Origin of the sequence: Trichocoleus sp. DQ-A1 (genome assembly GCF_039961955.1) — a bacterium.
GTDB lineage: Bacteria > Cyanobacteriota > Cyanobacteriia > Cyanobacteriales > FACHB-T130 > FACHB-T130.
On the sequence record NZ_JAMPKE010000013.1, the window covers coordinates 57672 to 115342 of the forward strand.

Sequence of the window (57671 nt, forward strand, 5' to 3'; positions counted from 1 at the left end):
AAGTTGATAACACAGGCTATAGAAGATGGCTTCAAAGAAAAGCAACCCTTTGTACAGGTAGTGGGTGGAGAATTTGTTTGTGGTAACTTAACAAACGGTTCTTAGCTACCTAGTTAAAAAACATTGTCAATATAAGATTTTATTGAGGAGTAACCTGGTGAAGCGTCGAAAGTTTGTGTTTTTAATGGGACTGGCAACTGCGAGCGGTGGGTTAGCGATCGCCTGCTCTGACAACCAGAGTGCCACGACTCCCAATGCAACCTCCCCAACCAGCAGCCCTGCCAGTACGACTGCCGCCAGTCCATCTGCCAGCCCAGTTGCCGCCACCGGCCCATTGGAAAAAGAACTGGTGGTCTACTCAGGACGGGACGAGAAACTGGTTGGCGACCTGATTAAACAGTTTGAAAAGGAAACTGGGGCGAAAGTACAAGTCCGCTATGGCGACACCGCTGAGTTAGCAGCAGCCATTCTGGAAGAAGGTAAAAATAGTCCGGCTGACGTTTTCTTTGCTCAAGATGCCGGGGCACTCGGAGCAATGCAAAAGGCAGGTAGGGCATCGCAGTTGCCAACTTCACTGCTCGATCGGGTAGAAAGCCGCTACCGCTCACCGGATGGGAAGTGGGTTGGAATTACGGGTCGAGTGCGGACAGTAGACTACAACACCAAGTTAGTTAAGGCAGCAGATTTACCAGAATCTATCACTGGCTTTACCGATCCAAAGTGGAAAGGAAAAATTGGTTGGGCACCTACGAATGGCTCCTTCCAGTCCTTTGTCACCGCTTTGCGCGTCTCGCAAGGGGATGAGAAAGCTAAGCAATGGCTAGAAGGCATTAAAGCCAACAATCCCAAAACTTACCCCAAAAATGCGGCAATTGTAGAAGCGCTATCCCGTGGGGAAATTGCGGTCGGATTTGTCAATCACTATTACTTAGAAAAGTTCAAGCAAGAAAATCCCCAAGCTCCGGTGGATCATCACTTTACCAATGATGTTGGTTCCTTGGTTAACGTGGCGGGCGTGGCAATTTTAGAGGGTGCAAAACATCCCAATATTGCTCAGAAGTTTGTGGACTTCATGTTGGCTCAGGATGCTCAGAAATACTTTGCCACCAAGACTTATGAGTATCCACTAGCTTCGGGAATCGCTCCGGCGGGGAATTTAAAAGCACTCAACGGAATTCCCAGCCAAGCGACTGCCATTGACTTAAGCAATCTGAACGACTTGGATGCAACGTTGAAGCTTTTGCAGGAGACACAGGTAATTTAAGTCGTTTGTGGGAATGGGGAATAAGTACTGATAACTCTTATTACCCATTACCAGCCTTCAAAAGTGATGTTATTTCCGCAATTTTGTTGAATTGCTGGTTGTTAATCCCCATATCGATTAACTGATTGGAGAAAGCAGCTCGACCCCCTTTATTTCTAACTTTAACAGCAGCGGCAGTAGCGATCGCGATCGCTCTGCCTCTGACTTATTTGGTCATCCGGACGGCTGGTGTCGGTGGGGAAGCGCTCTGGGAATTAGTTTCCCGTGCCCGAACTCTCACCATTTTGCTCAACAGTGCGGCAATGGCGGCAATCGTGACCCTGTGTTCGGCATTGATTGCCGTGCCACTGGCATTTTTAACCGTGCGAACCGATTTACCGGGACGCCGATTTTGGCTAATAGCGACTACCTTACCCTTGGCAGTTCCTAGCTATGTAGGGAGTTTTACGCTGATTGCCACTTTTGGGCCACGGGGTAGTTTGTTGCAGTTGTTGCTGGAACCTTTGGGGGTACAGGAATTACCTTCCATCTACGGTTGGCCTGGGGTGATTTTGGCACTCACCTTATTTACCTACCCTTATTTGCTGTTGAGCGTCCGTTCTGGATTGCAAGGAATTGACCCCACCCTGGAGGAAGCCGCCCGCAGTTTAGGTCAAAGCGGTCAAGCTACTTTCTTTCGGGTTATCTTGCCCCAGTTGCGCCCGTCATTGGTGGCTGGGGGTTTATTGGTGGCGTTGTACTCGCTGCGGGACTTTGGGACGCCGTCGTTAATGCGGTTTGATGCCTTTACACGGGCAATTTTTTTGCAGTACAAGGCAAGTTTTAACCGCAATTCAGCAGCGGCTTTGGCGTTGGTATTAGTGGGGCTGGTGCTGTTGATTTTGTGGTTAGAGTATCGGGCGCGATCGCGTGCAGCATACTACAGTCGCGGCTCCACCTCCCAGCGCCCCCCTAAAGTTTTGCTGCTGGGGCGTTGGAAGTGGCCTGCGGTGGCTTTTTGTGCGGTCGTGACAGCGATCGCTTTAGTGCTTCCTATTGGCATTACCGTGTTCTGGCTGATTCGCGGACTCCATAATGGCTACAGCCTTCCGAATCTGGTACCGGCTGCACTCAATTCCATTTTGGCGTCAGGAATTACAGCGGGTGTCGCCACTCTTTTTGCCTTACCTGTGGCAATTTTAGCGGTGCGGTTTCCTGGGCGAATTACTTCAATAATTGAACGCTGTTCTTATATTGGCTTTGGCTTGCCTGGAATTGTGGTGGCGCTGTCGCTGGTATTTTTTGGGGCAAACTACTTGCCACAGTTGTATCAAACCCTGCCGATGTTGGTGTTTGCCTATCTTGTCTTGTTTCTACCCCAGTCGGTGGGAACCGTGCGGGGTTCGCTTTTACAGGTGAATCCGCAGCTGGAAGAATCGGCGCGGAGTTTGGGTAGAAGTTCGTGGCAAACTCTCAGAGAAGTTACGCTTCCGCTGGTGCGCCCAGGTGTTATTGCTGGAGCTATGTTGGTGTTTCTGACGGCAATTAAAGAATTACCGGCTACCTTGCTATTAGCACCGATTGGATTCGAAACCTTGGCTGTAAAGATTTGGAAAGCGACGGAAAATGTTGAGTTTGCTGAGGCAGCAACTGGCTCTCTATTTATGTTATTAGTTTCGATTGGCTCGACTTTATTACTGTTATCTCAAGAGCGCGTGAGGAGTTATAAGTAGGCGGAAATGGTTTGTAGGAGATTTTTTTGACGAACCGCCAAGGACGCGCTAGCGTTCGCGAAGCGGCGCGGATGCACGAGAGAGATGAGCATTAGCACTATAGGACGCCAAGGAAGAGAAGGAAGCGGGTTTCATGAATCACTAAAGATTGCTATCTATATGGTTTTTATCAAATTCAGGTCTTACGCAACTAGCACAGCGATCGCGAAGCGCTGCTGCGAAGCGCAGATCGCATAAGAACACCACGAAAGCGCGATCGCTCAGAAAAACTACGCTATGCCCCGTATGGCAAGGCGTTTCTCCTCATGCACGCGAGCCTTCCTGATGGATGATAGCGATCGCTGTGCTAATCTTTGCGGACATATTGACGGATACGTTGAGCCGTCTCTTCTGCCCGAACTTGTGCGGTTGCCTGCTTGCCACTTTCGGGTTCCCAGTTGTACTCGCGACTGAAATAGTGCTGAATTGCAACCTGTCTGTTGGAAGTCAACACCAAAACGATCTGATAGTTGACATCGTAGAATTTGTCACCATCACCATCTTCTTTTGCAACCAGTCTTCTACTAGGAGTCAGTTGAACCTGAACATCAACAAAATCCCTCAGCGTGTAGGTCTTGACCGTATTACTGTCCTGGGAAAGGATACAGTCGCCTGACCGATCGAAGACCCAAACTTTAGATGATTGCACGTTCGCTTTCAGCCACTGTGCGGTCACTTTTGCGTATGGGTTTGGAGCCACATATTTGTCAATCCAGGTTTGCCCAAATCCAAGTGCCAATTGCCAGGGACGGTAAACTCGACGACTGACCTCATCTGCTATTGGCTGCACTTGTCGCCACTCTGCTCCCTCCCAGGGAGACTTTACAGATGGGTGAGCCTGCCCACACAGACACAGTAACTCGCCCGATCGCATTTCGACAAAGAGCCGCACCTTTGCCCAAGGGCCTACATCTAAAATAACCCGATGAATATCTGAAAAATCATAATGTTCCTGGCGTTGTCTCCACAGACTCCCATATTGGTAAGTCAGTCGATTCTGGGTTTGGTCAATGCAATAAGACTCGATTAATTTAGAGCGGATACTCAAAAGACTGACATACAGCGCGTTGATTCCCACAAGGAAGAACATACCAGGGAGTAACCCAGACCACTGCAACCAGTCCACCTGTGCAATGCTTAAGCGATTTGCTGTAGGGTCTTTTAGGAAGGTGTTGATGCGATCAACACTCTCCTGCGTATTATCCAACCCAGAAGTTTTATATTCCCTTAAAGGAACTTCACCTTCACTGGTTTGTAACAGAACTTGGTAAAATACCCCATCATCTACATTTGTTGTCAACTCCACAGCCTGCAAATTACGAATGGGTGTGTTCTGCCACACCCCCAACCCCAACCAGCCCGGTTTGCTTAACTGACACGTAACCTGCGTCAGTTCTATCCGTTGGCAGTTCAATTTTGCAGGCCCGGTCCAGAGAAGGAATCCAACTCCTATCCCGGTCACGAGAATTTCTCGGAACACACGACCGAAGGACACGTAATTCTGGCGGAGAACTAATTTATTTGGAGACTGTTCAGCAATTTGCGTCATAGCAACTTTGAAGCAAGGATTGAAAATAAGAAATGTTGATGTTTCAGCTTTAGCAACCGAAGACGACTTCTTACAAGAACCTAACAAATTGGTTTTGCCATGCTGGGGCTATCAGCATTGCTACAGGCATCAGAGCTTCTGTTTAATTTAATACGCTTCGCTGGTGCTATATATTTGTTCTTAGGAGTACAAATGTTGATGAGCAAGCAGCAGGTTCAGTCATCGAAAACGGTTACTCCAATTGTTTACCGAAGACTTTTCTGGACTGGATTGGTCACCAGTATCACTAATCCAAAGGGAATTTTATTCTTCTTTGCATTCCTGCCAGAGCTTGTTGTTACCACTACAGGTCCCGTACCATTGCAAATGTTTGTCGTAGGGTTGACATTCAGGTTCTCAGGAGAAAATTAGTTGCTCAACTCAGGCGTCCAGCGTTAGCCATGTCCTTGGCCTAATTGTGGAGATGCAATCTGCGCTTCGCAGCAGCGCTTCGCTATCGCATGTGACAGTTGTGTAAGTCCTGAAATGATTTGTTGTGCCAAAGAGATATTTAATCAAGCCGCCTATTTTAGATTTTGAGTTATGCAATCACCGGCAATTTTACGCTTACAGAATGTAACGAAGCAGTTTAGCCAAAATACAGTTCCGGCTGTTGAAGATGTAACGTTGACTTTGCAGCCAGGGGATTTGTTAGGATTGCTGGGGCCATCTGGCTGCGGTAAAACTACACTGTTGCGGCTGATTGCAGGTTTTGAACGACCTTACCGCGGAAGCGTGGAGATTGCGGGGCGAACGGTTGCTGATTCCCGTTGTTGGGTGCCGCCAGAGCATCGGGACGTGGGAATTGTCTTTCAAGACTATGCCCTGTTTCCTCATCTGAGTGTGGCGGAGAATGTTGCTTTTGGGTTGCAACAGTTGAGTAAACAGCAGGTCAAGGAACGCACGCAAGATGCGATCGCGCTTGTCGGTCTGCAAGGATTAGAAAAGCGCTATCCTCACGAACTCTCTGGCGGTCAGCAGCAACGGGTTGCCCTCGCCCGTGCCTTAGCACCGCGACCCAAGTTGGTTCTCCTCGATGAACCTCTGAGCAATCTCGATATCCAAGTACGTTTGAGGTTGCGCGAAGAAGTGCGAGAGATTCTCAAGGCAATTGGCACTTCAGCAATTTTTGTCACCCACGACCAGGAAGAAGCACTTGCCATCTCTGATTGGGTGGGTGTTATGCGTCAAGGACATTTAGAGCAATTGGGCACACCGGAAGATATCTACACCCACCCCGCCTCGCGGTTTGTTGCCGAATTTGTTACTCAAGCCAACTTCCTTCCCGCCCAACGCCAAGGTCATCTGTGGGAAACAGAAGTCGGTTGTTTTGATGTCGCCCATAACGGACGGCAAGACTCTACTTCTAGCCTCACCGGCGAACTGATGATTCGCCAGGAAGACTTGATCCTACAGCCATCTCCTGATGCATCGGTTGTCATCCGAACCCGACGGTTTTTAGGGCGCGAGTACCGATATTGCCTCCAAACTCCCTCTGGCAAAGAACTCCACGCTCGCACGATGACTGATACCGCCTTGCCGGTAGGAACGCGAGTGCAGCTATCGATTGCCGGTGATACCGTTCGAGTTTTTCCCAACTAAAACTCCCGATAAATTAGGGAAATTGCTCATAGCCCCCTTTTTAAGGGGGTTGGGGGATCTCCAAATCCGACCCGGCGAACTGGGCTTGGTCGGGGCTTTTTGATTGCCATGCCCCTACAGATGTATCGCACTCAACAGCGACGCAAGCGAGTGAGTAGCAGCACAATTTCGTCCATCGCCTGCCGTATCATTGGGGCAGATTGGTCCGATTGATTGACGAGAATGCTAAAAACAATCGTTTGATACTCTGGATGATTCATATACCCGGCTAAGGAAACCGTTCCACTCATCGTTCCTGTCTTCGCTTGCACAATGCCTTGGGCTGGAGTATTTTGAAAGCGACTTTTTAGGGTGCCGCTGACACCGGCAACCGGGAGAGAGGCGCGGTAAATGGCGGCTTCTTTGGTTTGCGCGATCGCTTCGAGAGTCTGCACCAGTGCTTTTGGACTCACTAAGTTATGACGAGACAACCCGGAACCATCAGCCATCACGTAACTGTTGGGATCGACGCCTAATTCCGTTAAAGCTTGTTTAACAGCCGCCAACCCCATTGCAGCCGAATTTTCTGAAGGCGGGGTTTCCTCGCCTTTGCTGGCGGCACCCAGGGTTCGCAATAAAGCTTCTGCGTAGAGATTATTGCTGTTTTGGTTCGTCTCCATCAACAGAGTCTCCAACGGCGGCGACTCCACAGCAGCTAATTCCCGTTCGTCCCCCCTTTCTCTGCCAGATCCCACCTGCGACTGTGCGACAGGAATCCCCGCAATTACTAAAGCCCGCCGGAAGTGCTGCAAAAAATACTGGGCGGGGTCGAGAACTGCCACACCCAAGGATGCAGGTTCGGCACCCGCAGGCAGCTGACCTTTAATCTGTAATACGGGTTTCCCCAGTACAGCGCTAACGGCGATCGCTGCCGGTGATTTCGCTTCAGATGTCACCGTATTATTTTCAATTCGCCATTGCGCGATCGCAATTGGATCGATCCAAGCGGTTTGTAGCGGTTGCCCAGGCGATCGCGGTGATAGGGTCAGCACGGTAGCATTTTGATTCAAAATTAAACTATTAACGGGTACCGCATAAGGTGCCTGTAGATCGCCCCATTCCCAACTGGGATTTACTGCCTGTCCTTGAAAGTAATCATCCTCGACAATTAGCTGCTGCACCTGACGAATTCCCTGGCGCTTTAGCTGTTGTGCCAAACTTCTCACCTGGGTATCGCTAAAACTGGGGTCGCCTCGTCCGACAACGCGCAATTCTCCCCCGTTTGTGCCATAAACTGAGGTGCGAATCCGAAACTGAGAACCTAATTTGTTTAAAACCGCTGCTGTTGTCAACAGCTTTGTATTCGATGCGGGGATAAAGTAACGGTCTGGTTCGCGGCTGTAGAGGGTGCGTTCTGGAAATTTTGAATTTGTCGATAATGGTTCTATTAAAATTCCCCAACGAGTACGAGAAAATTCCGGACGGTTGGTGACAGCTTCAATCGCGTTTCCTAGTTGGGCAGGACAAACCAACGCAGGGGATTGGGGTTTTTCTGCTTGAGAAACCTGCTTTGAATTTATCGAAGAATTCGGAGAAACAGTGGGATTATTTGCCCTTGCCGCTTCCTGCCAGGATACCAATTGTGTGTTTAGGAGCAACAAGAAACCCAGGCATTTACTGATTTTAGTAATTTTTAGGAATAAGTAGGGGCGTGGGAAAAACCTAAAAATAGATAAACTTGTTTTTTTGGAACTACAGATTTTTTTATGCTGGGATAAGCTGATACTTTCTTTTGACAACCTACTTACCATTCAGATTTTTCCGAATAAAACTGATTTGTTACTGAAAATATTACCTTAGATAGGTGCAAAGCACAATTTGGTTTAGCAATAAAAATATTTCTAATGGTAGAGCTTATTGAGTCTTGAAAAGTGAATAAAATACAGAATAATCATAGCTTTTTTTGTATTTACAACCGAAAAAAATAGGTACTTATAATCATGGCACTTCAAGAGCGCGATTTTGAGAAAAGCAATCGCCATACAGAGGCACCCCGTCGGAACAACGGAAGTAAATATTTTTTGGTTGCTCTATTAAGCGCACTTTCGACATTGGGTTTAGTTGCTGCTGGTTGGTGGTTGTATCAGCGAATGCAGCAAGAAAATGCGATCGCTCCCGCAGAAGTTCCAGTGACGACCGCTAGCCCTACTGTCAGCTCAACCATTAGCCCCACCGTCGCCCCAACTGCTCCCGTCGCCCCAGTCGCCCCAGCGCCCAGCCTTGGCATTCAACCCGGTCAATTTGTTGAGCCTGCTTTAAGCAACAAAGGGCAGGTAGAATTAATCGCCGTCCGCAGAATTCTCGGTGCGCCTGATGAAGTCAGCGTGGATATGCGAATTAATCGTCTTGCAGACGATGTGGTGGGAGGAGACCTGATTAATGTCGGTGGGACAACTGCCCGGAATCCGATCACCAGCGAAACTTATCAAGCACTCGATCCCTTGAAGCGTTCATCAGGAACGGTTTCTTTATATCAGATGCGCCTGGGGCAACCGCAAGAAGGCTATGTCGTGCTAAAAGTCCCCGCAGGTGTTAGCACCCTCGATATCTATGTCGATCAAACGCAGGCGTTTAAAAATGTGCCGATTGCGGATGCGAACACCAGCCCAGTGGGTGGAACCGCCCCCGCTTCCCCAGTACCCACCATCGCGCCATCGCCCCAAGCTCAAGCACCTGCAACCACTGCGCCAGCTGCGCCAGTGCCCAGCGCTGACATTCAACCCGGTCAATTTGTACAGCCTGCCTTGGGCACCAAGGGGCAAGTAGAGTTGCTGTCTGTGAAGCGAATTCAAGATCCCGATTCCAGAAACCGCGACGTGGTAAACGTGCAGATGCGCGTCCGACGTCTGTCAGCGGATCGAGTGGTTGGGGGTGACATCATTACTGTGGGCGGAACCACTGGGCGGAATCCAGAGACGAGCGAAACCTACAAAGCCGTTGACTTGATTAATCGCTCGACGGGAACCGTTTCTTTGTTCCAGCTGCGCCCACAAGCGTCAGCAGATGCCTATGTCTGGCTGAGGGTGCCAGAAAACGTCAATTCTATTGACCTCTACGTGCCGGAGGTACAGGCATTTAAGAATGTGCCCATTTCTAAATAGGAGGGAATCGGTAATGGATCGTGGAGATTTGTCAGTCATTATTCGTCCATAATTATGAGTCTTTAGTCATTTGTTCTGAGTTCGTTGGTACTGACTCACGATCCATTACCCCTTACCAAAACGGTATGAGCAATTTTTTATCTGGCATCGCAGTTGTACTTTCAATTTTGGCGATTATTGGCAGTGGCTTCAGTGCCTATCAAGTTTTTGAACTGCGGGAGGAACTCAACGCGATCGCTAATTTAAAAAGCGGTTCGACGCCTATTGGAGAGCCAATATCTAGCCCAACACCAGATGCAGACAGCACTCCCACCGTCAGCCCTACTAGCGCCGCCTCTCCAGTGCCTACTTCGACTGACGCCACCAACACCAACGCCAAAATTCAACCAGGGCAGTTTGTGCAACCGGCTTTTAACAGCAAGGCACAAGTAGAATTACTCTCGGTAAGACGCGTTGCCGATCCAGAAACGGGATCTCGGAATGTCGTAAATATGCAGTTTCGGATTCGACGGGTTGCAAGTCCGACCGATCCAGATATAGATGTTTTAAACCCATCTGCAATAACTGCCCGCAATCCGAATACAAACGAGACTTACAAGGCGGTTTCTCCTAAACGTGCGACTCCTTCGGTGGATTTTGGCAGCATTGGACAAGGTGCCTCAGCCGATGCCTATGTTTGGCTACAAGTTCCGCAGGGAATCAATACGTTAGACATTTATATTCCCAATACCCAGCCATTTAAAGGCGTGCCGGTTTCTAATTAATTTAGCGAGTGTAAATGCAAAGTTCGGATAACATGGCTCGTTAAACAGCGAGATTGTAGAGACGCAATTCATCGCATCTCTACGCAGCGAAAATTCTCGCGTCTTTTTACGAACAAAACTGGATGGAGTCTTATTAAATTTGTCAGATATTTTTTTAAGAAACCGCTTTGGCGAGCTAAATTTTTGAAACCAAACGAAGACTAAGGATAAAACAATGATGATAAGCAATCTGCCTAACCGGACAAACGCGCATTCCACGTCCACAAAATCACCACCCCAATTGGGGTTGGTGTGCATCACAACGTCTGACAAAGTGCGTTACCGCGCCCTCACGCGCAAACGACTATTGCAACTAGAAACAGCGGAACAGCAGCAAGTGTTGCGGGAATTGTATACGGACAATTTGCAACGCCTAAATAATGCGCTGGATTTCTGCGTAGAAAATAATCTCCGGCTTTATCGACTTCCCTCAGGGATATTTCCTTTTGCCGATACCGATCTGGGTAAGGCGGTGCTGGAGGAGTTTACGGAACAGGTAAGAGCAACAGGCGATCGCGCAACGGTTCTTGGTATCCGATTAGTCGTACACCCGGATCAGTTCGTTGTCCTCAGTTCTGATACACCCTCTGTCATTGAGAACAGTATCAAGATTCTGCAAATGCACGCCCGGAATATGGATTTATTGGGGCAGCCGCGATCGCCTTGGGCGATGATGGAGATACATGGTGGTAAGGGCGATCGCGCTGAGCGACTGATCCAAGTCATCCGCGATTTACCCGATGAAATTCGCTCAAGATTAGCCCTAGAAAACGACGAATACGCCTATAGCGCAGCCGAAATTCTCGCTGTTTGCCAGGAAGCTGGCGTGCCAATGGTCTTTGACGCCCATCACCACGTTATTCACGAAAAGCTGGACAGCTACGAACATCCCAGCATCGCTCAGATGAAGGCAGCAGCGCGGACGACTTGGCCCGTCCCAGAATGGCAGCTAGTTCATATCTCCAACGGGCGGGAATCGTTTGGCGACCCGCATCATAGCGATTTTATCACCGTGATGCCCAGTGCCTACTGCAACGTTCCCTGGATTGAGATAGAAGCGAAACTGAAGGAAGAAGCGATCGCGAAACTGCGAGAAGAATGGTCGCCTGTCTTCGGCACCGCACCCCCACCCAAACCACTAGAAGAAAAGCCACTGGACAAGGTTACTCAACCGAAAACTCAGCAAAAAAAACGCACTTCTAAGAAAGCTGAACAACCCAAGGACAAAGTTTTGAGTTCAAACTTGGACGGCGACTAATATTTCTTTGCAAACCTTGGCGTTGTCCTTGGCGTACCTTTGCGTTGAATATTGCAACTTAATTTGGTAGTCCTAAACAGGTAATGATGCGTTGTAGTAATGCACAAAATACCAAATTGCCCAGAAGTGTTGAGTTATCTTTCAACACTTCTGCCAGTTTTTAAGAAAATTTGTCCCGTCACTCATCTTTATAATTATCGCAACAGATATAGAAAAAAGATTATAGAACACGCCAAATAAGGATTTTAGCCAGGTTCAATCAAGTTGAACCATCAAGTTGAAATAGATGTCTTGCAAACTGTCATTTAGCTGACATAATTTTAGAATTTATAATTATAGGATTGACTCAAAACTTACAATCAAGTTTATTAATCTTAGAGTATCTTGTTGCTTGTTTTATGATATAGAAATCGCAGCGGTACCGATAATCAAGGGCATCTGATACCACTTGACACGCACTACCAGAGGCAAAGGCTGATATGGGATTTGAGAGAACGCATTCATTCCAAAAGCAGAAGTCTTACATATCACAGCCGACGATTCAGTTGAGAAGTCGCCCGTTTGCGGCTCCCATACAGATGAAGCCGAAGGAGCAACAGACACCAGAAGAGTTAGCGAATCAAGCTTTTAATCAGAACAAGTTTGAAGCTTTTGGACTTCAGCTCAAGGAAGAGCGTGGCACCATCACCCCTGTCGAGCAGGAACAGTTAGGTCTGTTGCAAGCGAAAATGAATGATTACTGGGAGCAGAACCAGGAAAGGGCATCGCGAAGCGGATTTGACTTTTCTAAGGTTGCGGTTACTTTGCCTGGGGAACAAGCTGCCCCACAAATCCAGCCTATGGGTCGGCTAGGGACACCTGGAGTGCAACTGGGGGGAAAGCGATCGCCCTTGAACTCTTCGCAACAGTTGTCAGAACCACCAATACAGGCAAAGTTGACCATTGGGGAGCCAGGAGATAAGTATGAGCAGGAAGCGGATCGTGTTGCGACTCAAGTAATCAATCGCTTAAACTCTCCAACAACCTTGCAACCTTCACTGGGAAAAACTGTACAGCAAAATAGGGGAGCTATTCAGCGCCAGTTACAACCACAGCCTAAAGGAAAGTTAGTTACTCATGTGAATCATAGCCCTACACTCCAGCGTGCGAAAACAGTAGCAAATGATGTAGCTGGTGTAGCCCGGAATGAGCTTTTTGGGGACGAGACCGCTCGTCGTAATACCTTGGGTGGGGGATTAATAAATCCTAACGCTATCGCTACGCAAGCGGTTTCGATTCAAAGCACCAATGGAAATACTCTTACAGGAAAACTCTACAGACCTGTTGGTGGTGGAGCAAACACAACAGTTCTGACTTTATCGGGAAGTGGGAGTTCAGCAGAGGACTATATGACAAAGATTGCTCGTGAGTATGTTCCTGCTGGGGCACAAGTTTTAGCTATAAACTATCGAGGGTTTGGAGACAGTTACAAGACCGTCAATGGACCCGGTGGCGGCGGGGGCGATCCAAGCGAAGCCGGACTCTATGAAGATGCCGAAGCTATGTATGACTATGTGAGAAATACATTGAATGTCCCATCAACTGACATCATTGTTCATGGCTATTCGTTAGGTAGTCCAGTAGCTGCTACTTTAGTGAAGCGAGTTATGAAGAGTCGGGGCGAAAACGTGAAAGCTTTGATTTTAGACCGGGCAATGCCAAGCACCTACAAAGCAGCAAAAGCGAAGGGTAGCAATGAAGTAGAGGCACGTATTGGTCAAGCTTTAGCAGGCGACATGGATACGAAAGCAAAACTTAAAAAGATATTGAGTTTGGCGGGAGGAGCCAATTTACCTATACTCTTTACAAGCGGTGGAGCAGCAGACGTATTATCTGCTGAAGATCAGGCACTTGCAGCTTGGGCAGGGCAAAATAACAAGTTTGGCAACAATGCGACCTCTGTTGTAAATCCGAATGCTGATCACGAAGATCATCGGCTAATTATGAATATGCTAATTCCTGAATTACAAGTGCAAGGGTTAATCTAGAGGTCGATGTCAAACAAAATTTCATGTATTGAAATAAATTCTCAATAAAAAACGTGGTACAAAAGAAAGAATTTCTGCAATTTTCTAACGGAATCTAATGTGAAATTCTCTTTTTAGGTTCAATAACGCAATTGATAGTTATCTAAATCCCTGTACATCGGCAACTGTCCATTAAGCATTCCTATCCACCAGGACTCAAGAATCGCTGAAATTGTCCTGTTTATTGCATCTCATGAGTGATACTCACAACTAACCTCTAAAACATCAATCAACACTGCCATGCTCAACCTGTCCCCCAAATTTTCAGTGGCGATCGCTATTGTCACTCTTGGTTCTGCTGCGATCGCAACCAGTCAAGCCCAAGCGTCTATCGTTACCTATGACTTCACGGTTAATGTGACTCAAGGGTCATTAACCGGACAATCATATAGTGGAACGTTTAGCTACGATGATTCAACCTTAAAAGGCACTGGAGTTGAAAAATTGGGCGTTGCTCAGGGCTTAAGAGTTTGCATGAATTATTTCGGACGCAATTACTCAGAAACGAGCGATCGCGACTATCCAAAATTTCCAACGCTTGTGTTTAAAAACGGCGATATCAACCATCTAGACTTTTGGATACAGCCGCAAAAGCGTGTTGTCTGGTGGAACTTACCTGGATGGGAAGTCAATTTATCAAAGAGACAAGCTGGTGCTGACGTTCCAAATTGCGCTAAGTCTAATCCCTAATTATTACGCCATTTGTCATGAGTCATTAATCCGTAGCAAGGGCTAATGACTCACGAATCAATTACCCAAATAGCTATTTGCTATCGCCTTGACCTGTTACTTTCTCAACCAGTTCTTTGGCTCCTTCAACTAAGCCATTCTCTGCCTGTGGCCCTTTGTTTGCTTTTACACTTTCGTTGTAAATCTCATCCTGCTTATCTGGATTCCGAGCTTGTTCTGCGGCTTCTTCGTAAGCTTCTTCTCGAAAACTAGCGTCTTCAGTAGGGTCTGAAGTACGGTTAATATTTGCACTTGAGCTTGTCGCTGCATAAGCAGGCTGATTTGCAAAAATGAATAAATTGGAGAGGCTAAGCAAACTCACCGTAACCAGAATCAAAATACTGTTGCGAAATGCTTGCCCTAATGCTGAAAAAATGCGCTGCATTATTTAATTCTCCTTGTTGTTGTATTTCGTAGAATCTGGCAATACGCGAGAATCGCTGACCATCAAGGTCATTTATAGAACCAGTGGTCAATTGATTAGACCAGAGAGATTCTACGGGTATGGCGATCGCGCACCCTTCTGCCGCAAGATATATTCAAGGAGTCAAAATAATTAAAGATTGTTACAAGTCATAGGTCATGGGTCAGTAACAAAGAATGCATGACCCATAACGATGGACTGGTGACTAATGACTTAATTAGCCTTAGACAAGGGATTTTTTATTCGGATACCGCAGACTCAAACAATTGCCCAAAGGCATCTAGGATCTGCTTAGGGATGGCTCGCGGACGCATTGCGGCAAGATCCACCCACACCCACAACGCCTCTGCTGTCACTAATAGCGGAGCTTCTTCCTGTTTGCGGATTTCATAGCGACGGATGGCACGGGTTCCTTGAATTAGGTGCAGCCAGGTGGTAATTTCTAAGCGATCGCCTGCAACAGCAGAACGCAAATAGTCTATCTCGATCCGCCGCATTACAAAGCCGCCGCCGAGTTCCTGGTAGACTTTCTGGTTAAAGCCGAGATGTTCATCGTGTTCGACTGCTGCATGTTCTAGGTAATGCTGATAGACTGCGTTGTTAACGTGCCCCAAGGAGTCCATCTCGTGGTATCGCACGCGCAGTCGGCTTATGAACTTTTGCATCCGTTAATCAGAATATTTTTTCCAACTTTCAGGCTAGCCCATCGTTTTACAGAATAAAAGCTCCTTTTGCATCCCTAAAGCTATGTGCCAAAACCGATACCGCTAGTCCCATCTTTTAAGCCACTTTGTTGATTCTTGTGTTCTTTCGTGTGTTCATTTTTCGGTTCATTGTCAGTATCACTTTCATCGCGCGGCTGCAACAATGCCAAGTGAAAGGCTTGTCGTGTTTGGGAATTTAAGTAACGCTCTTGTAGGGGTTGCCACTCTTCCCAAGCTTCATAAACAGTTTGATCTAGCTGTTCAGTTAGCGTCGGTAGTTGATGTTTGAGCTTGGAGTGCAAGACATCACTCAGAACATCTACTAAAACAACGCAGTCTTGAATTTTTCCCAAAGTTTCCTGAACTGACTTTACGTCTTGCAGATAACCTGCATAAGCAGGGCCATAGAAGTCAGAAAATAGTTCCATTTGGTAGCGCACGCGCTTGGCTTCTTTCCGCAAGCTGTGGAGAACTTCTCCCTCATCTGCTAAAAGTCGCGATACAGCTGATTGTTTTAGTTCTTTACCTTCAATCTGTCCTGCTTTAAATTCAACTCCTAGCAACCAACCTGGATGGAGCAATAACTGACTTATCTCTGGCAACAGTAAATCTGGCAGAACCGGCTCTACCGGCATCTGAGCAATTTCTTGATAAGTCGGATGCTTCAACCACCCTTGCAACGATTGCTTGAGTTTGTTGTATTGCTGATGCTCTAGGGTATCCCGGACTTGTTCTAGCGCGTGCTGGCGCTGTTTATCTAGAGCATTCATCGCCTCTTTTAAAGATTTCTGTTCTTTAGAGGGTAAATTCGGATGGTAACGATTTTTTAGGGCGTCCTGAAGCACGTCTAAATCCCGCAAACCGCCAAGACGATGACCAATTTTACCAATCTTGTTTTCTTGAGCTGACTTGGGAAGATCCAGCGCGGGTGCAAAACCTTTTACCGCCGAACGTAGACGACGAATTCCCACGCGCATCTGGTGTAACGCTTCTGGATCTTTGTCTTTGATAACATCAGATTCGTGCTTAATCGTTTTTTGAAAGTGTTTTTCAATCGCTAGGTATGCCCAGTCTCCTAAAGTCTTGGCTTTTTCTTGAGTATGCTTTTTCATGACAATATTGGCTCTAAACGCGATGGATTGGATTAGTTAATAGCAGGACAGGGTTGAGTTGAACGGTTAAAGTACCACATTTCCACCCAGGTTTTGGTATTGGAGCCTATTGCATCCAGGGAGTATTTGTGATATGACCCGGATAGGAAACCCACAAGTCGTATCGGGTTACGGCTTCGCCAGTTTGTAGGTTTTTGAGGAACGGCTTGCCAGTCCAGATTTGGCAGCTACAGAGGTTTTTTACTTCCTGAATCTCAAAAAATTCAGCTTCGGCGGGTTGCAGTCGAAAAAACTCAATATGCCAATGAGCGGGTTCAACGGCAACATGAGTAGTAGAGGAAGTCTTTTCAGTTAGCTGGGAATTTCGATTATCAAGCTGAATGGCGCTGGGGAGAAAATCGATATCCAGCACATAAGATTCAAACCCATGCTGTCGGGCAAATTCTATGATTTGCTGCCAATCATAGATGGGTTTTTGCTCTCCCTGCTGGGGAGTATCGTCTCCAAAGCAGTAACCGCCAAACAGCCAAACCAGTTTTGACAGGATCGATTCTACACGGAGGCGATCGCTTCTTAAAAGTTCTATATCTTCCGGTAGCAAGATGCGCCCCGGAACACACCACCAATATTCCCAGAAAGTATTCGCATCTAACGAAACTATCCGCTTGACGACTCCCGGAATGCGATCGCGTTGTTGGATGTGACGAATTTTTTCCTTAGATGCGCTTTGTCCCGAAATCGGCAAATCTCGATTTGCTGCTAGGGGATGTTCGGGCGCGGTCGTCATTTCTTGGGGGAAAAAGGAGTCGAGGTTCAGCACGGATATTCTCTCACTACACCTAATGCAGTGTTCCATTCTAGATCCTAGAATAGGCTCTTGGATCTAGAGATTTGTATACCTTTGGTTGAATAAGTTTAAGCTTCATTGGCTCTCTTTCGAGATAGAGGGAAATCACGCTAACCTTAAAAATAGAATGGTTAGTGTAGCGGTACGCTCCTTGCAGACTGAAGACTAAAGAATAGACGTTAATAACTTCCATCAATTAGGAATGTGGCGTTTCAGACCACTCAACCTAGAGAATGTCTGGAAAGTTATAATCGAGATGCTTAAACGGCAAAGCGAATTTAGCCTTAACTTGAACAATAGAGAAACCCATTATTCGCAAAGTTTCAATGGGTAGTGCATAAGCTAAACTGACTTTACAAATACTTACGGCTACCTACTTATATGAATCGGGTAGAATTGTATAAGGATAAGATGAAGGGATAAGCGTGTGTTAGAAATTCTCCTCATTTTTGTTGTTAGTCTAATACCAGGGCTGCTTTCAGTGTGGCACGTTCGCAGGATAGAAGCACGAAACATGGCGGGTTTGCAAGCAGCGATGCGGAGGATAGAAGCTCGGCAAATGCAAAGAATGCAAATGCCTTCAGATCAACATTACATTGAAGGCGTGGGTTATTTAATTGGGGATATTACTTGTCAGTTTAATGCTCATTCGGCTTACATCCGTTGTGCAGTAAATCCCTTTGGGCCTTGCCAAGAATGTTCTCATTATCAATCTAGAGAATACAATTAAGTTAAATCAATAAAAACATGAATCTGTCTGAGCTGGGAATGGACACTAGAAAAATATTAGTAAAATTTAGCTAAATTACCCTTATCAGCTTTTAGAAATTTAGATTATTTGTATCAACTTACTGAGCAGCTCGACAAGATAAAAAATTCAACCCTAAGAAAATAGCAGCAATTGTTCCAGAAACGCAAATTTTCCCCTGGGCAATTGTTTCTATAACTTCTGAAACAGGAATCAAGACAACTTCAATATCTTCGGTAACATCTAGCCTTTGTTGACTAGCTAAATGAACATTTTCAGCTAAAAACAAATGGATATTATTTGTATCTTTTGGCGGATTATCATATAAAGTTGCCAATTGAATGAGTTGCTCGGCAACATATCCCGTTTCTTCTTCTAATTCTCTGGCGGCGGCTACAACACTATCCTCTTCCTCTGGATGAAAAGCACCCGCAGGGAGTTCTAATAAAATTGCTCCGACGGCATGACGATATTGCCGCACAAAAACAATTTCTTTTTGCTGAGTGATTGGTAAAATAACAGCAATATCAGGTCGAATATTTACAAAAAAGTCATCAACGATTTGCCCGTTGGGTAATTCGACTTCATCTTGCCTAACTTTACACCATTGATTATTTATCACCATTTTAGAATTTAAAATTTTCCACTTGCTAAGGTTTTTCATAAACTAATCCAAAGTAGATTCAAAAATCATAAAGCATACAACAATGCAGATTAGCGTAGAAACCTTTACAGTAAACAAGCGATTTCCTTTAACCATCAGTCGCGGCACGACAGCGCAAACCATGAATGTGTGGGTACGCGCGATCGCAGAGGGGATTGAAGGCTGGGGGGAAGCTTCGCCTTTTTCCATTGGAGTCGGACAACCGCGACAAACCACAGAGATTCTCTTGGAGGCATTGCAAGGCATCGCGCCGCTGTTGGAGGCATATAGCCCTTGGGAGAAGCAGAAAATTGAGGAGGTGTTGCAAACAGCGCAAATCCCTTCTGCGGCGTGGGCGGCAATTGATATGGCGTTGCACGATTGGCAGGGAAAGCGTCTAGGATTACCGTTGTGGCGTCTGTGGGGGTTGGATCGAGATCGGATTGTTCCCATCTCCGCAACGATTGGGATTAATTCCCCATCTGGGGCTGTACAGCGATTGCGCGACTGGCGGCAGGTGACAGGGGCAAATGTTTTGAAGGTGAAATTGGGTAGTTCCGAGGGAGTTGAAGCGGATCAAGCGATGCTGATGGCGATTCGGGAGGCAGCACCGGATGCTCAGCTAAGCGTCGATGCCAATGGGGGTTGGAGTCTGGAAGACGCTGTGACGATGTGCAGTTGGCTGGCAAAGATGGGCGTCAAGTATGTGGAACAGCCGCTGGGACGAGAAGCAGAAGTCGGGATAATGGGGGAATCATCGTTTAAGGAATTGTACACGCGATCGCCTCTACCCATTTTTGTCGATGAAAGTTGCTTTACGAGCCAGGATATCCCGCAACTAGCAGACCGCGTTCATGGCGTTAACATCAAACTAATGAAATGTGGCGGCTTAACGGAAGCGATTCGCATGATACATACAGCGAAAGCTTGTGGATTGCAGGTAATGTTCGGTTGTTATTCTGACAGCGCCATTTCAAATACGGCGGCGGCACAACTCTCCCCCCTAGCGGATTATCTAGATTTAGATAGTCATCTGAATCTCATCGACGATCCTTTTAGCGGCGCATCCATACAAGATGGGCGATTGCTACCCAACGATTTACCCGGATTGGGAGTTATCAGAAGGACGGAGAATATTAGCGAAGCAGCGCCTTAGTGCTGGATAAATTTCTGTTCCCTATTTTCTAAAAAGCTGTGCATTTGACATCTAAACATCGAGTCGCAATTCTGCTACATGAAGGGATTCGCGGCATCCACGGCAAGACCGGACTGGCGCTATTGCGCTACAGTGAAGCGCTAGTAGTGGCAGTCATCGATCGCCAGTGTGCGGGAGAGTCGTTGCGGGAATTGACAGGTATCCCCCGCGAGGTTCCGATTGTCCCTTCTCTGGAAGAGGCGCTAGCTTATACACCCGATATCCTGGCGATTGGGATTGCACCGCCTGGGGGTGCCCTGCCAGCCGAATGGTGGCAGGAAGTAAAACAAGGGATAGCAGCGGGGTTGTCTATCGTCAATGGACTGCATACTCCAATGGCGTTCCATCCGGAGATCCAGACATTGTTGAAAAATGGGCAGTGGATTTGGGATGTGCGTCAGGAACCCGCAGGATTAAAGATAGGAAGCGGACAAGCGCGCTCGCTCGCTTGCAAACGGGTTCTCGCTGTCGGCACAGATATGGCAATCGGCAAAATGTCAACCTGTTTGGAACTCAATAAAGCCGCATTGCAGCGCGGTTTGCGTTCCAAGTTCCTAGCTACAGGTCAAGCGGGTTTAATGATAGCGGGGGATGGCATCCCGCTGGATGCCGTACGGGTTGACTTTGCTGCGGGTGCTATCGAGCAAATGGTGATGCTGTTTGGCGAAGAGCATGAAATTCTGTTTGTGGAGGGGCAAGGTTCCTTGTTGCATCCCGGTTCAACTGCAACGTTGCCACTGATTCGGGGGACTCAGCAGACGCATCTGGTGCTGGTACATCGAGCGCAACAAGCAACCATTCGCAATCATCCCCATGTGCCCATTCCGCCGCTGCCACAGGTAATTCAGCTTTACGAGGCAGTGGCAGCGGCAGCCGGTGCATTTGCGCCAGTGCGAGTGGTCGCGATCGCCCTCAACACCGCCCATCTTGACGCTGATACTGCACAACGAGCGATCGAGCAGATACAGGCAGAAACAAAGCGTCCCTGCACCGATCCAGTCCGCTTTGGTGCTGACACACTATTAGATGCCGTAATGTCTAATCTTTAATCTGGGGCTTCTGACTCTTCGCTGGTTTGACGGCTGCCGGTTTCGTAATCAGCAGCCAACCCTCCGCCTGATTAATCGCTTTTACCGGCTTTAAATTCAGCTGCTTAAAGGTGGGTTGGTCAAGTAAAAAATAAGGTTGAGCGTCACCTTTCCAACGTTGCTGGAGTTCGGCATCCGTTGCGGGGATGACTTGGCGATCGCTATAAAAATTCAGAGAAGGACGACCATGATCGTAGGATGTGTAGATTGGCTTATTGATGGGAGTTTTGCGCTTAATCATCGCGGCAACGGGTTTAACCGGATAGGCTTCTGCGAGTTCCCAATTCCAGTGTGGCGATGTCATGAGTAGCAGTAGCGTTACATACGTACCCCAAAATAGCAGTGGAATAAATTGCAGGTCTTTTTGATAAATCAAAACTGCCGTTATCAATAAAGTCAAAGCAGCCGATGCAAACACCAGTTGCAAATTCCAGTTCGGTTGGGGGCCAAACGCAGCAAAATAAAAACTACCGCTTAGCGCCGCTAAACCCATGACTGTCAAAAGCGGTACCCAAGAGCGGGGATAGGATTTCTTACTCGGCGCATTCCAAATTTCAGCAAGCTGGGCACCTCCCAATAAAGCCACTGCTGGGTAAATCGGCAGTACATACCAGGGAAGCTTTGTTCCCATCACCGAAATGGCTACTAGATAAACACTCATCCACACCAGTACCAGTTTTGCCCAGCTCATATTGCGATTTTCCCAAGCAAGGCGCAATCCTTGGGGCAATAAGAATAACCAGGGCCAACCGTACTTTAAGATTTCCAACAGATAGTACCAGGGGGGACCCGCGTGATTCTCGACGGGTGCCCAAATCCGCTGCAAGGATTGACTGAAGATGCCGGTGTTTACGAAAGCCTGCCCGTAGTGGAGAAATTGGGCACCATACCAAGCGGCAACTGGCACACTGCCCAAGAGCAAACCAATCCAGAAATAGAGGGAAGTTAACAGTCTGGGAGTATCCCAAGCTAAAAATACCAGGGCAATATTTAAAAGTAATAATCCCATCATGCCTTTAGTCAGGCAAATCAACCCAAACCCGATACCGGCACCGAGAGCGTAGCGCAAGTTTCGACGCGATCGCAACACGCACCACATCATGAACAGGAAAAAGCACAGCACTGCCCCATCCAGCATCGCCAGACGCCCATGACGCACAACGGGCAGTAGCGTTAAGTAAATCAAAGCCGAGAAAAGAGCTGGAAGGCGTCGCCGGAATAGTTCCCGTCCAATGCCATACAAAAGCGGCACACAAGCTGCACTCAGCAGCGCCCCAGGTAGGCGCGTTGTCCACTCATTTACACCGCCGATTGCGTAGGCACCAGCAATCAGCAGATGCATCAAAGGTGGTTTATTGAAATACTCCGTACCTCCCAACGTTGGATACAGCCATTTCAAAGAATCAAACTTTGCCTGCCAAATCTCACGAGCAACCTGGGCAACCGTTCCCTCATCCCAATCCCGTAAAGGCAGCACGCCCAGATTGATTCCAAATATCAGGATAGCCGCTAGGAATAACCCTAAGACCCACAGCCTTTCCACCCATCTATCAGCCCCTATAATCTTCTTTTTTGAGCGACCCCACGCAAAAGTTTGACGATCCATATTTAACAAAGCCCGTGGTATTTAGCGGCAATCCAACTTCATTCCCTGCGATTTCTCTAACTTAATCATCTGACTAAAATCACAAGGTAAGTTTCCATGTCCTTATGAAGTTTGCATAACTCTATAGAATAAAGCCGGATTTTCTATCTTAAAGTGACCGAGGAAAACTCTCGCCATGCCTGCCCTAACCCTGTAGGACAATCTCAGGGTTGGATACACTCGCAGCGTTTAGACTCAGTTTTATAGCGGTTAGACGCTCGTTGCGTTCCGAATTATAAAATTTATACCAGTAGTGAGAGTCATACGGAAAGTTTTTTTAGTCATCTATCAGCACATTTAGCATCGCCACCATGCAAGTGTAACGCCGACTTACTCTGTTCGCGTAAGTGTTGCTAGCGTACGTGTTGCGGCTTTGTGAAGAGCAAGCGCACTCCTCAACGATTCGGGAAGGCGAGATAACTGACTGCTGTGAGAAGCCGGGAATTTGAAGTGCTGGCTCACAGCTCAAATAGAATTGCGATCGCAACACTTTATCGTTAATCGCTAAAAGATGAAAACTAGCTGGATCTCCCAAGATGAATCCTGGCGGTTAATTTCAATCTGGCGAATAAATTCTCGAAAGTAGAATCGTCGCTCTGATTCTGACAAATCTAGCCAAAATTGTGAGATAGATACAGCCTGCGCGATCGCTTGTAAATCTACTGGCGGCAGACTCGCCATCTGCGATTGCAATTGAGAGATTTCTGTGCGTAGCTTGTAGGCGCGTAACTGGGCAGTTTCTGAATCTAAAATGCCATTCTCTGTAAGCGTCGGCAACTGAGCTAAGATATCTTGCTTAGCGGCAATTTCATGGGTAATCGTGCCCTTAATTCCATCCATATTGGGAACATTCACCGCCGCTACTGCACGGGGTAAATCTTGGCAGATTCTCTCAATCGTTTGCTCCAATACTTCCTGATAAGAAATAGCCCGACATTTGGGCTGTTTAAAGCACTTGGTTGGGCGCAGATAAAGATATTCTCCCTGTTTGCGGGAGGCGGTAACGCGGGTAATCGTCATTGGCGACTGGCACTCCCTACAAACCACTAATCCCGCTAGAGAACGGTTTGCACTAGCGGTACGAGGAGGCAAACGGCGGTTACGGCGCAGCAAGCGGTCAATTTGCGCGGCTTCTTCCCTAGATACGATGGCAGCATGGGTATCAGAAAGAATCTCACCATTTTTATACGCAGTGTCACCCCGATAGACTGGGTTCGTTAGCCAGCGTTGTCCAGTAGAAGCGGAAATTTTTTTGGCGTATTTCTTTTCTAGATACCGCACTGCACCGCGTAAAGAACCATACAGCAGAAATTGTTCAAAAAAATCTTTGACGACCGGCGCGGCGCTGCGGTCTAGGATATAGCGGTCTTTACCTCGTCGGTAGCCATAAGGAGCTTTTCCAGGCGCTGGCGACGCTTTGAGCCGCCGCTGAGCGTGTCCTTGACGGATGCGATCGCTGCGCTGCCGATTCTGAATTTCTTGCAGGAGTTGCAGGGGTGTCTGATGATACGCGACTGACTCGGTAGTAATAATTTGAATGCCGAGGGATTCGAGATCGAGGATGCGATCGCATACTTCTTCCACCGAGTTTCCCAATTCTGCCAGTCGTCGGATTAATAAATAATTAGCGGGTTCTTCTTTACAATCTTCTAACAGCTGTCCTAGTTGTTGACGTTCCCCTAAATCTTGATAAACGCTATCTATTTCCCAACCCCACATCAAGGGATCGGGTGCAACTTCAAGCAACGGGTCAGTATAGGAATATGCAATGATTTTCATTGCACAATTATGTACCAAGCTGCCAGGAGCAGCCTGAAGAGTTTAATTTTAGCTTGTGTAGGTAGGCTTCGTTTCTGTAGCCCCACGCTTCTATCGTGCAGACAGGTCTTCGCAATTCGCAGGATGCTCCCAAAGTGCCCTGATTAGGATTCATGATTGACAGCTCATTCACCTAACTCAATGATGTTGCCATCAGGATCTTGAGTAAACAGCGCAGCGCGACCAGAAGCGCTCATTTGTAGGGGGTAGTTGTGAGCCATAAGCTTCTCCTTAGCAGCGTCTAAGTTGGCGACCAAGAAGGCTAAATGCCGATTCCGACCTAATTTCTCAGAATTGACTAAATCTGATGGTATAGAGTCGGCAACAATCAGATGAATTTGAAACTCGCCGACTTGATACCATGCGCCGGGAAATTTCAGCACTCTATCCACCTTCGATAATCCCAACACGTTCCCGTAAAATTGCTCGGCTCGTTCCAAGTCAGAAACGAGAATGGCTGCATGGAGACATTGAGTAATCTGCATTGCTAGTTATACTTTTGCCTGTAATCATACCATTTTTACCTGGAGGTAAACGAATTCCTTAGAACCAAAAAATAAGTAAGAGAAATCGAGCGATCGCTTGATTTCTCTTACTTAAAGAACTGTCTACTTAAAACCCATGACCGGAATCATCGTCTTCGCCTAAAGGGTATATAAACCTTCGGCTGTCATGCCAAATCGAACAACAGGAATTCCGTGCTATTTTTGGCTTCTATGGCTATCTGGTTTTCGTCACTGATTGCAGCGCCATCTCCAGCAGCCAGTGGCTTACCATTCAAACTGATATCGCCTTTGATAACTTGCAGCCAAGCATGGCGGTTAGGGTTGATTTGATAATTAACCTGCTGTCCAGCATCGAGCAAACTTGCGTAGAGATTGGCATCTTGGTGGATAGTAACCGAACCATCTCGACCATCTTGAGAAGCAATTAAACGGAGATTTCCGTGCTTTTCTTCAGCCGAATACATTTTCTGCTCGTATCTAGGTTTTAATCCCTTTTGATTAGGCGTAATCCAAATTTGCAGAAAATGCACTAAGTCAGTTTTAGAATGGTTATATTCGCTGTGCGTAACTCCTGTACCAGCGCTCATAACTTGCACTTCACCAGGAAGAATAATGGAGCTGGTTCCCATGCTATCTTTATGCTCCAAAGCACCTTCTAGTACGTAGGAAATAATTTCCATAGCTCGATGAGAATGTGTCCCGAAGCCTTGGTTCGCTTGCACTCTATCTTCGTTAATTACGCGCAGAGTTTTAAATCCCATGTGCTGGGGATCGTAATAGTTGGCGAAAGAGAATGAGTGATAGGAATTGAGCCAGCCATGATCGGCATGTCCGCGTTCTTCTGCTTTCCGAATTGCAATCATTTTCATCTCCTATTTAACTTAAATGCCAGCGGCTAGAGCCTAGAGTTATCCTGGTTGTAGAGAGGCGATTTATTGCGTCTCCCTTCGCAGACTAAAAAAATGGGATCTGTTGCCAGTTGGTGCAAGTAAAATTTATTTAGACAGGCTACGCTTTTGTCATGAAGAATACTAAACTTTACTGTGCGAACCATCACAAAACGGTGGATTTCTGGTGTACTTCCACTGGCATACTGCTACCTGTTTTTTGTCTTTCATTACAAACTTTACAGGGGGGGATTCCGTGTTTTGATGGGAACCATCGCCATAAGGTTGATTGTGAGATTGACCGCAACTGCACCAAAATTTAAGTACCCGATTCAAGCGCAAGCAGGATAGGTTTTGTATCAACAATAACGGGTTCACTCATTTTGCTTGTCCTTGGCTTTCTTGGGTGTCTTATTTTTGTATATTTATAGTTTAAAAAATGTAACCATAAAGTGTAAAGTATGCACTTTAAAGTAAGATAGTACCCAAAAAGATACTATGGAAGCTAAAAGCGAGAATTTTGAAAGGAAGACTTGTCCAGCAGAAACTACCTTAAAAGCAATTAGCGGACGCTGGAAGCTTTTGATTGTGGCAGAACTATGGTCAGGCGTTAAACGGTTTGGGGAACTGCAAAGAGGGCTGGAGGGAATCACTCAAAAGATGCTCACGCAGCAACTTAGAGAAATGGAAGAAGACGGAATTATCCATCGTCAGGTTTATCCGCAGATTCCCCCAAAAGTGGAATATTCTTTGACCCCTTTAGGAGAAAGTTTGAAACCGATTATTCAGGCAATGCACGAATTAGGCACGCAATTATAGAAATTATTGGCAGAAATTATTGGCGAGTATAGCGATGCTTCACCCCAATCGGAAAATATTCTGGATCGCCGGTGGGAGTTAAGGTAACTTGCGGCATTTGGTAGGTTGGGGGGACATAGTTTGCAAACTCGCTGTTGAGGCGTTGTAGCTGGGACAAAATTGAAGATGCGATCGCTTCCTGCTTGTCTTCACTGGCTTCCACTTGGGGCGCTAACTCCACAACCACCGACAGGAAGCGGTTTTTATCTGCATCTTCCTGAACTTGCATGACAAACTTACCCGTCACCCACTCTCGAATCCTGGGTTGTTCTAACCCCACCGTCACATTTTCCGGGTAAATATTTGCGCCGAAATAGGAAACCGTGAAATTAGACCGTCCAAACACATAAACAAACGGTAAGGGAGGAATTCCTCTTTGTGTAGCCCGCGCCGCCGGATTGAGTTCGGGTAGCCCTAAACCGGAGGTTTCGGGATGAGGAATGGCACTTTCACCTTGCAACGCCGCGACTGGATCGAAGTCCCATTCTGCTAAAAACTGGAGCATTTCATCGTAAGGGATTAAGCCTCCCGTATCGGAGATATGATAGCGGATCAGCGGAATCCCGTTATCGCCGGAAAACAGCAATGTGCCCTCGTGAACCTCGAAAAAGCGACTCAGTGGGTCATACTGTACCAGCGTTGGCAAGCGAGATTCTCCAAATAATGCCTTAGCAGCATCTGGATGTTCTGCCAGAAATCGACGGATGCGGATACTCAGCGGGGTTTCGTTGCCCAAAACGCCTGCATCGGCTGTCCCATAAAGCGAAGCAGAGTCATAACAAGGATTTTGAGAACCGACTCTTTCTCCGACAAGATTGCGCCATTCTTCGCTAAAGACTTCTCCCGCAAACACCATTTTGATGTGATATTGCTGCCACTCCACACCCCGCGCTATGCCACTATCAATGACATCCTTCAAAAATGGTGGATATCCCAGCAGCACCACTTGCTCAAATGCAGAACCCAGTTCTTGCACGACTCGAAATATCTCTTCTTTATTATTGCCAGGAGTAATCACTGTAATCGGGTATCCTTTACTGGCGAGATAGCGACAGCAGTTTGCTGTGTATATTCCCCCAACCCAAGTCCCTAAGGTAAAGCAGATGACAGCCAAGGTGCGGCGGGTATCAGCCTGAAAACTATCATGAAATATCTGTTCAAAGCGAATCGCGATTTGCAGTTCATCCGTGAGGAAACGAGGCCAAAATGTCGGCTTTCCCGTTGAACCGGAGGAAACAGCAATCGTATCGCACGCTTCTAATTGTCCATTGCGGCACAAGTCTGCAAGGGAGTGACGCAACAGGTAATTTTCTTTGGTAATGAAGGGAAGTTTTTGGAAATCTTCAAAAGTTTGTATCGAATCCGGATCGATACCTTGTTCCTTCACAAAAGCTTGGTAGGCGGGGACACTCGCAGAAACCTCGTGGAATAATTGCATCGTAGCGGCTTCTGGGGAGGTGCTGCGATACTGTTGCAGCCGCCACTGGAGGGGAGTACCCAGGAACGATTGAAAAGCGGTGAGTACCCGTTGACGTTGTTCTTCTAGCATTGTCCTCCCTCTCAGTTTTGTATTTAAGATCAGGCTAACGTAGGGAAGGCGATCGCTTTCAATCGCTTTCATCAATCGCATTACTTGGTAGAATCTCGGTCAATTTGTTATACCGTTACTGGATCTTCCACAGAATTGCCCCAGGTTAATCATGCCCCTCTATTGCACCAAAGGACACGAGAATCCCATTGATGGTCGCTTTTGCCAGCATTGTGGCGAACCGCTACCTGCTGTGGTGAGTAATACTGTTTTACCGGGGATGACGCTGGGCGATCGCTATCGAATTGTGCGCGAATTGGGGCACGGTGGCTTTGGACGCACTTATTTGTCTGAAGACCTCAACCGCTTCAACGAACCCTGTGTTTTAAAGGAATTTGCCCCCAAGGTGCAAGGCACTTACGCTTTGCAAAAAGCTTCCGAACTGTTTGAACGGGAAGCGGGTGTCCTTTACAAGCTGAAACACCCGCAAATTCCCAACTTTCGAGAGTTATTTCGGGTAAACCAGCGAGGGAACGGACGCCTGTTTTTAGTCCAAGACTATGTGGAAGGTCAAACCTATCGCGCGCTTCTCGAAAGTCGGAAACATCAAGGAGCGCGGTTTAGCGAGCCAGAGGTACGGCAGATCCTGCTGCAAATTTTACCAGTTCTAGAATATATCCATTCGATGGGGGTCATTCACCGCGATATTGCCCCAGATAACATGATTTTGCGAGCTTCTGACCAACTGCCCGTCTTGATAGACTTCGGCGGCGTCAAGGAAGTCGCAGCCACCGTGGAATCGGAGTTTAGCGAGACACCAGGGATGGAAACGGCGACCATCCATACTCGGTTAGGTAAGCCCGGATACGCCCCCGATGAACAGATGCAACGGGGAATTGTGTCTCCCCATAGCGATTTATATGCTTTGGCGGCAACAATGTTGGTGTTGCTCACGGGTAAACAGCCGCAAGAGCTAATCGACGATGGAACGCTTTTGTGGAACTGGCGGCGGGACGTGAACCTTAGCCCTGCGCTGGGAGCAGTATTGGATAAAATGCTTTCACGACGACCGGGCGATCGCTATCAATCTGCCAGCGCCGTGCTACAGAGCCTTTCCTCTGCCCACCCGCCTGCCCCAGCACCCGATCTTCCTCCCACTCAGCCGCCCACCAAACCCCCGATGCCACCGACAATGGTGGTGGCTCGTGCCCAAATTCCCCCGCCCCCCCAGCCAATCGCCAACTCACCCCAGCCAATCCCAACCCCCCATCCATTACCACCCCCAACGCCCAATCCATTACCGCCGCCAACCCCCAAACCGCAATCTCCCTTTCTCGGTTTAGTGGGAAAAACTTTGGTCGTGTCGCTGCTGATTACGGGCGCGACTGGAATTGGCTGGTGGGCTGGCAATCTTTGGATACAATCACTATCGAAGTCTGGGGAAGAAACCTCCGACGCCACACCGTCACCTAGTTCTTCGCCGCCCGTCGATCAGGAAAATCCTTCCTCGCAGTTTTCGCCTGCGGAACAGGCACGCAAGCAACAGCTGCGCGATCGCCGTCAAAGTCTCGGCGTTAACTACAATTTCTATGTCAACTGGGTGAATGAAGTTTTCTGGACTCAGAACCCCAATCAACGAGGGCGCACGCTGGGGAATGGGCCAGAAAATGAGCAATTACGAGAGCAATGGGATCGGATCGCAACTGAATTGCTCGATAAGCTAGATCAGGCGAAATTACCAGGCGCAGCGAGACAGCGTTTAGGAAGCTATGGTGCAGCGGATCGCGATCGCTGGAAAGGGCAAGTCAACCAGCGAAACCTGAGCAGTCGCGCCCTCTACGATCTCGCAGATGTGGCATTTTTCCAAGTATTTCCAGAACAGCGGGGCAGAGATTTTATCAATCAGCCAGTCGGTCAAATCTGGCACGCGATCGCTGGGGAGAAAGTCAAAGCAGTGCAATCTCAAGAGGCGCTGGAAACAATTCGCTTTGCTCCAGGGGCAGTGGGCAAACGAGTCAGCGGCACCCTCCAACCAGGAGAAGGAAAAGCCTACATCGGCAACTTTGCCCAAAATCAATTATTAGCAGTTAACTTTACGGGGAGTTCAAAACTGCGGCTTTCCCTTTACCCCCCAACGAGTACATTTCCCCCAATCCTCGAAGACTCCACCGAAAAAACTTGGTCGGGAACCTTGCCTCAATCAGGCTACTACGAATTCATCGTTGTTTCCGAAGCTTCCCAGCCCGTTGATTATCAACTTGATATCGGCGTGGAAAACCCTCCGGCTCCCTCACCTGAACCGGCTGAAACGACCACTGCTTCTCCTGAACCGGCACAAACAACCACTCCATCCCCCTAAATGAAACCCCTTACTTCTTTGGGGGAGAGTAAGGGGTGGGGTTCAGATGAAAAGCTCGGATAACGTCTACAGCCGTACCTGCGGCAAATTGCTGCGGGGATTGAAGGTGCGGCTCTCCCGGATTTTCTCGTAATATTCTCGTTCCGTAGCACTGAGTTCTTTCGGCGTCACAATCAAAATCTTTACCAGCTGATCGGAACGTCCGCCTTTGGGGTTGGGCCAACCTTTACCGCGCAACCGCAGAGATTGTCCCGAACGGACACCAGGGGGAACGTTGACAGTGACAGAACCATCCGGCGTCGGCACTTCCACGGGTGCCCCCAACACGGCCTCATCTGGCGTTACCGGCACTTCGCAGACGAGATTATCACCATCGAATTGGAAGAACGAGTGGGGCAGCAGCTCCACGGTTAAGTACAAGTCACCCCGCTGCTGAGTATAGGGGCTGACTGAACCTTTGCCTTTGACGCGAATTCGACTGCCTTGTTTTGTACCCGGAGGAATCCGAACGTCAATGGCTTCATTGCCTAAATCTAAACGCTTCTGGACGCCATGAAAAGCCTCGGATAGGCTGAGTTTGATGACCGCTTCTCGATCGGCGGCTGCGGCGGCTTGCGGATCGAAGCCAGAATACCCGCCAAAGTCTGTATACCCAGTGGGGCCTGTAGAAGTGCGATAAGTCGTGCGGCGTCCAGCACGGCTGCCAGAACGGGCACTGGCACCCCCTAAACCGCCCAGGAGATCGTTGACAAATTCATCAAAACTGCCGTACTGACTAAAGTCAAAGCCGCCAAAATCAACGTTCACTCCGCCTGGATAGGGCGACGATCCTTCCCCGACTTGTTTCCAATACTGTCCGAACTGATCGTACTTTTTACGTTTTTCTGGGTCGGATAGCACTTCGTAGGCTTCGCTGACTTCCTTGAAGCGAGCTTCAGCTTCTTTGTTGCCAGGGTTCATGTCGGGGTGGTACTTTCGTGCCAGTCGCCGGTAGACTTTTTTGATTTCATCGGCACTAGCGGTTTTAGTAACTCCCAGGATGGCGTAATAGTCTTTAAAATCGGTCGCAGCCATCAACCTCCCTCCTCTCGTCTAAATATTTAGTTTAAGTTTTATTTTTTACCTTCTCAGAGATAGGGTATCAAATCAGTCAATGGATATAAGTTCGGCTTTTCCGCACTGAGGCGATCGCGATTTCCGTACTTGTCGCTGAGTAACGGATTAAACGATCGAGTCCATCAGCTAGGGTGGGCGGAGCGTCTACCAGTTGGCGATGCATCTGTAAAATAACTTCTTCCGGGACTTGGCGCAGTCTTAATCGATTTCTTTCTAGACATTCCTGCACTGGCGTATCCAGCCACAAGCCGGTAATGTGGGTAAAACCGCGATCGCGAGAAGTAGCGATCGCTTCCCGACGATGTTTACGAGCCGCATTCGTCGCGTCGAAAATCGCTTGTCTTTTCTCCTCAACTGCTTGGCTTAATTGGCGCTTTACTTCGCTCCACACCAACAGCCACGACCCTTGAATCGCTTCATCCCCAAACAGTTGTTCCCGGATTGCGTCTGTGGCAATCAGCCGATGCTGAGGCCATTCTGCTACGAGCTTTTGTGCCAGAGAAGATTTGCCGCTACCGGGCAACCCAATTAGGAGAATTAATCGAGTCATGTTTCGGTGTTGGGAGCGGGTAATTAGAGTTTTGAGTTTTGAGTTAAAGAGAGTTCTTTAATTCAAAACCCAAATTCAAACGCGAGAATCGCGTCTCTACTTCAACTTTTTCCCAATTAGCAACTCCCCGGACTAATTTCCATCCTAAATGACGGTTCCATCCGGAATCACGGCATTTTTCAGTACCACAACAATCCCGCTACGGATGTAGAAACCTTCGCTTTCGCGGTTGGCTTCTTCCACCCTGTCTTTGTTAATGATTTGCACATTGCAACCAATGTGGGCGTTTTTGTCAATGATAGCGCGGCGAATCCGGGTGTCCGAACCAATTCCCAAGGGAACTTTACCGTCTTCACAGTGAGCTTGTCGTTCGGCGAAGGGTTGGTATAAGTCGGCACCCATGACGAGGGAGTCTTCAATTAAGGAACCCGATTCAATGCGCGATCGCACTCCCAAAACTGAATGCTCAATCCGGCATTCTTTCAGGATGCAGCCTTCCCCAATTATCGACTCGGTGATTTGGCAATCTAACAGCTTACTGGGCGGTAAGTAACGAGCGCGAGTGTAAATCGGAGCATCCTCATCGTAGAAACTAAAAGGCGGCTGCGGTTGTCTGGTGAGAGCCAAGTTCGCCTCGTAGAACGACTCCATCGTTCCAATATCTTCCCAGTAGTCATTAAATAAATAAGCTTGAACGTTATAATCCTGCGCCGAAGCGGGGATAATCTCCTTACCAAAATCGGTTCGCTCTTGGTTAGTTTGCAGCAGATGCATCAGCACGTCTTTTTTGAAGACATAAATCCCCATTGAGGCGATGTAGGGATTTTTCTTCGCTTGTTCCGCACTCAATCCCAGCGTTGTCGTATCGACCTGCATCTCCTTGAGAGCATCGCCTTTAGGCTTTTCGCTGAAATCTATCACCCGTCCGGTATCATCGATTTTCATTAAGCCGAAATCGGACGCCCGTCGCTCATCCATTGGCACAACGGAGAGGGTGATATCGGCATTAGTGTCGCGGTGGCGTTGCACGAACTGGCGATAGTCCATGCGGTAGAGATGATCTCCTGACAAAATCAGGTACTCATCAACATCCCACTCATCCAACAGCCAGAGATACTGACGGACAGCATCGGCAGTGCCTTGGAACCAGTTGGGGTTTTCTGGCGTTTGCTGGGCGGCTAGCACCTCCACAAACCCTTCTGTGAACCCTGCGAAACTGTAGGCGCGGGCAATATGGCGGTTGAGGGAAGCTGAGTTGAATTGGGTCAGAACGTAGATTTTGTAAATTTCTGAGTTAATGCAATTACTGACCGGAATATCGATTAGGCGATACTTTCCTGCCAGAGGCACGGCTGGCTTCGCTCGCAACTTGGTCAGCGGGTAAAGGCGGGTGCCAGCGCCACCTCCGAGAATAATGCTTAGAACTTTTTTCACTTCAAACCTCTCGATTGCCAGTCAACTCCCAAAACCAGTGTCGGACGGTCTGGAGCAGTTGGCAAGGGGGGGAGGGGGAATCGATGTTAGGGGTTATGGATAATTCGGAAAAAGTTTCAAGGAATCAGTGTTGAGTTTTGAATTAAAGCACTCTTTTTTATTCAAAACTCAAAATTCAAAACTCAACACGCTCATTTCCCACCGCCCTATTGCAGTGCCATTTCCATCAAAATTTTCTGGGCACTTTGTTCTCTTTCCTTGTCACCGGGGTGGCGTTGGATGTAACGACCATCTGGTTGTAAATCCCAAGCGTGACGGTTATCGGCGAGCATAATTCCTAAGATTTCTTGTAAATCTTTAGAAATTTCGGGATCTTCTATTGGCGCGATCGCTTCTACTCGTCGATCCAAGTTGCGGCGCATCCAATCAGCACTGCCGATATAAACTTCCTCACTGCCAGCATTTTGAAAGTAAAAAATCCGCGAGTGTTCTAGATAACGCCCGACAACACTAATCGTCCGGATATTTTCACTGACTCCTTCCACACCGGGTCGCAGACAGCAAATTCCGCGGATAATCAAATCGATTTTTACCCCAGCGATGCTAGCTTCGTAAAGCGAGGCAATGAGTTGGGGATCTGTCAGTGAATTCATCTTGGCGACAATTCGACCGCTTTTGCCATGATGGCAATGTTCTATCTCGCGGCGGATCAAACTCAAAAAGCGATCGCGGCAGTTCACCGGCGACACCAACAACTTGCGGTAAGACCGTTGCCGCGAGTAACCCGTCAAGTAATTAAACAAATCCGTCAAATCCGCCCCCAAGTCTTCACGGCAGCTTAATAGCCCCACATCTGTATAAATCCGAGCGGTTTTGGGATTATAGTTCCCCGTGCCGATGTGGACATACCGGCGAATTTGGTTTTCTTCTCGGCGTACCACCAAAACCACTTTGGTATGCGTCTTTAAACCCACCAACCCATAGACCACATGAACGCCCGCTTGTTCTAACTTGCGTGCCCAGTTAATATTGTTCTCTTCATCAAAACGGGCTTTTAGTTCCACCAGAACCGCTACTTGCTTGCCATGCTCAGCCGCTGTAATTAGGGCATTGAGAATCGGCGAGTCCCCAGATGTTCGGTAGAGAGTCATTTTAATCGCCAGCACATTTGGATCGATTGCCGCTTGGGTAATAAAGCGCTGTACCGTTCCTCCAAAAGATTGATAAGGATGGTGAACCATCAAATCTGCGGTGCGAATGACCGAGAAAATATCTTCTCCCTCATCCAAATCTCCTTCACTGAGCCGCCGCAGGCGTGGGGGTATCCCTGGCGTCCACACAGGGTCTTTCAGTTCCGGGAGTGGCAATTGCATGAAGTACATCAAGTCTGCCAGCCCCAATAGCCCGTCCACCTCGTAAACATCCCGCTCTAACAGCCCCAGTTCCCGCATCAGCATCCCTTTCATGGATTCGGGCATTGAAGCTTGAATTTCCATCCGTACCGCCGAACCACCCACCCGACGTTTCCGCAGTTCTTGCTCAATCGCCAGCATCAGATCGTCGGCTTCATCTTCTTCCACCTCCAAATCTGCATTGCGAGTGATTCGGAAGGGGTGATATTCCTGGATATTCATCCCCGGAAATAGTGACTCTAGATTATGAGCAATCACCTGTTCTAGGGGCACACCCATCCAAATCAGGCGTTCATTCCGGAATCGTTCCTCTTCGAGTCCAGACGACCGACTTCCCAGCCCGGACTCCAACCGTAAGGGCAAAAATCGAGGTAAAACTTTTGGGACTTTCACTCTGGCAAACAGTTCTTCCCCCGTGTCTGGGTCTTTCACCACCACAGCCAGATTCAGACTGAGGTTAGACATATAGGGAAAAGGATGGCTGGGATCAACAGCTAAGGGGGTCAGAACTGGGAAAATTTGCTCTTCAAAATAGTTTTGCAGGTAAGCCCGCTGTTCCTGGTTCAGATCCACGTAGTCTAGAAGATGAATGCCTTGCGCGGTCATCAAGGGTCGCAATGCTTTCTCAAAGTGTTGATGCTGTTGTGCTACCAGAGGTCGCGCTGCCAAGCTAATCTCTTCTAGCTGGTCGCTTGGTGTCCGACCATCGGGCGTCAGCTGGCTCACTTTTGCTTCCACCTGTTGCTTAAGAGCAGCAACGCGCACCATGAAGTATTCGTCGAAGTTGGCACTAAAAATCCCCATGAATTTCAGGCGTTCTAGCAGCGGCGTCCGAGGATCGATCGCTTCATGCAAAACTCGATTGTTAAACTCCAACCAGCTGAGTTCGCGGTTGAAATAGTACTGCGGATGGTTTAGGTCAATATTATGGTGTGTTGCTGCGGTCTTTTTCGCTTTTGACATAATTCTAATGGCAGTCAGGCTGGCAGGTATTCATTGTTACTTGCAACACCAACCAGTGAATTCCATCTGAATTGATCGCAGATTCGCGCTGATTGTTTTAGCACTCATTTTTAAAATGCGCTTATCTTAATTCTGGCTGTGTTATTAATTCATCGTATCCTGACTTAGAGGACCCAAAACCTATCTACAGAAAGGCGTTAAATATCATGACCTCATGCAAAAGCGATAGGTTTATGCTCTCAAGGCAGGCTCCGGGCGAGCGATCGCTACTCCCTCCTTTAACTGGATACTTCACCCGCACGCGTTGCCAAGTCTCTACCCAGCTGACGATAGCGATTCGATGAGTTTTATTAACCAAATACCTCATCTTCCCTTCCCCGCCACCACTCACCCAGATTCATCAAGTCCTGATGAATATCTGCTAATTCTTGAACATATTCCTCTGGAGAGATAGTCGGGCGGCGTTCTTGGAGTTTTTTTAGCCGCAATTGCACTAATAGCCAAGGCTTGGAAATGCTATCTGTGGCTTCAATGTATTGGGCTAGTTCTTTGCTATCCATGATTTATCTGGTGTGAATTTATCTTCTTTAAAGATACAGGCAGCCGAAGTTTACAGATAATAAAAAAACAGCCACTACTAACGTGGCTGTTTTCCAGATGATTAAATTTGATGTAACTGAAACATCAGCTGTTATTTAAGCAGCAGCCGTTAAATTCTGGGCAACAAAGTCCCAGTTGATCAAGTGGTCAACAAAGTTCTGCATGAAGTTGGGGCGGCTATTCTGGTAATCCAGATAGTAGGCATGTTCCCAAACATCCATTGTTAGCAAGGGAGTTTGTCCGTAGGCAATCGGGTTTTCTGCGTTCGGAGACTTGGTTACTTTTAGGGTATCGCCATCCTTGATTAGCCAAGCCCAACCACTACCGAATTGAGTGCCTCCGGCATTTTTGAACTCTTCTTTGAATTTGTCAAGGCTACCGAAGCTGGCGTTAATTTTTTCCGCTAGTTCGCCACTCGGATTGCCGCCTCCATTTGGCTTGATGCCATTCCAATAGAAGGTATGATTCCATACCTGAGCAGCGTTGTTGAATACAGCAGCTTTGTCTGATGCTTTGTAGGTTGCCTTGATGATTTCTTCAAGCGACTTGTCGGCTAGTTCTGTGTCCTTAACTAGATTGTTGAGAGTGTTCACGTAAGCAGCGTGATGCTTGCCGTAATGGAACTCAAGTGTCCGCGCCGACATACCTGACGACTCTAAAGCGTCTTGATCGTAAGGTAAAGGGGGTAATTCAAATGCCATTGTGTTCAATCCTCTGCTAACTGCTTTCTAGCTTAAAACTAAGGGAGAAGTTTTTTCTTCTTAAGGATCTAAGTCTCGTCCGATCGAGGTTGCGATCGCTAGCGATATAAAACTTAACCACTGGATTGTACCTTAAAAGTCGAGAGACAGCCAAAATCAACGCTATGTGCCAATTTAGGCAGGACTCCCCACTAATTTCTCCCTGTTGCATCTACCCAAAGGGATAATTAATGGCGATCGCTCAAAACTCCTCTAACCATTTCGATTGCCGCTGCTGGAGTATTGGCAATCAAAATAGAGTCTTCAGACAAGCTTTGGAAAAAAGCTTTACTTTCTGGATGATTCGTTAATAAAATCACTTTTTTATAGTTCTTCAAAGCCAGGGCAATTTCTGAAGCGGTTCCTGCACCCATGCCGCAGGCAATCACAACATCAGAAGAAAGGACATTAATATTATTTCTCGCATTTCCCATATCGGTAACAATTGCAATATCTACAGCATCAGAAACCGCGCTGGTATCGTTAGTGGGAAGAATGCCAATTGTTAAACCATTAGCAAATTTTGCCCCTTTACTCGCCGCATCCATCACACCAGCATTTCTGCCACCAGTCAGCAAAACCCATCCTTCTTGGGCGATGAATTGACCGAGTTTATAAGCGTTTTCTAAGTCAGTTTCTGTGGCGTTGGCTCCTGGTCCCATAACGCCAATTAGGGTTTTTTTCATGGCAAGCTGACCTTACTCCTAAGCGTTGAAATTTTTAACGCCGAGGTACGCAGAGTTTTACGCAAAGGTAGGCAAAGTAATAGAAGTGCAATGAATTAGCATTTTCCTCAGCGTATCTTTGCGATCGCCTTTGCGTTCTTTATCTTCAAAAAACTTACTCAAACCTACAGAGAACCAACAATCATTCCAGCCAGTAAAACAAAACCAATCCAAACATTTTGGCGAAAAGTTTCCCCATATACTGGCGTTGGGATATCTTTCCGGCTGAGTCGAGAATATTGCCAAATCCAAGCTAAGGTTGCCAAACTCAAAGCGATCCAAAAGCTAAGCTTTAGATCCATCACAATTCCCAGCCATTCAAGCAAAATAACCGTGCTAGTAAAGAAGACACCAACAGCTTCAGCCGCATAATTGCCAAAAAATAAAGCGCTGGAATTAATGCCAATCCGCCGGTCATCTTCCCGATCTGACATGGCATAAACGGTGTCAAATCCAAGTGTCCAGAGTACCGTCGCGCCCCATAAAATCCAGGTGGGTTCTTCTAGCTTGGCAGTTACAGCAGTCCAGCTAATCAGCACGCCAAAACCCCAAGCAATCGACAGCACTAGCTGAGGCACTGGAAACACCCGCTTGGCGGTGGGATAGAAAATAATTACGGGAACTGCCGCCACGCACAACCAGAAAGTAAGGGAATTAAGGTAGAGTGCGAGAACCCCAGCGCAACTCATCGCTACCAAGGCAACGACGATGCCAGTTTTGACCGACAAAGCGCGAGAGGCGAGGGGACGCGATCGCGTTCTTTCTACTTGCGGATCGATATCCCGATCCCACAAATCATTGACAACACACCCGGCAGCACTGGTCGCTAAAGTACCCAGTACAATCACGCCTACCAGCGGCAACGGTGGCTTTCCTGCTGCTGCCAGAAAGACCGCCCATAGTGCCGGAATCATCAATATCAGGCGTCCTGCTGGCTTATCCCATCTCAAAAGCCGGACGACTGTAAGCCAGGTGGGTTCTGTTTCTTTATGTTCTTGCTGGGTCAGCATGGTCTAGAAAAATGAGTATCCAGAAATATCATTAATCACATCTTTATCCCCTATAGAATATCCTTATTCATCAAATCTCGGCTGGTTCTGCAACCCTGGATACATCGAAATGGTCAATTTAGTTGCCAACGCTAAAGATAATTCTGCGGGTGTTTCAACTCCTAGCGTGGATCGAGATCGGATTCTCGCCGCGATTGACTTAGGTACCAATTCCCTGCACATGGTAGTCGTGCAAATTCAACCAAAGCTGCCTGCTTTTTCGATTATTGCTAGAGAAAAAGACACGGTGAGACTGGGCGATCGCGATAAAAAGACGGGCAATCTGACACCAGCGGCAATGGAACGAGCGATCGCGGCGCTAAAGCGCTTCCAGGGAATTGCCCAAAGTCTCAACGCCGAACAAATAATCGCCGTGGCAACCAGTGCGGTAAGAGAAGCCCCCAACGGGCGAGACTTTTTGAAACAAGTAGAATCAGATTTAGGCTTATCTGTCAATCTAATTTCCGGTCAAGAAGAAGCCCGGAGAATCTACTTAGGCGTGCTGTCGGGCATGGAATTGAACAACCAACCCCACATCATTATTGACATTGGCGGCGGTTCGACCGAGTTAATTTTAGGGGATAGTCACGAACCGCGATCGCTCAGCAGCACTAAAGTCGGTGCCGTCCGACTAACCGCAGAATTGATTACCACAGATCCCATCAGCAATGGCGAATTTCAGTCCCTACAAGCTTATGTGCGCGGACAGCTAGAACGAGCCGTTGATGAATTGCGGGCAGTTCTCCAACCAGGGGAACAGCCGCGTTTAGTGGGAACGTCCGGGACGATTGAGACGCTGGTGACGATACACGCGCGAGAAAAACTAGGTACTAACCCCTTTTCGCTAAATGGCTACCAGCTGAGTCTTAATGACTTGAGAGACTTAGTGAATCGCTTGCGAAGGCTCAATTACTTAGAACGAGCCGCCATACCAGGAATGTCAGAGCGGCGGTCAGAAATTATTGTTGCCGGGGCGGTTATTTTACAAGAAGCGATGACGCTGCTAGGCGCTGAATTGCTAACGGTCTGCGAACGGAGTCTCCGCGAAGGAGTGATCGTCGATTGGATGCTCGCGCACGGCTTGATCGAAGACAAGCTGCGCTACCAAAGTTCTGTACGCGAGCGTAATGTAATCAAAACCGCCCGTAAATACGGCGTTAACCTGGAATACGCTCAGCGAGTCGCAGAATTTGCCCTTAGCTTATTTGACCAAACCCAAGGCATCCTCCATCACTGGGGTTCAGAAGAACGGGAACTACTTTGGGCAGCCGCAATTTTACACAATTGCGGACACCATATCAGTCATTCTTCCCACCACAAACACTCTTTTTACTTAATTCGCAACGGTGAACTTTTAGGCTATACGGAAGCCGAAATTGATGTAATTGCGAATTTAGCCCGCTATCACCGCAAGAGTGCGCCGAGGAAAAAGCACGAGAACTATCAAAATCTGCCGACTAAACAGCACCGACAGATCGTTGCTCAGTTGAGTGCCTTGCTCAGATTGGCAGTTGCTCTCGACCGGAGGCAAATTGGTGCAATTCGGCAAGTGCAGTGCGAATACAACGCGGAAACTAAAGAACTTCAGCTCCACATAAAACCCACTCAGCCAGATGATGATTGTGCCTTAGAAATCTGGAGTTTAGATTATAAAAAAGACGTTGTTGAGGCAGAATACGGCATTAAACTACTGCCGGTTTTGAACGCTCCTGCTGTTCCAATTAGCCAATAGCTCAATAAAGAGCTTTTCGAGCAATCGTCAAAAATCAAAAGTCTGCGTCTCAAATAACACGGAATCTTCAAGCTTTGAAACGATCTGGCAAATAAAATCCCGGCTCTAAAATTTCCAGTTACTCAGCTAAGGGAGGAAAGAGAATACTAGTTCATATAGCTACAACAAAGCCGTTTACTGCCGCCATTGAGCCGGGGTTGAGGAATCTGATGTGTAACGTCACAAAAAGAAAGCGATATTAAGATGCGAGCGCTCTGAGGAAGGGTAGAATATCTACCCTTCGCAGCTCAAATCACTTCATAGAATTCATCGTCAATAGTCGCGATCGCTCTTGGTGAAGCAGCATCACCTATCTGCATCATGAGTTGTTGCAATTCATTACCAAGCGACTTGATCTCATCATAATTCCCTTGAGCGATCGCTTTCTCCAAATTCTTTAACAGTCCTTCGATTTGCCTTTTCTGGGCGGCAAGCACTTGCTCTACCAGGTTATTCGTCAAATTAAAAAGAACCCGATAAGCATCATTCATCTTTCTAGAATCTTCAGTTATAAAATCTGCGTCAACGTTAGATGTAAGTTTCAAAGAGTAACTTTTAAGTTTTTGTCCTTCATTTTTACGAGCTTCTATCAAGTTCGCCATGTCAATCTTTTGGCGAAGTATGCGATCGGCTTCGGCATTGCGTTCTGCATCTCTCACCATACTCTCCACTTCAGGTGCAGGGATAGTGGCAGTGCCGATAATGCTAATTGATTTCTCTTGCCCCGTGCTTATTTCTTTGGCATAAACATTCAGAATACCATTAGCATCAAGGTCAAAAGTTACTTGAATTTCTGTTCTCTCCAAAGAAAGCCCATCTAATCGAAGAATCCCCAAACTCTGGTTATCTTTAGCGAATTCTCGTTCACCCCTTAAAATATTTATTTCTACACTGGTTTGCCCATAAGTTGCAGTATAAAACTTTTGAGATTTGATGACAGGAATATTACTATGACGGGAGAGAATTTTTGTCATAGTACCCTCTATAGTTTCGATTCCCAAAGATAAAAGAGTGACATCCCTCATGCAATAAATAGAATTGTCTCTTCTGGCTACTTTCCCCTGAATAGCAGCCCCAATTGCTACAGCCTCGTCCGGGTTAATGCTTTTCAAGGGTTCTTGATTCGTCACCTCCTGCACTAAGTCTTGGACAGCCGGAATGCAGCTAGAACCACCAACCAGGACAACAACATTAATATCACTAAGGCTTAGTTTCGCCTGTTTAATTACTTGTTCGATGTTAAGGCGACAGCGAGCTAAAAGCTCAGAACACATTTCTTCAAATTCAGCTCTAGTAAGGGTAGCGTTGAGATGTTTTGGCTCATCCGGGGTGGCTGTAATAAAGGGTAGGTCTACTTCTGTTTGCGTTCCGAGGGAAAGCTCTATTTTTGCTTTTTCGGCTGCTTCTGTAAGCCGCTGGGAAGCCTGTATATTTTGGCGTAAGTCGAGACCTTCTTGACTTTGAAATTGGTTAGTCAGCCAATCGATAATTTTTTGGTCGAAGTTGTCACCACCAAGATCAGGGTCGCTACTGCTAGCCAAAACTTCAAATACACCATCACCTACTTCGAGAATGCTAATATCTAACGTGCTACCGCCTAAGTCAAAGACGAGGATAGTTTCGTTATTTTTCTTATCTAGTTCGTAGGCAAGGCAAGCAGCAGTCGGTTCGTTGATGACGCGGAGGATTTCTAAATTCGCTAATTTGCCAGCCTCTTTGGTGGCTTGACGTTGAAAATCGTTGAAGTAGGCAGGAACAGTAATAACCGCTTGAGTTACTTCTTCCCCTAAATATTTGCTGGCATCATCGACAAGTTTACGCAGAATTTGGGCAGAAACTTCTTCAGGGGTAAATTCTTTGCCTATACGATGACAGTTGATTTTAATGCCACCATTGCTATCGGGTAGAACTTGATAAAAAACTTTATCTACTGCGTTGATGACTTCGTCGTATTTGCGTCCAATAAAGCGTTTAACAGCGTAAAAGCTGTTTTCTGGCTGCATCAGTGCGTTACGTTTGGCAATCCCACCAACCAATTTGTCCCCGTTCTTAGTGTAAGCTACAACACAAGGAGTGAGGCGGAATCCTTCAGCGTTGGTGATGACGATGGGTTGCTTACCATCCATCACTGCAATACAAGAATTTGTCGCACCTAAACTAATTCCAGCTACCTTTCCCATGATGCTCAATGTCTAAAGGTGGCTTGAGCTTAACAGCGGTTTAAAAAATAGTAGGTTCGGTTATACCTCCAAGGCGAGTTCTCATTTCCGTACCTTAGAGGGAATTCTTTTTTATTAGTTTCGCTCTAAAGTAGAATTTAGCATTCTCATCAGTCTGCTAACTTTTACCCAAGAAGTATGCAATCGAAACTCCGCCTCGCAATTCCAGTCGAAATAAAAATATTTGGCAGCTATCTTAACAGTAAAGCTTAGTTTAGTTAACTCATTTTGCTCAAGGTTACTCTATCAAGGCGATCGCCTCCACTGCTTCTAGGCTAATTTTGCTGAAAGCGATCGCTAGAATGCCATTGATAATCCACTAGCGATCGCGCTGTTCCTTAGGGTAGAAGTTAGAATCAGCCGTAAAAGTTATCTTTATAGTTAAGTACCGTGCAGGAAGCTGTTCTCAAAACTTTTGCTTGGTAAGAAAAATAGCAATATTCCTTACCGAGCTATTAGAGATAAAGTATCAAGGTAAACAGAAAGTTTTGGATTAAATTTGTCCCTTTTTAAGCAAATTCAACTAATGACATTTTGAAAAAAATATTGATAAGCTTCCTAAACTTAAAAATGCTTTGTAAAAATCAGTTTATAAAACTAGCTTTAGCACTTATATAAAATTTTAGTAAAATAACCGATTGTTCAATATTTTAGCAACGCTGAAGCCTTAATTTGCGATGAAAACACTATATACACTTTTTACCAAAGAACGCAGCGAAGTTCAGACAGAGATTGATAAGGCAACTAGCCCGGAGCAGGTCGTTAAGCTGGTTCAAAAGCGACTCGATAATATTCAGAGCAGTTACGTTGGCGAGTTAAGCGTCGCTCAAGTACGTCTGGCTTCTTTATTCCTGGACACTTTGCGGCAGTCCTTGGGGACTCTCACCGCTGCCAATGAGACGAAAGTTTTGGAGCCAAAGCCTCAGCAGAGTGCTAACCCAGTCGGAAGGGTTTCTCCCAAAACCATAATCCTGAAAGTGCTACAGGGACTCATCTGCGTAGGAATTTTAGATTCTCTATTCTCCTTGGCTTCAGATGCACCAGGAGCTTGGATGGATATATTGCTGGTGTCTCTGCTGGTTGGACTAGAAGTGGTGTTCCAAATCGATAAACGCGATCGCGCCAATCGTGCAGTTTCTCTTCAACCTGTAGAAGCGCCCCAGCCGATCGTTCGCGTTGATAGCCAAGTCTTTCTGGACAACCTGACCGATGCGCTAAACACCATTGATTTGGCAGTCGCCCGGACTCAGGAAGTAAAAAAACCGCTGGATGCTAGTGGAATAGAAGAGCTACCAGAACTGTTGAATCTGCTTCAGAGACTTATGGGTGCGTCAATTCTGGAGAAACCCCAGATGTCGCTTCAACTCACCAAATTGCTGCCACAGATTTTAATGGAGCAGGGAATTCGGGTTCAGATTTACCAAGGGGACGATACGCATCGCGAGTATTTTGATTTCGAGCCAAGTATCGATCCTGCCGCGAAAGAGTCTGTAACGATAACTCCCGCTTTGTTTAAAGGCGATCGCTTGCTCCGACGCGGTCGAGTGATTGAGCCAGCCTACTCCGAGGCTAGAGAGTAAGATATCTTGTCATCGTGGCTGTTTGTAGTCGCCAAGTCTTCATTTAGACAGTATTTCCCTTGTTGCGTAGTCCCCTTTCCATAGGGGTTTGGGGGGAGCAAAAATTTCAGCGAACAATGGAAGCTCCCTCTAGCCCTCTTAAAAATAGGGTAATTATTCGGAAATTTGTACCTGGTTGATTAGCGGAAAGTATAAAAATGGAAGTTTTAGAAACTATCGGATTCGATCTGGGGCACGGTGAAACCGCTGTCGCTCAGGCGAGAGTGGAGAGCATCGAGCCGCCAGGGATGCTTGAAGTTAATAATAAAAAAGTTCAAATCACAGCACTAGCTTGGCATCCCGATATCGGTTATCTAATTGGAGAACAAGCATTAATCCAAGCTGGCGTTACTCAGCTCAAAATCGCTTTCAAACAAAAACCAAATACCGACCCGACTTATCGGGAAACAATTAGCAAGTTTCTAGAAACTTACTATCGTCTTTTGAAAGAAAGCAAGCAGATTGAAGGTGGAGAAACCAGCCAATTTTATGTCGGATGCCCTTCAGGATGGTCTGTTAACGAACGAGAAGAATACCAAAAGTTACTGAAGGAATCTGGTATTCCTTTAGTGAGTGTTGTCCCAGAATCGCGGGCGGCTTTCATGCAAGCCAAGGAAGCCGGGAAACTTTCTTATGACAAACTTAAATCGTCGGTGCTAATCGTTGATATTGGCTCTTCGACTACAGATTTTACCCTGGTTAAGAGTTTGCACGAAATCCCGATAGATTTCGGCAGTAATGCGCTGGGAGCTTCTTTAATCGATAAAGCGATTTTTGCCCAGACTCTCGCTAACCACGAGGAAAAAGCGTTGCTCGAACGAGTATTTGAGGCATATCCTCATCACCAAGCGCGTTGCGAACTTGCTTGTCGCAAAGCGAAGGAAGATTACTTTTCTAACGAACAGGTATACAGCAATCCACAATCCTTTGCACGCGGCTTTGAGTCGATCAACGAACAGATTTACTTTGTGCCTCAAGTTAATAAAGCGATTATGGATGAAATCTTGAACCACCCCTTGGCAGAATTGGGCGGCAAGAGTTGGCTTCATTCGTTCCGGGAATCAGTGAATGAGGCGAAAGAAAGGCTTGAAAAACAAGGTTTTGTACCGCAACTTTTGCTGATGACTGGCGGTGCATCCCGGATGAAATTTACGCGCCAGATTTGCGAGGAAATCTTCCCGGAACCGGACACTCAAGTTCGCCCCGATCCAGAACCCGAACGCTGTATTGCCTTAGGTCTAGCACGGGTAGGAAGATGGGATCTGCGTGCTGCTGCCTTTAAAGAAGAGGTCAATACACTATTTGACTCAAAAAAGTTAAAAGACCTGGTCAAAAAACATATTCCAGAGTTAATCGAATTGCTGGCTAAGCCACTATCAGAGGGGCTGATTGAAAGCACAATTCAACCAAGTTTAAAAAACTGGCAAAACAACAAAATACGCACTTTGGCTGATTTGGAAGAGTCTATGAAAAAGCAGGCCGAGCAGTGGATTGAAAGTCCTGGCGCTCGGCAAATCGTCAATACGCAATGTGCTACTTGGTTTAACAGTAAGATCCAACCCGAATTAGCTGAAGAAACCGACCCCATTTGTCAAAAGTTTCAGATACCCAGAAGTAGCTTAAGGTTTGAGGAAAGTATAGACCCCGATGTGGTTAGTCCAGACCTATCGATTGGCGACACGATTCTTGCCGAAACGGTGGGATTTATTGTCAATGTAGTGATTGGTGGAGGGACTGTCGGTAGCATCATCGCTCTAATTTTAACCGGGCATTTGACCTGGCCCATCGTGCTAATCTATGGTGCCTCAGTTCTTGCCGCAGGAGTGGAGATCACCCGCAGTAAAACCCAAGAAGCAATTAAGACAAAGGTAGATGTTCCGAGTTGGACTCGTTCTCTTCTTTTGAGCGATAGCAAGATCGACTCTACCTGCGAGCAAATGAAACCTGAGTTAGAGAAGGTTTTCAGACAACAACTAACAGAGAATCAGGAAGCTTTTGACGAACTGATTGGGAAAGTTGGGCAAGAATTGAAAAAAGCTCTAAATACCAAGGCGGAAGAGGCAGTAATTCTCATTCAGTAGGGATGCGATCGCTCTTTCCTCGCTGCTTATGGCTGATTGGGTGAGAGCGATCGCTACAATATTACTGACAATCCATTGGGAGAAGTCTTGTGTCAGCTAGTTCGGGACTTTGAGAGGAAACGGTTATGACAAGAGAACTAGAAGCTAACCGACAGAGTTTGTACGAGACGGACTACCTGAAATGGATTCAAACTACTGTAGAAAAGTTGCGGGTTGGAGACTACCCTAATATCGAATGGGAAAATCTAATCGAAGAAATCGAGGACATGGGACGAAGTGAGCGCCGGAGTCTAAAGAGTAATCTTATTATTGTCCTGACTCACTTACTTAAATGGCAATTTCAGCCAGAGAAAAGAAGCGGTAGCTGGAAAGGTAGTATCGTTGAGCATCGCAGACGCATTCGTGAAGCTCTAAAAGATTCTCCCAGCCTCAAGCCTTATCTTGAAGAAGTCTTTGCTGAATCTTATGCAGATGCAGTTGAACAGGCGAGTGCTGAAACTGAACTGCTATTAGAGATATTTCCGCAATTATGTCCCTATACATCCACAGAAGTTTTAGATTCTAACTTTTTGCCAGAATAAGCGATCGCCTTCCCTTCTGACTGAAGATAGCGATCGGGCTACTCATTCAGGCTAATTACTCTTGCCTCATTTCTGACAGTTAGAGGAATTAGAAGGTATTTAATATTTAAATATGGATTGATAAGCGAGACTATTTTATTAAGGAAATAAGTCATGTTTTGGGAATTTTAACAACACCATTTAAGTCATTTCATTCTATGAATGATTGAGGGATTGATTCCATTCGATATCCTTACGTGGCTCTAACGTATCTTATGCGAAAGATGAGTATATTTTTGGTAATGAATATGCTAACGGCGCTCGTCCTTCGACCTCTTAACTTTTTTTGCTATCTCAATTTCATCACTAGATCCGTAGGGAATATCTGTCACTTGTTTTTCTATTATCAGGTCATAGACAATATCTGCACCTTTCTTAATACTTTCTGTTAAGACACCAATACCAACATCTAACTGAGGTTTAACCTCATCACGAGGTATCACTTTTCCAGATGGTGATATGTCCGAGAAAAACTTTCTGACAGAGATGTGTTGTCCTTGGTTAAAACAAGCAGCATATTGAGAGGCGCGGAATTCATGAACAAATGGGCATCGATAGTATTTATATATAAGCGCGGCATATGTAAACTTGGTAAGCACAGCGTCTATATCCTTGATGATTTGTTCGGGAGGAATAGTGTTGTGTTTATGGCAGTTTATATATAAATCCTTAAGTTGATCAATTGTAGGATCGCAGTAAACTCTATGAGATTCATTCTGCTTTCTGTTATTGACCCATTGATTTTGAATCTCTTGCGTGAAAGGTTCCTCAATTTTATCTTTTTTCAAAAAGTAATTTAGGAAAGGGGTACTCACACGATCTAAATACTTCTCTACCTTTACATTCAGCAAAAAAGAGACAAATCTTTGTTGGTTGCCGATTTTTGTTGTTGGTGTGCTGAGTGCCTGCCATACAGACGATAAACCATCGAGAGCGGCAAACCCTACCACGTAGGCTTCAACAGAAAGATTTTGAAAAGGGTTAAACTCTGGAGGAGACAGCTCTAGCATATGTCCTCTTATGACTACCTCACTGTTAATTAACTTTTCACAAAGCAAAGCTCTGTAGTAATAAAACTTTTTAAAACGCTCAGCAAAATCTCTAACTTGGTTACTATCCATAACTAACTATAGTTCCATTAAAACTTTATGTATTATACTGTAGTACAATAACTTTCTTATTACAACCATCTTTCTTCCACATAGGTAGAAGAAAGCTAGAGATTTTCCTGGATAAACATATTGAAAGCGATCGCCTAACTCAAACAGACCAAGACGCGATCGCTATTTAATTTAAGTTACGCCAACAGCCAACCAAACAACTCTTCTACTGTCAGTCGCAGTTCATTAGCAAAAGATGGCACGGGAAGTTGCTGTTCTGGTTCATCAAATAATTCTAAAAGTTGAGTTGGAAGATAAACAAACACTGTGTGCTCTTTTGGATCGATCAACCAACCCATTTGAGTTGCATATTTTAGGCAATGCAGAATATTCTTTGTGACTTTCGTTTGGCTTTGGTCGGGCGATAAGATTTCAATTACCCAACCAGGAGCCGATGGGAAAACGTTAGCAATTTCGCCATTCTCATCGCGGGGAATTTTATCCCAGGTAAACACTGAGACATCAGGGACAATTGAACGTCCGCCAAAAGTACATCGCAGTTCTGAAAAAGCTTTTGCAACACGCTGAGGCTTAACAACTGTGTTGATAACCGTGGGTAGTTCTGTCTGAATTATGCTGTGTTTCCCCTGCGGCATTGGCTTTTGAATAATTTGTCCATCAATGTATTCACTGGCGGGTTTGGTTTCTGGTAGCTTCAGAAACTCTTCCAAGGTTAAGGATTTAGATGGTGTCCTGACCATTTGCGATCGCCTCCAAAAGAACTCGGACGAGCTTTGTCTATTCTACGGGTCGCATCCAGCGAAGGAAGCCGGAATCAAACAACGATGTCCGGCTAGTAAGGAAAGGTGCTAAGAACGGATACGCGATGCGATCGCTTATCTTCCCATAACAGTTTTATTGTTTATACCGAATGGCGGGGTCGCTATTGCTGAGGTGTATATATACTTTTGTGAAATTAAGAAAATAGATTTCTATCTCAGGAGGAGTAAGGATGTACATCGTACAAATTGCCTCTGAATGCGCTCCGGTCATCAAAGCTGGTGGTTTGGGAGATGTCGTTTACGGGCTGAGTCGGGAGTTAGAAAATCAGGGAAATTGCGTCGAGCTGATTTTGCCTAAGTACGATTGTATGCGGTACGACCACATCTGGGGACTTCACGATGCTTACCGTGATTTGTGGGTACCCTGGTATGGCGGTAAAGTCCACTGTTCTGTTTATTGTGGTTGGGTACACGGGCGGCTGTGTTTCTTTATCGAACCCCACTCTGAAGATAATTTCTTCAATCGAGGCTGTTATTACGGGTGCAACGACGACAATATGCGGTTTGCGTTCTTCAGCAAAGCCGCTTTAGAATTTCTCCTCCAAAGCAACAAGCGACCCGATATCATTCATTGCCATGACTGGCAGACCGGCTTAATTCCAGTCATGCTCTTCGAGAATTACAAGTATGAGATGGGTCTTCAACGGGTTTGCTACACCATTCACAATTTCAAACATCAAGGGATGGGCGGTAAAGAGACCCTGTGGGCAACCGGGCTGAATAACGAATCTTGCTACTTCACTTACGATCGCCTGCAAGATAACTTCAACCCTTTTGCCTTGAACTTTATGAAAGGGGGGATTGTTTATGCCAACGCTGTGACGACCGTTTCGCCCCATCATGCTTGGGAAGCCCGCTGCACGGAGATTGGCTCTGGTTTAGGTCATACCTTACATCTGCACCAGGATAAATTCACTGGCGTACTCAACGGCATCGATCGTGATTTTTGGAATCCCGAAAGCGATCGCTATATACCGGCTCATTACAGCAAAGAGAATCTAGAAGGGAAAGCCGAGACTAAAAAAGCCCTCCGGGAGAGACTTTTGCTCCGCGACGTTGATAAACCTATCGTTGCCTACATCGGTCGTTTAGACGCTCAAAAAGGCGTCCATCTTGTCCATCATGCGATCTACTACGCGCTTAACAATGGGGCGCAATTTGTACTGTTGGGTTCGGCAACGGAACCGGGAATCAACACCCATTTCCAGCACGAAAAAGCCTTTTTGAATGAGAATCCTGACGTTCATCTAGAACTTGGCTTTAATGAAGAGTTATCCCACCTGATCTATGCAGGGGCGGATATGATTATTGTCCCTAGCAACTACGAACCCTGCGGACTGACTCAGATGATTGGCTTAAAGTACGGCACGGTGCCAGTCGTGCGGGCAGTTGGTGGACTGGTGAATACTGTGTTTGACCGAGACTACGACCAAACAAAGCCCCCGGAAAAACGGAATGGTTTTGTGTTCGAGCACAGTGATGAGCCTGCGTTTGAATCAGCAATGGAGCGTGCTTTTAAGCTGTGGTACAACCATCCCGAAGAGTTTCGTCAGCTTGCGCTCCAGGGTATGGAGTATGACTACTCGTGGAAAGATCCAGGGGCGGAATATTTGAAGATTTACGACCAGATCCGACACAAATGAAGCGAAATTGCGATCGGTGGAATCTGTAAAGTAAGTCTTTTGTGGTTGTGCCTCGCTTTTGGGGGCACAATTACCTAACTTGGGTAGAGACTTTGGGTAGAGACGGCATTCTCTAACAAATTCTGTCAGAACTGCGATCGCGCAACAGAACGCTTGTTGATGGTTGGGGATTTGGCAACGACGAAAGCGATCGCGAAAGATTAATTTCCACGTAAATTTTGGTAACGATAAAAGGCGTAGGTGTCAAACATGGCTCCAGCAACGCTACAGGTAAAACCGATTACGAGGAGACCTTCAATGGAACATCCGCTGCCGAAGACGGTAAGAAACTCTAGAATTACCGCTCTGCCGCACTGACTGACTGCTTCAAGGAGGGGAATGTAACCTAGTATGGACAGACTTGCCAACACACTAGCGAACAGCAGAATCGGGGCGGTGAAGCTAAGAAAACTCGTCAAGAGTAGGGAACGGAAATAGTTAGGCAAAATGTTCATGAAACCGTAAGTGCGAATGAACTGCCGAGCGGGGAATTGGGAACGAGACTTTCAACTTCTATATACGATAGAAGCGATCGCTGTCACTATCCCGATCTGTCAGAAATCTTAAATAAACCTTAAAAATCTTGTTTAAAGTCCGTAAACATATCTCAGAAATTCATTCATTCCTTCTATAGGAGTGCCGCAGAGGGGGCGAAACCCTTGAGAATCCTCACTTCAGAACGCAAACAGCACAAAAGAGATTCTTGTAGCTCGCCGCTCATCAGCTATGCTTTACACATCTATGCTTTACACAGTCGTTAAGTCAGCAGGGCAACCTTGAGCGAGACTTCTTCCGGTTCCAGCTTAGAGTTATGGGGTCAGCGGTTGCTGGCGGCGATTTTGCTGGGTGGGCAGGTGGTCGTTCACCTTCTGACAAAAAAAATCCATCGGCGCAACACCCTCGACCAAATGGCGATGGTTGGCCCAGAATCGCTCTTAATTGCGTTGGTAACAGCCGGTTTTGTCGGCATGGTATTCACCATTCAGGTGGCGCGAGAATTTGTCAACTTGGGTGCGGGCAGTGCTGTGGGCGGAGTGTTAGCGCTTTCCTTATGTCGGGAACTTGGTCCCGTCCTGACTGCCGTAATTTTGGCAGGACGAGTTGGTTCGGCGTTTGCCGCTGAAATTGGCACGATGCGCGTCACCGAGCAAATCGACGCCCTCTATATGCTGAAAACTGACCCAATTGATTACCTAGTGATTCCCCGCGCGATCGCCTGCTGCTTAATGCTGCCAGTTTTAACCATTTTGTCTATCCTCACTGGCATGGCAGGGGGATTGCTCATTGCCAGAAATCTCTACGGAATTGCCCCAAATGTATTTTTAGAGTCTGCCCGAAATTTCCTGCAAGTCTGGGATTTGTGTAGTGCCTTAATTAAGGCATTTTTCTTTGGGGCGCTGATTGCCGTAATTGGTTGCAGTTGGGGCTTAACAACCACTGGGGGCGCAAAAGGTGTTGGACAATCGACCACTACGGCAGTCGTTACAGCTTTGCTCGCTATCTTTATTTCTAACTTTTTCTTATCGTGGTTGATGTTTCAGGGAACGGGCAGTGCCGTACTCAAAGGGGTCTGAGGCGGAAAACCTTTAAAATAAATAAAGTTACAATCCTGAGCTTGAATCTCGAATCGGGATTTAAACTGCCGCCCCACTTAAGCTTGTACGCTAAGAAAGTGGGTAGGTCTAGTACGATAGTTTACAATATCGGGTTTATGCCTGTGACTACTACTACATCTTCTTTACCGTCACAAACTGTTGAACTGGCACCCAGCTACGCAATTCCTTTGGTGTTAGTGGCGGCTTCGATTGGGCTGTTATTCGTTCAACCTTGGGTGAGTTTAGCGATCGCTGCATTTGGTTTGTTCTTGCTGTTTCAGGCGGCAACGATTCGCCTGCAATTCACCGAAACAGCATTAGATGTTTATCGTTCCCAAACCTTAATTCGGCGTTTTCCCTACCAGGAATGGCAAAATTGGCAGATCTTCTGGACTCCAGTGCCGATTCTGTTTTACTTCAAAGAAGTTAAAAGCATTCACTTTTTGCCGGTTCTCTTCGATCCCAAAATGCTAAAAACTTGCTTGGAACAACGCTGTCCAAAAGCAAGTGCGTAGGGATACACAGATGCGCGTCCTTACAGATGAGTAGTTAATTGTTAGTTGTTAAGTGTTAATTGTTAGATGAATTCAGACGAACCTCAAACCCAAGAACAAGAACAAGAGCAAGAACAAAAGCAACAGCCAGTTGTTGAAGCATCGGACAATTTAGAAGCGCCAGAAGAGGAAACTGTAACTGCCGATCCAGCCTCAGACAATCTTATAGCATTACAAATTGCCGCTGTTGTGGAGGCATTTGATGATTCAGAAGCGGAAATTGCCGCCGTTGTTGAGGAATCAGATAATTCTGAGGAGCCTGAGGAGCCAGATATAACTCTAGTCGCCGTTGTTGAGGAATCAGATAATGCTGAGGAGCCAAATATAACAGTAGCGATGGAAAATTCCGTCTCTGTTTTAGAGCAACGGGTGGCTGATTTACAACAGCAGGAAGAGGCATTAATTCAGGAAATTGCCGCCCTGCAAGCTTCTCATAATAAAGTTCTGCAAGACCAGCTGGCTCAAACCCAAGCGGCGTTAAACCGTCTGGTGCAGGAGTCTTTGAACGATCTGGAACAACGCAGACAAACACTACAAATTTCCGTTGAACAACTGGAACGACGACGGGAACGCATCCGAGAGGAAATGCGAAGAACCTTTGCTGGCACCTCCCAAGAATTAGCCATTCGGGTGCAAGGCTTTAAAGATTATCTGGTCGGTAGCTTACAAGATTTGGTAGTAGCCGCAGAAGAATTGCAACTCCAGAAGGAACCAGAACCCCCGAAGGCAGTTCCAGTCGTGGAAGAGTCGAAGGCTGCATCGCCTGTAAACCCCAAATTTACAGAACAGAGCTTTCAATCAACTGCAAAACAAATTCGCAGTATTTTAGACCAGTACCGGACGCGACCTGACTATTATGGCCCGCCCTGGCAATTGCGTCGTACCTTTGAGCCGGTTCATGCGGAGCGAGTTGCGAACTGGTTTTTCACGCAAGGAGGAAGAGGCGCTTTGCGGACAATGGGCAGTCGCCTGCAAAATATCCTGATTGCTTCTTCCGTCATCTCGGTATTAAGCACGCTGTATGGCGATCGCGTTCGTGCCCTGATCCTCGCCAACTCCCCAGAACGATTGGGAGAATGGCGACGGGGTTTGCAAGACTGTCTGGGCATTTCCCGCTCTGATTTTGGTCCAGAACAGGGAATCGTTTTGTTTGAATCCCCAGAAGCGGTCGTGCAAAAGGCAGAGCGTTTAGTTAAGGAACGCCAGATGCCGCTAATTATCATTGATGAGACAGAAGATCAGATTAATCTGTCGCTGCTGCAATTTCCTCTGTGGTTAGCTTTTGCACCCGATCCTCAGCAGATGTCCGCTGATATGAGATATTAGCGACAGACGAATTGAGCTACAAGCAAGAGGCGTTAGATGGGTCTACAGCTGGCTTTAAGTGGGGCATTGTTAATCGCAGCCTATCTCTTAGGCTCGATTCCTACGGGTTATTTGGCAGGACGCTGGCTCAAAGGGATTGATATTCGAGAGCAGGGATCTGGTTCTACAGGTGCCACCAATGTTCTCAGAAACTTGGGAAAAGGGCCAGCCATCGCGGTGTTACTGATCGATCTATTTAAAGGAGTCGGCGCGATCGCTTTGGTTTACGCCTTCTATGCCTTCGCGCCAACTTTTGCGCCAACGTCTGTCCTGCCTGTCACCTGGGAATCTTGGTTAGTCGCTGGCACCGGATTCGCTGCCAGCATCGGTCATAGTAAATCTGTCTGGCTGAACTTCACGGGCGGGAAATCAGTTGCCACGAGCCTGGGCGTTTTATTTGCCATGTCCTTACCTGTGGCGTTGGGAACAGCAGCGGTGTTTGGCACAGTTATTGCCTTTTCCCGAATTGTTTCCCTCGGTTCCATTGCGGGTGCGATCGCGGTTTCGGTTTGGATGTTAATTTTCAAGCAGCCGTTACCTTATCTAATCTTTGCGATCGCTGGCGGTATCTACGTCATCTGGCGACACCAGAGCAACATTGAGCGTTTACTTGCCGGTACCGAACCCCAAATCGGTCAAAAATTATCAACAGAACCCGAACAAAGTTCCTAACTTATTTCCTAACTTATAGAGATGCGTAGGCGTTGTGATACTAAACGTCATTTCGCATCTTTACTCGTTTTTATGCTGTTATCTCCCTGCGTAACCAAGAGTTAGCCCACCTTTTCACTATCAGCATGGTGCTAACAGCTAGTGCCATGCTAAATAGTAGATTATCCAGCCTAATTGCTCTCTGGGTTCCAATCGCTAATATGACTTCTAATATTAAAGATGGGAATAAAATTCCTCCAAAAAGCAATACAGCATAAAAAATAAGTTTTCCCCTGGCTCTTGCACTAATGAGTGCTAGAAAGAAGCCAATAGGGATAAAAATCAATCCATAATAGAAAATTTTGTAGATTTCTAGATTAATACTATTAGCATCAAAAGGTAATAACTGAAAAATCATCACCTCCGGAACCAGTTTCAGTGAATAAGGTTGTTTCAATCCATCTATATAAATTTTAAGAATTGACCCTTCATAGGTAAGAAGTATCTGATGATTCTTGGTGTCACCAAAAACATTTGGAACAGCTAGTTGATAGTTTGTTGCATTTTTTCCGGTGACTGGAGTTCGCACTCGAAACACCAAATCCGCTCCCTTTTGCCCAAGGGTAAAATTGCGGCTTTCATCATCTGCTGAAAGGGAAATAATTCGAGCAGGGCCAGCCTGCATTGTGTCAGCAGTAGCGACAACGGCACCTATTGTAAATTGAGAAGTTTCAGCAATCTTTTGGGTCATTAAAGCTACAGAGCTTTTTGTCTCTAGCCAATGATTGGAATCGAGAGAAGCACCCCTTTGATCCTGAGTAGTTGGGAAATTGCCTCGCCAAGATAAATCTGGAAGGTGCCCAGTTAAATCGGGGTAACTACCTGTACCAGTCAATTGATATACCGCTACTAGGTCTTTTTTGATTGCAGAAAATGGAATTTCCGAGGAAAAGGCGGATTCTGCTTCTTGATCTGAAACTGCTTTATTCGCGACGTATAGCTCTGAAATATATCCTTTCCAAGGTCTATTTCCGGTTGGCTCGTTGCCAAGACTCAGCGGGAAAGTGTGATTCCAATTACTGAGACTTCCAGAATTTTGCCAAAGGAGCGTCGTTATAAAAATCAATATAATATATCCAATAAAAGCAGCCGTTAACTTTTTGATTGAAAGAAAACTCTTACTACTTCTAAGAAGATTTAAGGCTGCTCCTAGGCTTTTATCTCCCCCTAAACGAAAGCTTAAAAAACCGATAAAAGCACCTAAAATACTGGCACCAATATCGACAAAAGAGGAACTTCGAGAAGGAATAAATAACTGTAAAATCTCAATTGTAAAACTTAAACAAAAAGAAGTTAATAAGATGAAAACAAGTGTCTTTCTCCCTAAGAATCTTTTTTGCTGCATCAAGCAGGAAAAGACGAAACCAAAGGGGGAGAATAATAAAACGTTAGTGATTAAGTCGTAAAAATTTCTTAACTTAAAAAATTCTGAAGTGAGAAAGCGATAATTTATTTTACTAGCATTCTCTTTAAAGGCAAAATCGTAAGGAAAAAGTGTAACGACCAGTATCAGCAAAAGGCTAAAAATAAAGACTTTATTTGCCCATTTTTGCCGCATAAAGGATTTTTAACAAATCATTTTACTTTTGGTAGCCGGAAAAGAGTATTCAGCGATGCATTAACGACCAAGCTCCTGAGAGCGCCGAGAAGCCGCCACCACTGCCTCAATCAAAGCTGAGCGGAAACCAGCCCTTTCTAACTGGGCAATCCCAGCAATAGTTGTACCTCCAGGGCTAGTCACGCGGTCTTTTAGTTGAGCGGGATGCATTCCCGATTCGTGCAACAGATGGGCAGTCCCCAAGACGGTTTGCAGGGCTAACGAAGACGCGATCGCTCTTGGCAATCCAGCTGCTACCCCACCATCTGCGAGTGCTTCCACCATCAGCGCCACATAAGCGGGACCCGAACCCGAAAGCCCTGTTACCGCATCCATTAAAGATTCTGGCACTTCAACGACCTCTCCCACCGCCTGGAAAATCGCCTTTGCCTGTTCTAGGTGCTGCTGGGTGGCGTACTGACCCAGCGCGATCGCACTCATTCCTGCCCCTACCGTCGCTGGAGTATTCGGCATCGCCCGAATCGCTGGAGCCTGGGGAAAAGCTGCTTCCAGTTGCCTCAAAGAAACACCCGCCATAATCGAAATCACTACTGGCGGCGACGCTTGGGCAGAAAGTTCTTTCTCCAAGTCTGTCGCCACCGCTGCAAACACTTGAGGTTTAATCGCCAGTAACAGCACATCCTTTGCCGCCGCCACCGCCCGATTCTCTGCCGTCACCTGGATGCCGTACTGCTGTGCCAAAAAGTCTCGCCGCTCTTTTTGCGGCTCACTCACCAAGACTTCTTCTGTGGCATAAAGTTGT

The 57671-nt window shown here is 46.7% G+C and carries 48 protein-coding genes (1 of these 48 only partly in view); 22 read left to right on the plus strand and 26 right to left on the minus strand.

The genetic code is table 11. The annotated features are described in order from the left end of the window. Positions 1-157 precede the first annotated feature (157 nt). Positions 158-1264 (plus strand): extracellular solute-binding protein, encoded by a 1107-nt coding sequence (locus tag NDI33_RS14545; RefSeq protein WP_190410698.1) that lies wholly within the window; start codon positions 158-160, stop codon positions 1262-1264. A 125-nt stretch (positions 1265-1389) separates the two neighbouring features. Further along, entirely contained in the window at positions 1390-2976 is a 1587-nt protein-coding gene (locus NDI33_RS14550) for an iron ABC transporter permease (protein ID WP_190425308.1), read from the plus strand. Positions 2977-3322: 346 nt separating this feature from the next. Here NDI33_RS14550 and NDI33_RS14555 read toward each other — a convergent pair whose 3' ends face one another. Then, positions 3323-4564 carry a hypothetical protein gene (locus tag NDI33_RS14555; protein WP_190679041.1) on the minus strand — a complete coding sequence of 414 codons (1242 nt, stop codon included), beginning with the start codon at positions 4562-4564 and terminating at the stop codon, positions 3323-3325. Between the two features lie 582 nt (positions 4565-5146). Between NDI33_RS14555 and NDI33_RS14560 the strand changes: the two genes are divergently transcribed. Beyond that, complete coding sequence (locus tag NDI33_RS14560) at positions 5147-6205, plus strand: ABC transporter ATP-binding protein (RefSeq protein ID WP_190679043.1); 1059 nt, start codon at positions 5147-5149, stop codon at positions 6203-6205. Between the two features lie 131 nt (positions 6206-6336). Here the strand turns inward: NDI33_RS14560 and dacB are convergent, their stop codons facing one another. Next, entirely contained in the window at positions 6337-7824 is a 1488-nt protein-coding gene (gene dacB, locus NDI33_RS14565) for a D-alanyl-D-alanine carboxypeptidase/D-alanyl-D-alanine-endopeptidase (protein ID WP_242033296.1), read from the minus strand. A 360-nt stretch (positions 7825-8184) separates the two neighbouring features. On the opposite strand from dacB, the gene NDI33_RS14570 reads away from it, so the two are divergent. From NDI33_RS14570 to NDI33_RS14590, 5 genes are all read left to right on the plus strand, one after another. Then, positions 8185-9345, plus strand: coding sequence for a hypothetical protein (locus NDI33_RS14570; RefSeq protein WP_190679047.1), 1161 nt, complete (start codon positions 8185-8187; stop codon positions 9343-9345). A gap of 125 nt (positions 9346-9470) precedes the next feature. Next, positions 9471-10109, plus strand: coding sequence for a hypothetical protein (locus NDI33_RS14575; RefSeq protein WP_190679049.1), 639 nt, complete (start codon positions 9471-9473; stop codon positions 10107-10109). A 214-nt stretch (positions 10110-10323) separates the two neighbouring features. Continuing rightward, entirely contained in the window at positions 10324-11406 is a 1083-nt protein-coding gene (gene uvsE / locus NDI33_RS14580; RefSeq protein ID WP_242033298.1) for a UV DNA damage repair endonuclease UvsE, read from the plus strand. 479 nt (positions 11407-11885) lie between these two features. Further along, a complete protein-coding gene (locus NDI33_RS14585) occupies positions 11886-13433 on the plus strand; it encodes an alpha/beta hydrolase (protein ID WP_190679051.1) in 1548 nt (515 codons plus the stop codon). 279 nt (positions 13434-13712) lie between these two features. Next, positions 13713-14162, plus strand: coding sequence for a hypothetical protein (locus tag NDI33_RS14590; protein WP_190679053.1), 450 nt, complete (start codon positions 13713-13715; stop codon positions 14160-14162). Positions 14163-14235: 73 nt separating this feature from the next. Here the strand turns inward: NDI33_RS14590 and NDI33_RS14595 are convergent, their stop codons facing one another. The 4 genes from NDI33_RS14595 to NDI33_RS14610 all read right to left on the minus strand — a co-directional run bounded on the left by NDI33_RS14595 (position 14236) and on the right by NDI33_RS14610 (position 17261). After that, positions 14236-14586 (minus strand): hypothetical protein, encoded by a 351-nt coding sequence (locus NDI33_RS14595; protein WP_190410708.1) that lies wholly within the window; start codon positions 14584-14586, stop codon positions 14236-14238. A gap of 278 nt (positions 14587-14864) precedes the next feature. Next, positions 14865-15290 carry a thioesterase family protein gene (locus tag NDI33_RS14600; protein ID WP_190410709.1) on the minus strand — a complete coding sequence of 142 codons (426 nt, stop codon included), beginning with the start codon at positions 15288-15290 and terminating at the stop codon, positions 14865-14867. 80 nt (positions 15291-15370) lie between these two features. Further along, positions 15371-16441, minus strand: coding sequence for a CHAD domain-containing protein (locus NDI33_RS14605; RefSeq protein ID WP_190679055.1), 1071 nt, complete (start codon positions 16439-16441; stop codon positions 15371-15373). Between the two features lie 106 nt (positions 16442-16547). After that, on the minus strand, positions 16548-17261 hold the full coding sequence (locus NDI33_RS14610; protein WP_190430589.1) for a hypothetical protein: 714 nt from the start codon (positions 17259-17261) through the stop codon (positions 16548-16550). Between the two features lie 454 nt (positions 17262-17715). Here NDI33_RS14610 and NDI33_RS14615 point away from each other — a divergent pair, with 454 nt between their 5' ends. Then, on the plus strand, positions 17716-18018 hold the full coding sequence (locus NDI33_RS14615; RefSeq protein ID WP_190430588.1) for a DUF6464 family protein: 303 nt from the start codon (positions 17716-17718) through the stop codon (positions 18016-18018). Between the two features lie 118 nt (positions 18019-18136). On the opposite strand, the gene NDI33_RS14620 is transcribed toward NDI33_RS14615, so the two are convergent. After that, positions 18137-18700 carry an NUDIX hydrolase gene (locus NDI33_RS14620; protein WP_190679057.1) on the minus strand — a complete coding sequence of 188 codons (564 nt, stop codon included), beginning with the start codon at positions 18698-18700 and terminating at the stop codon, positions 18137-18139. 43 nt (positions 18701-18743) lie between these two features. Here NDI33_RS14620 and NDI33_RS14625 point away from each other — a divergent pair, with 43 nt between their 5' ends. Beyond that, a complete protein-coding gene (locus tag NDI33_RS14625) occupies positions 18744-19835 on the plus strand; it encodes a dipeptide epimerase (RefSeq protein ID WP_190679058.1) in 1092 nt (363 codons plus the stop codon). A 38-nt stretch (positions 19836-19873) separates the two neighbouring features. Next, the gene (locus tag NDI33_RS14630) at positions 19874-20923 is read left to right on the plus strand and encodes a DUF1611 domain-containing protein (RefSeq protein WP_190679060.1); all 1050 of its coding nucleotides are present in this window, start codon (positions 19874-19876) and stop codon (positions 20921-20923) included. Here the strand turns inward: NDI33_RS14630 and NDI33_RS14635 are convergent. From NDI33_RS14635 to NDI33_RS14650, 4 genes are all read right to left on the minus strand, one after another. Further along, positions 20913-22568 (minus strand): glycosyltransferase family 39 protein, encoded by a 1656-nt coding sequence (locus tag NDI33_RS14635; protein WP_190679063.1) that lies wholly within the window; start codon positions 22566-22568, stop codon positions 20913-20915. The genes NDI33_RS14630 and NDI33_RS14635 overlap by 11 nt on opposite strands. 543 nt (positions 22569-23111) lie before the next feature. Next, a complete protein-coding gene (locus NDI33_RS14640; protein ID WP_190679065.1) occupies positions 23112-24386 on the minus strand; it encodes a recombinase family protein in 1275 nt (424 codons plus the stop codon). A gap of 164 nt (positions 24387-24550) precedes the next feature. Continuing rightward, entirely contained in the window at positions 24551-24910 is a 360-nt protein-coding gene (locus tag NDI33_RS14645; RefSeq protein WP_190679067.1) for a VOC family protein, read from the minus strand. Between the two features lie 185 nt (positions 24911-25095). Then, positions 25096-25794 (minus strand): pirin family protein, encoded by a 699-nt coding sequence (locus NDI33_RS14650; protein WP_190679069.1) that lies wholly within the window; start codon positions 25792-25794, stop codon positions 25096-25098. Positions 25795-26316: 522 nt separating this feature from the next. Here NDI33_RS14650 and NDI33_RS14655 point away from each other — a divergent pair. Further along, positions 26317-26637, plus strand: coding sequence for a helix-turn-helix domain-containing protein (locus NDI33_RS14655; protein ID WP_190410721.1), 321 nt, complete (start codon positions 26317-26319; stop codon positions 26635-26637). Between the two features lie 16 nt (positions 26638-26653). On the opposite strand, the gene NDI33_RS14660 is transcribed toward NDI33_RS14655, so the two are convergent. Continuing rightward, complete coding sequence (locus NDI33_RS14660; RefSeq protein WP_190410921.1) at positions 26654-28225, minus strand: phenylacetate--CoA ligase family protein; 1572 nt, start codon at positions 28223-28225, stop codon at positions 26654-26656. A gap of 151 nt (positions 28226-28376) precedes the next feature. Between NDI33_RS14660 and NDI33_RS14665 the strand changes: the two genes are divergently transcribed. Beyond that, entirely contained in the window at positions 28377-30563 is a 2187-nt protein-coding gene (locus NDI33_RS14665; RefSeq protein ID WP_190679071.1) for a serine/threonine-protein kinase, read from the plus strand. A 66-nt stretch (positions 30564-30629) separates the two neighbouring features. Here NDI33_RS14665 and NDI33_RS14670 read toward each other — a convergent pair whose 3' ends face one another. The 8 genes from NDI33_RS14670 to NDI33_RS14705 form a co-directional block, all read right to left on the minus strand. Next, complete coding sequence (locus NDI33_RS14670; RefSeq protein WP_190410723.1) at positions 30630-31637, minus strand: DnaJ C-terminal domain-containing protein; 1008 nt, start codon at positions 31635-31637, stop codon at positions 30630-30632. Between the two features lie 76 nt (positions 31638-31713). Further along, positions 31714-32229, minus strand: a complete 516-nt coding sequence (locus tag NDI33_RS14675) for an AAA family ATPase (RefSeq protein ID WP_190679072.1) — start codon at positions 32227-32229, stop codon at positions 31714-31716. 144 nt (positions 32230-32373) lie between these two features. After that, on the minus strand, positions 32374-33663 hold the full coding sequence (locus NDI33_RS14680) for a glucose-1-phosphate adenylyltransferase (protein ID WP_190410725.1): 1290 nt from the start codon (positions 33661-33663) through the stop codon (positions 32374-32376). A 206-nt stretch (positions 33664-33869) separates the two neighbouring features. Next, positions 33870-36038 carry a polyphosphate kinase 1 gene (gene ppk1, locus NDI33_RS14685; RefSeq protein ID WP_190432756.1) on the minus strand — a complete coding sequence of 723 codons (2169 nt, stop codon included), beginning with the start codon at positions 36036-36038 and terminating at the stop codon, positions 33870-33872. Positions 36039-36388: 350 nt separating this feature from the next. After that, positions 36389-36598: a hypothetical protein gene (locus NDI33_RS14690; RefSeq protein ID WP_190432754.1), complete on the minus strand. Its 210-nt coding sequence runs from the start codon at positions 36596-36598 to the stop codon at positions 36389-36391. Positions 36599-36733: 135 nt separating this feature from the next. Beyond that, positions 36734-37339 (minus strand): superoxide dismutase, encoded by a 606-nt coding sequence (locus NDI33_RS14695; protein ID WP_190410728.1) that lies wholly within the window; start codon positions 37337-37339, stop codon positions 36734-36736. Between the two features lie 227 nt (positions 37340-37566). Next, positions 37567-38064: a TIGR00725 family protein gene (locus NDI33_RS14700; RefSeq protein WP_190430557.1), complete on the minus strand. Its 498-nt coding sequence runs from the start codon at positions 38062-38064 to the stop codon at positions 37567-37569. Between the two features lie 164 nt (positions 38065-38228). Further along, positions 38229-39113, minus strand: a complete 885-nt coding sequence (locus NDI33_RS14705; protein WP_190679074.1) for a 4-hydroxybenzoate solanesyltransferase — start codon at positions 39111-39113, stop codon at positions 38229-38231. A gap of 109 nt (positions 39114-39222) precedes the next feature. Here NDI33_RS14705 and NDI33_RS14710 point away from each other — a divergent pair, with 109 nt between their 5' ends. Continuing rightward, complete coding sequence (locus tag NDI33_RS14710; protein ID WP_190679076.1) at positions 39223-40884, plus strand: Ppx/GppA phosphatase family protein; 1662 nt, start codon at positions 39223-39225, stop codon at positions 40882-40884. A 287-nt stretch (positions 40885-41171) separates the two neighbouring features. Here the strand turns inward: NDI33_RS14710 and dnaK are convergent, their stop codons facing one another. Next, positions 41172-43103, minus strand: a complete 1932-nt coding sequence (gene dnaK, locus NDI33_RS14715) for a molecular chaperone DnaK (protein WP_190679084.1) — start codon at positions 43101-43103, stop codon at positions 41172-41174. A 716-nt stretch (positions 43104-43819) separates the two neighbouring features. On the opposite strand from dnaK, the gene NDI33_RS14720 reads away from it, so the two are divergent. The 3 genes from NDI33_RS14720 (at position 43820) to NDI33_RS14730 (ending at position 47423) form a co-directional block, all read left to right on the plus strand. Continuing rightward, the gene (locus NDI33_RS14720) at positions 43820-44722 is read left to right on the plus strand and encodes a hypothetical protein (protein ID WP_190679086.1); all 903 of its coding nucleotides are present in this window, start codon (positions 43820-43822) and stop codon (positions 44720-44722) included. Between the two features lie 197 nt (positions 44723-44919). Continuing rightward, complete coding sequence (locus NDI33_RS14725; RefSeq protein WP_190679088.1) at positions 44920-46842, plus strand: plasmid segregation protein ParM domain-containing protein; 1923 nt, start codon at positions 44920-44922, stop codon at positions 46840-46842. Between the two features lie 125 nt (positions 46843-46967). Next, complete coding sequence (locus tag NDI33_RS14730; RefSeq protein WP_190679090.1) at positions 46968-47423, plus strand: DUF29 domain-containing protein; 456 nt, start codon at positions 46968-46970, stop codon at positions 47421-47423. Positions 47424-47713: 290 nt separating this feature from the next. Here the strand turns inward: NDI33_RS14730 and NDI33_RS14735 are convergent, their stop codons facing one another. Further along, complete coding sequence (locus NDI33_RS14735; RefSeq protein ID WP_190679092.1) at positions 47714-48583, minus strand: hypothetical protein; 870 nt, start codon at positions 48581-48583, stop codon at positions 47714-47716. A 176-nt stretch (positions 48584-48759) separates the two neighbouring features. Then, on the minus strand, positions 48760-49323 hold the full coding sequence (locus NDI33_RS14740; protein WP_190679094.1) for a Uma2 family endonuclease: 564 nt from the start codon (positions 49321-49323) through the stop codon (positions 48760-48762). Between the two features lie 251 nt (positions 49324-49574). Here NDI33_RS14740 and glgA point away from each other — a divergent pair, with 251 nt between their 5' ends. Beyond that, the gene (glgA, locus tag NDI33_RS14745) at positions 49575-51047 is read left to right on the plus strand and encodes a glycogen synthase GlgA (protein ID WP_190679096.1); all 1473 of its coding nucleotides are present in this window, start codon (positions 49575-49577) and stop codon (positions 51045-51047) included. A 200-nt stretch (positions 51048-51247) separates the two neighbouring features. Here the strand turns inward: glgA and NDI33_RS14750 are convergent, their stop codons facing one another. Continuing rightward, positions 51248-51541, minus strand: coding sequence for a hypothetical protein (locus NDI33_RS14750; protein WP_190410742.1), 294 nt, complete (start codon positions 51539-51541; stop codon positions 51248-51250). A gap of 321 nt (positions 51542-51862) precedes the next feature. On the opposite strand from NDI33_RS14750, the gene NDI33_RS14755 reads away from it, so the two are divergent. The 4 genes from NDI33_RS14755 (at position 51863) to plsY (ending at position 55272) form a co-directional block, all read left to right on the plus strand. Next, positions 51863-52660 carry an MlaE family lipid ABC transporter permease subunit gene (locus tag NDI33_RS14755; RefSeq protein WP_190679097.1) on the plus strand — a complete coding sequence of 266 codons (798 nt, stop codon included), beginning with the start codon at positions 51863-51865 and terminating at the stop codon, positions 52658-52660. A gap of 137 nt (positions 52661-52797) precedes the next feature. Continuing rightward, the gene (locus NDI33_RS14760; protein WP_190410744.1) at positions 52798-53196 is read left to right on the plus strand and encodes a DUF3119 family protein; all 399 of its coding nucleotides are present in this window, start codon (positions 52798-52800) and stop codon (positions 53194-53196) included. 66 nt (positions 53197-53262) lie between these two features. After that, positions 53263-54561, plus strand: coding sequence for a DUF3086 domain-containing protein (locus tag NDI33_RS14765; protein ID WP_190679098.1), 1299 nt, complete (start codon positions 53263-53265; stop codon positions 54559-54561). Between the two features lie 36 nt (positions 54562-54597). Further along, the gene (gene plsY, locus NDI33_RS14770; protein WP_190410746.1) at positions 54598-55272 is read left to right on the plus strand and encodes a glycerol-3-phosphate 1-O-acyltransferase PlsY; all 675 of its coding nucleotides are present in this window, start codon (positions 54598-54600) and stop codon (positions 55270-55272) included. A 70-nt stretch (positions 55273-55342) separates the two neighbouring features. Here plsY and NDI33_RS14775 read toward each other — a convergent pair whose 3' ends face one another. Both NDI33_RS14775 and proC read right to left on the minus strand, forming a co-directional pair. Then, entirely contained in the window at positions 55343-56869 is a 1527-nt protein-coding gene (locus NDI33_RS14775; protein WP_190428583.1) for a VanZ family protein, read from the minus strand. 60 nt (positions 56870-56929) lie between these two features. After that, on the minus strand, positions 56930-57671 hold the 3' portion of the coding sequence (proC, locus tag NDI33_RS14780) for a pyrroline-5-carboxylate reductase (protein ID WP_190679099.1). It continues 71 nt past the right edge of the window; 742 of the gene's 813 nt are visible here — the last part of the coding sequence; the start codon falls outside the window, past its right edge; its stop codon occupies positions 56930-56932.

What these genes read in the sequence shown, in the direction of transcription:
- glgA (WP_190679096.1), top strand. Translation starts at nt 49,575, where the DNA reads ATGTACATCGTACAAATTGCCTCTGAATGCGCTCCGGTCATCAAAGCT.
- NDI33_RS14555 (WP_190679041.1), bottom strand. Translation starts at nt 4,564, where the DNA reads ATGACGCAAATTGCTGAACAGTCTCCAAATAAATTAGTTCTCCGCCAG.
- NDI33_RS14655 (WP_190410721.1), top strand. Translation starts at nt 26,317, where the DNA reads ATGGAAGCTAAAAGCGAGAATTTTGAAAGGAAGACTTGTCCAGCAGAA.
- NDI33_RS14735 (WP_190679092.1), bottom strand. Translation starts at nt 48,583, where the DNA reads ATGGATAGTAACCAAGTTAGAGATTTTGCTGAGCGTTTTAAAAAGTTT.
- NDI33_RS14645 (WP_190679067.1), bottom strand. Translation starts at nt 24,910, where the DNA reads ATGCAGATTACTCAATGTCTCCATGCAGCCATTCTCGTTTCTGACTTG.
- NDI33_RS14675 (WP_190679072.1), bottom strand. Translation starts at nt 32,229, where the DNA reads ATGACTCGATTAATTCTCCTAATTGGGTTGCCCGGTAGCGGCAAATCT.
- ppk1 (WP_190432756.1), bottom strand. Translation starts at nt 36,038, where the DNA reads ATGTCAAAAGCGAAAAAGACCGCAGCAACACACCATAATATTGACCTA.
- NDI33_RS14760 (WP_190410744.1), top strand. Translation starts at nt 52,798, where the DNA reads ATGCCTGTGACTACTACTACATCTTCTTTACCGTCACAAACTGTTGAA.
- uvsE (WP_242033298.1), top strand. Translation starts at nt 10,324, where the DNA reads ATGATGATAAGCAATCTGCCTAACCGGACAAACGCGCATTCCACGTCC.
- NDI33_RS14690 (WP_190432754.1), bottom strand. Translation starts at nt 36,598, where the DNA reads ATGGATAGCAAAGAACTAGCCCAATACATTGAAGCCACAGATAGCATT.
- NDI33_RS14575 (WP_190679049.1), top strand. Translation starts at nt 9,471, where the DNA reads ATGAGCAATTTTTTATCTGGCATCGCAGTTGTACTTTCAATTTTGGCG.
- NDI33_RS14720 (WP_190679086.1), top strand. Translation starts at nt 43,820, where the DNA reads ATGAAAACACTATATACACTTTTTACCAAAGAACGCAGCGAAGTTCAG.
- plsY (WP_190410746.1), top strand. Translation starts at nt 54,598, where the DNA reads ATGGGTCTACAGCTGGCTTTAAGTGGGGCATTGTTAATCGCAGCCTAT.
- NDI33_RS14635 (WP_190679063.1), bottom strand. Translation starts at nt 22,568, where the DNA reads ATGGATCGTCAAACTTTTGCGTGGGGTCGCTCAAAAAAGAAGATTATA.
- NDI33_RS14640 (WP_190679065.1), bottom strand. Translation starts at nt 24,386, where the DNA reads ATGAAAATCATTGCATATTCCTATACTGACCCGTTGCTTGAAGTTGCA.
- NDI33_RS14560 (WP_190679043.1), top strand. Translation starts at nt 5,147, where the DNA reads ATGCAATCACCGGCAATTTTACGCTTACAGAATGTAACGAAGCAGTTT.
- NDI33_RS14570 (WP_190679047.1), top strand. Translation starts at nt 8,185, where the DNA reads ATGGCACTTCAAGAGCGCGATTTTGAGAAAAGCAATCGCCATACAGAG.
- NDI33_RS14725 (WP_190679088.1), top strand. Translation starts at nt 44,920, where the DNA reads ATGGAAGTTTTAGAAACTATCGGATTCGATCTGGGGCACGGTGAAACC.
- NDI33_RS14605 (WP_190679055.1), bottom strand. Translation starts at nt 16,441, where the DNA reads ATGAAAAAGCATACTCAAGAAAAAGCCAAGACTTTAGGAGACTGGGCA.
- NDI33_RS14740 (WP_190679094.1), bottom strand. Translation starts at nt 49,323, where the DNA reads ATGGTCAGGACACCATCTAAATCCTTAACCTTGGAAGAGTTTCTGAAG.
- NDI33_RS14590 (WP_190679053.1), top strand. Translation starts at nt 13,713, where the DNA reads ATGCTCAACCTGTCCCCCAAATTTTCAGTGGCGATCGCTATTGTCACT.
- NDI33_RS14670 (WP_190410723.1), bottom strand. Translation starts at nt 31,637, where the DNA reads ATGGCTGCGACCGATTTTAAAGACTATTACGCCATCCTGGGAGTTACT.
- NDI33_RS14710 (WP_190679076.1), top strand. Translation starts at nt 39,223, where the DNA reads ATGGTCAATTTAGTTGCCAACGCTAAAGATAATTCTGCGGGTGTTTCA.
- dnaK (WP_190679084.1), bottom strand. Translation starts at nt 43,103, where the DNA reads ATGGGAAAGGTAGCTGGAATTAGTTTAGGTGCGACAAATTCTTGTATT.
- NDI33_RS14625 (WP_190679058.1), top strand. Translation starts at nt 18,744, where the DNA reads ATGCAGATTAGCGTAGAAACCTTTACAGTAAACAAGCGATTTCCTTTA.
- NDI33_RS14700 (WP_190430557.1), bottom strand. Translation starts at nt 38,064, where the DNA reads ATGAAAAAAACCCTAATTGGCGTTATGGGACCAGGAGCCAACGCCACA.
- NDI33_RS14650 (WP_190679069.1), bottom strand. Translation starts at nt 25,794, where the DNA reads ATGATTGCAATTCGGAAAGCAGAAGAACGCGGACATGCCGATCATGGC.
- NDI33_RS14730 (WP_190679090.1), top strand. Translation starts at nt 46,968, where the DNA reads ATGACAAGAGAACTAGAAGCTAACCGACAGAGTTTGTACGAGACGGAC.
- NDI33_RS14695 (WP_190410728.1), bottom strand. Translation starts at nt 37,339, where the DNA reads ATGGCATTTGAATTACCCCCTTTACCTTACGATCAAGACGCTTTAGAG.
- NDI33_RS14600 (WP_190410709.1), bottom strand. Translation starts at nt 15,290, where the DNA reads ATGCAAAAGTTCATAAGCCGACTGCGCGTGCGATACCACGAGATGGAC.
- NDI33_RS14765 (WP_190679098.1), top strand. Translation starts at nt 53,263, where the DNA reads ATGAATTCAGACGAACCTCAAACCCAAGAACAAGAACAAGAGCAAGAA.
- NDI33_RS14660 (WP_190410921.1), bottom strand. Translation starts at nt 28,225, where the DNA reads ATGCTAGAAGAACAACGTCAACGGGTACTCACCGCTTTTCAATCGTTC.
- NDI33_RS14750 (WP_190410742.1), bottom strand. Translation starts at nt 51,541, where the DNA reads ATGAACATTTTGCCTAACTATTTCCGTTCCCTACTCTTGACGAGTTTT.
- NDI33_RS14620 (WP_190679057.1), bottom strand. Translation starts at nt 18,700, where the DNA reads ATGAAAAACCTTAGCAAGTGGAAAATTTTAAATTCTAAAATGGTGATA.
- NDI33_RS14585 (WP_190679051.1), top strand. Translation starts at nt 11,886, where the DNA reads ATGGGATTTGAGAGAACGCATTCATTCCAAAAGCAGAAGTCTTACATA.
- NDI33_RS14775 (WP_190428583.1), bottom strand. Translation starts at nt 56,869, where the DNA reads ATGCGGCAAAAATGGGCAAATAAAGTCTTTATTTTTAGCCTTTTGCTG.
- NDI33_RS14665 (WP_190679071.1), top strand. Translation starts at nt 28,377, where the DNA reads ATGCCCCTCTATTGCACCAAAGGACACGAGAATCCCATTGATGGTCGC.
- NDI33_RS14705 (WP_190679074.1), bottom strand. Translation starts at nt 39,113, where the DNA reads ATGCTGACCCAGCAAGAACATAAAGAAACAGAACCCACCTGGCTTACA.
- NDI33_RS14595 (WP_190410708.1), bottom strand. Translation starts at nt 14,586, where the DNA reads ATGCAGCGCATTTTTTCAGCATTAGGGCAAGCATTTCGCAACAGTATT.